The 47,594-nt window shown below is 44.1% G+C and carries 47 protein-coding genes and 2 pseudogenes; 19 read left to right on the plus strand and 30 right to left on the minus strand.

Annotated elements, in window-relative coordinates:
• Positions 1–155 precede the first annotated feature (155 nt).
• The 12 genes from B7360_RS20990 to malK all read right to left on the minus strand — a co-directional run bounded on the left by B7360_RS20990 (position 156) and on the right by malK (position 13,712).
• Positions 156–554: a VanZ family protein gene (locus B7360_RS20990; RefSeq protein ID WP_074189855.1), complete on the minus strand. Its 399-nt coding sequence runs from the start codon at positions 552–554 to the stop codon at positions 156–158.
• Between the two features lie 2 nt (positions 555–556).
• A complete protein-coding gene (locus B7360_RS20995) occupies positions 557–1,864 on the minus strand; it encodes an oligosaccharide flippase family protein (RefSeq protein WP_085344535.1) in 1,308 nt (435 codons plus the stop codon).
• A gap of 8 nt (positions 1,865–1,872) precedes the next feature.
• Positions 1,873–2,904 (minus strand): glycosyltransferase family 4 protein, encoded by a 1,032-nt coding sequence (locus B7360_RS21000; protein WP_085344536.1) that lies wholly within the window; start codon positions 2,902–2,904, stop codon positions 1,873–1,875.
• The gene (locus B7360_RS21005; protein ID WP_085344537.1) at positions 2,901–3,734 is read right to left on the minus strand and encodes a putative capsular polysaccharide synthesis family protein; all 834 of its coding nucleotides are present in this window, start codon (positions 3,732–3,734) and stop codon (positions 2,901–2,903) included. The genes B7360_RS21000 and B7360_RS21005 overlap by 4 nt, the downstream gene beginning before the upstream one ends.
• A 15-nt stretch (positions 3,735–3,749) precedes the next feature.
• Positions 3,750–5,003, minus strand: a complete 1,254-nt coding sequence (locus B7360_RS21010) for an O-antigen ligase (protein ID WP_085344538.1) — start codon at positions 5,001–5,003, stop codon at positions 3,750–3,752.
• Positions 4,969–6,021: a glycosyltransferase gene (locus B7360_RS21015; protein ID WP_085344539.1), complete on the minus strand. Its 1,053-nt coding sequence runs from the start codon at positions 6,019–6,021 to the stop codon at positions 4,969–4,971. Before B7360_RS21015 ends, B7360_RS21010 begins: the two co-directional genes overlap by 35 nt.
• A 2-nt stretch (positions 6,022–6,023) precedes the next feature.
• Positions 6,024–6,833, minus strand: a complete 810-nt coding sequence (locus tag B7360_RS21020) for a putative capsular polysaccharide synthesis family protein (RefSeq protein WP_048625326.1) — start codon at positions 6,831–6,833, stop codon at positions 6,024–6,026.
• On the minus strand, positions 6,811–8,991 hold the full coding sequence (locus B7360_RS21025; protein ID WP_173670007.1) for a polysaccharide biosynthesis tyrosine autokinase: 2,181 nt from the start codon (positions 8,989–8,991) through the stop codon (positions 6,811–6,813). The genes B7360_RS21020 and B7360_RS21025 overlap by 23 nt, the downstream gene beginning before the upstream one ends.
• 15 nt (positions 8,992–9,006) lie before the next feature.
• Entirely contained in the window at positions 9,007–9,540 is a 534-nt protein-coding gene (locus tag B7360_RS21030; RefSeq protein WP_048625325.1) for a polysaccharide biosynthesis/export family protein, read from the minus strand.
• A 12-nt stretch (positions 9,541–9,552) separates the two neighbouring features.
• Complete coding sequence (locus tag B7360_RS21035; protein WP_085344541.1) at positions 9,553–10,758, minus strand: outer membrane beta-barrel protein; 1,206 nt, start codon at positions 10,756–10,758, stop codon at positions 9,553–9,555.
• 10 nt (positions 10,759–10,768) lie between these two features.
• Entirely contained in the window at positions 10,769–12,169 is a 1,401-nt protein-coding gene (locus tag B7360_RS21040; protein ID WP_005392488.1) for an undecaprenyl-phosphate glucose phosphotransferase, read from the minus strand.
• Positions 12,170–12,593: 424 nt separating this feature from the next.
• Entirely contained in the window at positions 12,594–13,712 is a 1,119-nt protein-coding gene (gene malK, locus B7360_RS21045) for a maltose/maltodextrin ABC transporter ATP-binding protein MalK (RefSeq protein WP_005375271.1), read from the minus strand.
• A 672-nt stretch (positions 13,713–14,384) separates the two neighbouring features.
• On the opposite strand from malK, the gene malE reads away from it, so the two are divergent.
• From malE to malG, 3 genes are all read left to right on the plus strand, one after another.
• Positions 14,385–15,563 carry a maltose/maltodextrin ABC transporter substrate-binding protein MalE gene (malE, locus tag B7360_RS21055; RefSeq protein ID WP_005375272.1) on the plus strand — a complete coding sequence of 393 codons (1,179 nt, stop codon included), beginning with the start codon at positions 14,385–14,387 and terminating at the stop codon, positions 15,561–15,563.
• Between the two features lie 79 nt (positions 15,564–15,642).
• A complete protein-coding gene (gene malF, locus B7360_RS21060; protein ID WP_031780258.1) occupies positions 15,643–17,217 on the plus strand; it encodes a maltose ABC transporter permease MalF in 1,575 nt (524 codons plus the stop codon).
• Between the two features lie 12 nt (positions 17,218–17,229).
• Complete coding sequence (malG, locus tag B7360_RS21065; protein WP_005375275.1) at positions 17,230–18,120, plus strand: maltose ABC transporter permease MalG; 891 nt, start codon at positions 17,230–17,232, stop codon at positions 18,118–18,120.
• 362 nt (positions 18,121–18,482) lie between these two features.
• On the opposite strand, the gene B7360_RS21070 is transcribed toward malG, so the two are convergent.
• From B7360_RS21070 to B7360_RS21080, 3 genes are all read right to left on the minus strand, one after another.
• Entirely contained in the window at positions 18,483–18,728 is a 246-nt protein-coding gene (locus B7360_RS21070) for a hypothetical protein (protein ID WP_005375277.1), read from the minus strand.
• Between the two features lie 171 nt (positions 18,729–18,899).
• Positions 18,900–19,385 (minus strand): acyl-CoA thioesterase, encoded by a 486-nt coding sequence (locus tag B7360_RS21075; protein WP_005392490.1) that lies wholly within the window; start codon positions 19,383–19,385, stop codon positions 18,900–18,902.
• A gap of 145 nt (positions 19,386–19,530) precedes the next feature.
• Positions 19,531–20,436 carry a DMT family transporter gene (locus tag B7360_RS21080; RefSeq protein ID WP_074189861.1) on the minus strand — a complete coding sequence of 302 codons (906 nt, stop codon included), beginning with the start codon at positions 20,434–20,436 and terminating at the stop codon, positions 19,531–19,533.
• Between the two features lie 98 nt (positions 20,437–20,534).
• Between B7360_RS21080 and B7360_RS21085 the strand changes: the two genes are divergently transcribed.
• Complete coding sequence (locus tag B7360_RS21085) at positions 20,535–21,323, plus strand: helix-turn-helix domain-containing protein (RefSeq protein WP_048625321.1); 789 nt, start codon at positions 20,535–20,537, stop codon at positions 21,321–21,323.
• Here B7360_RS21085 and B7360_RS21090 read toward each other — a convergent pair.
• Positions 21,318–22,235 (minus strand): M14 family metallocarboxypeptidase, encoded by a 918-nt coding sequence (locus tag B7360_RS21090; protein ID WP_085344542.1) that lies wholly within the window; start codon positions 22,233–22,235, stop codon positions 21,318–21,320. The genes B7360_RS21085 and B7360_RS21090 overlap by 6 nt on opposite strands.
• Before the next feature lie 172 nt (positions 22,236–22,407).
• Between B7360_RS21090 and B7360_RS21095 the strand changes: the two genes are divergently transcribed.
• A complete protein-coding gene (locus B7360_RS21095; protein ID WP_046873771.1) occupies positions 22,408–23,313 on the plus strand; it encodes a DUF808 domain-containing protein in 906 nt (301 codons plus the stop codon).
• Between the two features lie 98 nt (positions 23,314–23,411).
• Here B7360_RS21095 and pyrC read toward each other — a convergent pair whose 3' ends face one another.
• Positions 23,412–24,440, minus strand: coding sequence for a dihydroorotase (pyrC, locus tag B7360_RS21100; RefSeq protein WP_005392496.1), 1,029 nt, complete (start codon positions 24,438–24,440; stop codon positions 23,412–23,414).
• Positions 24,441–24,595: 155 nt separating this feature from the next.
• Complete coding sequence (locus tag B7360_RS21105; protein ID WP_005375297.1) at positions 24,596–24,760, minus strand: YqaE/Pmp3 family membrane protein; 165 nt, start codon at positions 24,758–24,760, stop codon at positions 24,596–24,598.
• A 268-nt stretch (positions 24,761–25,028) separates the two neighbouring features.
• Here B7360_RS21105 and B7360_RS21110 point away from each other — a divergent pair, with 268 nt between their 5' ends.
• Positions 25,029–26,846, plus strand: a complete 1,818-nt coding sequence (locus tag B7360_RS21110) for a hybrid-cluster NAD(P)-dependent oxidoreductase (protein ID WP_085344543.1) — start codon at positions 25,029–25,031, stop codon at positions 26,844–26,846.
• A gap of 82 nt (positions 26,847–26,928) precedes the next feature.
• Here the strand turns inward: B7360_RS21110 and nadE are convergent, their stop codons facing one another.
• A complete protein-coding gene (nadE, locus tag B7360_RS21115) occupies positions 26,929–27,759 on the minus strand; it encodes an ammonia-dependent NAD(+) synthetase (RefSeq protein ID WP_006742205.1) in 831 nt (276 codons plus the stop codon).
• A gap of 177 nt (positions 27,760–27,936) precedes the next feature.
• Between nadE and B7360_RS21120 the strand changes: the two genes are divergently transcribed.
• Together B7360_RS21120 and B7360_RS21125 are read left to right on the plus strand one after the other, a co-directional pair.
• Positions 27,937–28,470 carry a nicotinate-nicotinamide nucleotide adenylyltransferase gene (locus tag B7360_RS21120; RefSeq protein ID WP_048625315.1) on the plus strand — a complete coding sequence of 178 codons (534 nt, stop codon included), beginning with the start codon at positions 27,937–27,939 and terminating at the stop codon, positions 28,468–28,470.
• Between the two features lie 14 nt (positions 28,471–28,484).
• Positions 28,485–28,967, plus strand: a complete 483-nt coding sequence (locus B7360_RS21125) for a hypothetical protein (protein ID WP_006742203.1) — start codon at positions 28,485–28,487, stop codon at positions 28,965–28,967.
• Positions 28,968–29,094: 127 nt separating this feature from the next.
• Here B7360_RS21125 and B7360_RS21130 read toward each other — a convergent pair whose 3' ends face one another.
• The gene (locus B7360_RS21130; RefSeq protein ID WP_047008435.1) at positions 29,095–29,703 is read right to left on the minus strand and encodes a hypothetical protein; all 609 of its coding nucleotides are present in this window, start codon (positions 29,701–29,703) and stop codon (positions 29,095–29,097) included.
• A gap of 191 nt (positions 29,704–29,894) precedes the next feature.
• Here B7360_RS21130 and B7360_RS21135 point away from each other — a divergent pair, with 191 nt between their 5' ends.
• Positions 29,895–31,004: a 1-acyl-sn-glycerol-3-phosphate acyltransferase gene (locus tag B7360_RS21135; RefSeq protein WP_006742201.1), complete on the plus strand. Its 1,110-nt coding sequence runs from the start codon at positions 29,895–29,897 to the stop codon at positions 31,002–31,004.
• Positions 31,005–31,078: 74 nt separating this feature from the next.
• On the opposite strand, the gene B7360_RS21140 is transcribed toward B7360_RS21135, so the two are convergent.
• Positions 31,079–31,678: a hypothetical protein gene (locus B7360_RS21140; protein ID WP_031780261.1), complete on the minus strand. Its 600-nt coding sequence runs from the start codon at positions 31,676–31,678 to the stop codon at positions 31,079–31,081.
• Positions 31,679–31,995: 317 nt separating this feature from the next.
• Between B7360_RS21140 and B7360_RS21145 the strand changes: the two genes are divergently transcribed.
• Positions 31,996–32,268 (plus strand): YnjH family protein, encoded by a 273-nt coding sequence (locus B7360_RS21145; RefSeq protein WP_006742199.1) that lies wholly within the window; start codon positions 31,996–31,998, stop codon positions 32,266–32,268.
• A 75-nt stretch (positions 32,269–32,343) separates the two neighbouring features.
• On the opposite strand, the gene B7360_RS21150 is transcribed toward B7360_RS21145, so the two are convergent.
• Positions 32,344–32,643, minus strand: coding sequence for a YfcZ/YiiS family protein (locus B7360_RS21150; protein ID WP_005375307.1), 300 nt, complete (start codon positions 32,641–32,643; stop codon positions 32,344–32,346).
• A gap of 607 nt (positions 32,644–33,250) precedes the next feature.
• On the opposite strand from B7360_RS21150, the gene B7360_RS21155 reads away from it, so the two are divergent.
• Entirely contained in the window at positions 33,251–33,712 is a 462-nt protein-coding gene (locus tag B7360_RS21155; RefSeq protein ID WP_005392508.1) for a TetR/AcrR family transcriptional regulator, read from the plus strand.
• A 191-nt stretch (positions 33,713–33,903) separates the two neighbouring features.
• On the opposite strand, the gene B7360_RS21160 is transcribed toward B7360_RS21155, so the two are convergent.
• From B7360_RS21160 to B7360_RS21185, 6 genes are read right to left on the minus strand one after another with little or no spacing between them, the layout of a single operon-like run.
• Positions 33,904–34,686, minus strand: a complete 783-nt coding sequence (locus B7360_RS21160; protein WP_085344544.1) for a heme ABC transporter ATP-binding protein — start codon at positions 34,684–34,686, stop codon at positions 33,904–33,906.
• Positions 34,686–35,723, minus strand: a complete 1,038-nt coding sequence (locus tag B7360_RS21165) for an iron ABC transporter permease (RefSeq protein ID WP_085344545.1) — start codon at positions 35,721–35,723, stop codon at positions 34,686–34,688. Before B7360_RS21165 ends, B7360_RS21160 begins: the two co-directional genes overlap by 1 nt.
• Positions 35,724–35,732: 9 nt before the next feature.
• Entirely contained in the window at positions 35,733–36,602 is an 870-nt protein-coding gene (locus B7360_RS21170) for a hemin ABC transporter substrate-binding protein (protein WP_085344546.1), read from the minus strand.
• A gap of 28 nt (positions 36,603–36,630) precedes the next feature.
• Positions 36,631–37,044, minus strand: coding sequence for a biopolymer transporter ExbD (locus B7360_RS21175; protein ID WP_046873761.1), 414 nt, complete (start codon positions 37,042–37,044; stop codon positions 36,631–36,633).
• Complete coding sequence (locus B7360_RS21180) at positions 37,041–37,739, minus strand: MotA/TolQ/ExbB proton channel family protein (RefSeq protein WP_085344547.1); 699 nt, start codon at positions 37,737–37,739, stop codon at positions 37,041–37,043. The genes B7360_RS21175 and B7360_RS21180 overlap by 4 nt, the downstream gene beginning before the upstream one ends.
• On the minus strand, positions 37,739–38,488 hold the full coding sequence (locus tag B7360_RS21185; protein WP_085344548.1) for an energy transducer TonB: 750 nt from the start codon (positions 38,486–38,488) through the stop codon (positions 37,739–37,741). Before B7360_RS21185 ends, B7360_RS21180 begins: the two co-directional genes overlap by 1 nt.
• A gap of 160 nt (positions 38,489–38,648) precedes the next feature.
• On the opposite strand from B7360_RS21185, the gene hutW reads away from it, so the two are divergent.
• From hutW to B7360_RS21205, 4 genes and pseudogenes are all read left to right on the plus strand, one after another.
• Entirely contained in the window at positions 38,649–40,019 is a 1,371-nt protein-coding gene (hutW, locus tag B7360_RS21190) for a heme anaerobic degradation radical SAM methyltransferase ChuW/HutW (protein WP_085344549.1), read from the plus strand.
• A 29-nt stretch (positions 40,020–40,048) separates the two neighbouring features.
• Positions 40,049–40,552, plus strand: a complete 504-nt coding sequence (gene hutX, locus B7360_RS21195) for a heme utilization cystosolic carrier protein HutX (RefSeq protein ID WP_047008487.1) — start codon at positions 40,049–40,051, stop codon at positions 40,550–40,552.
• 56 nt (positions 40,553–40,608) lie between these two features.
• The gene (gene hutZ, locus B7360_RS21200) at positions 40,609–41,139 is read left to right on the plus strand and encodes a heme utilization protein HutZ (RefSeq protein ID WP_085344550.1); all 531 of its coding nucleotides are present in this window, start codon (positions 40,609–40,611) and stop codon (positions 41,137–41,139) included.
• Positions 41,140–41,236: 97 nt separating this feature from the next.
• Positions 41,237–41,772: pseudogene (locus tag B7360_RS21205) on the plus strand (ATP:cob(I)alamin adenosyltransferase).
• A 100-nt stretch (positions 41,773–41,872) separates the two neighbouring features.
• Here B7360_RS21205 and B7360_RS21210 read toward each other — a convergent pair.
• The gene (locus tag B7360_RS21210) at positions 41,873–42,787 is read right to left on the minus strand and encodes a chemotaxis protein (protein WP_005392519.1); all 915 of its coding nucleotides are present in this window, start codon (positions 42,785–42,787) and stop codon (positions 41,873–41,875) included.
• 214 nt (positions 42,788–43,001) lie between these two features.
• On the opposite strand from B7360_RS21210, the gene ppiC reads away from it, so the two are divergent.
• Complete coding sequence (ppiC, locus tag B7360_RS21215) at positions 43,002–43,343, plus strand: peptidylprolyl isomerase PpiC (RefSeq protein WP_074189873.1); 342 nt, start codon at positions 43,002–43,004, stop codon at positions 43,341–43,343.
• Between the two features lie 379 nt (positions 43,344–43,722).
• A pseudogene (locus B7360_RS21220) lies at positions 43,723–44,411 on the plus strand (ABC transporter permease); the annotation flags it as partial.
• A 177-nt stretch (positions 44,412–44,588) separates the two neighbouring features.
• On the opposite strand, the gene B7360_RS21225 reads toward B7360_RS21220, so the two are convergent.
• Entirely contained in the window at positions 44,589–45,347 is a 759-nt protein-coding gene (locus B7360_RS21225) for a DeoR/GlpR family DNA-binding transcription regulator (RefSeq protein ID WP_005375354.1), read from the minus strand.
• A gap of 274 nt (positions 45,348–45,621) precedes the next feature.
• On the opposite strand from B7360_RS21225, the gene ltnD reads away from it, so the two are divergent.
• Both ltnD and otnK read left to right on the plus strand, forming a co-directional pair.
• Positions 45,622–46,530, plus strand: a complete 909-nt coding sequence (gene ltnD / locus B7360_RS21230) for an L-threonate dehydrogenase (RefSeq protein WP_085344551.1) — start codon at positions 45,622–45,624, stop codon at positions 46,528–46,530.
• Positions 46,531–46,555: 25 nt separating this feature from the next.
• The coding region (gene otnK / locus B7360_RS21235) for a 3-oxo-tetronate kinase (protein WP_254048142.1) at positions 46,556–47,594 on the plus strand (1,039 nt) is incomplete at its 3' end.

Raw genomic sequence — 47,594 nt, forward strand, 5'->3', positions numbered from 1 at the left:
TCTTTCACGCTTAGTCATAATGTCACCTGTTTTAGTATCGAGATGATCATACATCACCTCTTAATCAGGTGGCCAAATTCACTATGCCACTACAGTACTCGTTAGTCTGATTGTTTGGCGTAATTATATACCCAAATAACCTTGAGGTGCTTATTTCAAGAGAACGAGCGAGTGCGCAGGACGCGAATCAACTTGGCACTAAAGTAACCCGAGATAATGCCTATCCAGTTGGTACTGAGATCATCAAAACTAAATGAGCGACTTGGAATAAAAAGTTGGCTTATTTCTTCCATTGAAACGATAGCCAACAGCAGTAGCAAAAGGCGGATGCCAAAGACGTCGGCTTTACTTGAGCTTACCAAAGAGGGGAAGGTGAAGACCGATAAAAAGCCGATCAATAAACTGAAGGTAAAGTGAAGCGTACTCGATCCACCTAAGTAGGTTTCCATTTGCAGGTAAGTGGCATGGTGTAAGTCAGAGCTTTTCCATAAAGAGAGTGAAGCCGTAAGCACCAGAACGAAAACAAAACTCATCCGTGTCAGTATTGAAACCATAATTAACCTATTGGAAAGAAGCCTAAGTAACGTTTTACAAAGTACAGCGCTGCCAGATTCTGGATTGCCATGCCAATTGCCATCGCCCATGCTGCACCAATAACACCGAACGTTTGGCAAAGCGCAATGAGCAAGCAGATAGAGATTGTGCCGGAGGAAATTGTAATGTATTTCATGGTTCTTTCGTGACCGCTCATGAGTAATAAAAACCCTACAGAGCCAGTCGCAACATTGACTAACTGCCCTAAAGACAGGACGACTAACAGTGGCGCAGCAGCAAGAAACTCTTCACCAAAAAACCGCATCACAAACTCTGGGAATAGAGTGCAAATAATCACGGGCACAATGGCCAAACCAACGTTGGCTCGGCAAGCTAAACGGCTCAGGCTTTGCAGTTTGATCATTTGGCGTTCTTTGTAGAGAGAGGCAAACATAGGGGCGACCACAAAGTTAATGGTAATCAGCACAAAGCCAATCAGTAGTGATGTACGTTGAGCTGCAGCTAATAAACCGAGTTCCGCTGTTGAGATAAAAAAGCCCGCAATGACAAGGCTTCCCCATTGAAGAACGTTCGTGAAGATACTGCCAATCCAGACTTGCTTGGCAGAAGCGACCATTTTTTTGTTTGGTACTAAAGCCGATGTCTGATACTGACCTGAACTTAGCCAATTAACACTGGATATTACCGCGACGCTCATACTCGCCAGAAGCAGTGCGGTCATCAGATTGTTGATATTTTGCTGACCGATATAGTCCAAGCCAAAGACAAAAAAGACCATCAACATACTCACGCCAAGCTGTAAAGCAAACAGTGATGACACGACCTTTCTACATGCTTGAAGCACACGACTGTTGGTCTGTGCAAGCACCAAAAACGGTATGCAGAACAAGCCTAAAGTAATCGCATGCATTGGCGATTGGGTCTGATTTAGCTGTTCAGGAAACAGATTAAATCCTACCAACAAAACGGCAATGGCTAGCAAGCAAAACGCCATACTTCGATAAAGTGCAGTTTTATAGTTGTGGCTTTGTTGAAGTGTCTCTTTGTTGTTAAAGGCGATCGCATTGTAGCGAACTAATGAGACATCAAAACCTAGCTGAGAAACGATCGCGAGTAGTGAGACTAGGTTGAATAAAAAGAAAAATTGACCGGAAGTCGAAGCGTCACTGGCCTTCGATACAATCAGTGTCAGTAAAAAAGCAAATAGCGCACTCAACACACGCGTGATTGCGGTTTTCAATCCAGTAGATAGCAAGCTTTTTTTACCGCTGGGCATCAACAGTAATTTTTGTTGAATAGTGTGAAACATAGAGGTATTTAACCGTAAATATTATTGAGTGCGAGGCGCTGTTTTTCTTCACTGAAGGCGTCGTTTAACGCTGTTGTATATTGGCAAAAATCAATTTCATCATAATGATTGACACAGTGCGCGATCTGCTTGGCCATTTCTTCAGGTGTTAGCGCTAAAAATGGGTAGTTGAGATCTTTGGTCGCGCCGATAGTTCGAATTACCATAGGAAGATGTAATTTGGCTGCTTCTAGAATAGTTAACGGCATCCCTTCCCATGCTGCAGTATGTAAGTAAAGGTCTGAACCCTTGAGCTTTTTAACCACCTCATCACGAGGCAACATGCCAGTCACATCCACATTTTCTGTACGCAATTTTTGTTCAAGTGTGTAGTCACCGCCACCTATCCAAGTGATATCTAATGGGCGGTTAAGCGCATATCGATTAAGGTGTTGCAATGTGTCGATGAGAAATTGTGGATCCTTTTGGGGCGCAACACGACCAAGCACAACAAGTCGCAGCGCTTCTTGTCTGTTTCGCCCTAAACGCTCTTCACTTTGATAAGACACGTAGTTGTTGAGCAGCTCGGCACGTTTCGCACCAATGCTAATGGCTAGGTCACATTCTCGTTGGCTACAGCCTGCCACCACATCAATTTTGCTTAGTTTTACTTTCTCTAGCGCTTTATAGAGCTGGCGCGCGAATTCGGAGATATCTTCACGTTCGAAAGCATAACAGTGCGGAGTGTAAACCAAGCGCGCCTTGCCAAGTTTTAGAAATCGCCCGAGAAAGCCCGCTTTACTCGAGTGCAAATGCACAACGTCAGGCGCAAGTGATGCAATCATGTGGTTTGCATCGCGAACAAATTGAAGTAAGCCGCCTTCCACCCATTTGGTCTGTGTGAAAATATGATGGTTGTTCTCATTGGTTAAGTCGTTTTCTCGAGCTCTGGCTAGCAAGAAATGTTGATAAGGCTCATCTCGAGAGGAGTGAGCATAACTATAGAGGGCGGTTTGAACGCCACCTCCGAAGGCTTCTGTAATATGGAGCACTTTTTTCATGATGATTTTGTTCCTGGTGTCTGCATCCATTTATGCTTGAAAGCATCACGTTCTTGTTCTGAATAAACGTGGCGATATAAGGGAAGATCGTACATATAGAACAGCTTTGAAAAGTCGTAGTGATGCTTAAAGTGCTGGTGGATATTGGAGTACCACTTGTTTTTCGCTTCATTGCTGTTTTTCAGCACGAAGTCTTGCAGCCCGAGAAACTCACCAATTTCTTTATCGAGAGAGCTGAGCTTTTCGCATTTGATTAGCATGACGTTGGCTTGCTCGTTCTTGAATGTGAAGAAAGGTTGAGTGTTGTCCAGTTCTTGACGCATCACATCGATATTGAAGTTACGTTTTAACTCGTTGTCGAACCAGTCCGCAAAATAGTTGAGATTGATATAGTTATCGAAACAATGTTCGAGGTGCTGATACGTGACTGCCATATCTCGGTGAATTGCATCATTCTTTTTGCCTTCGATAAATTGCAAATGGAGGTCTTGAAAGAAACGAGAAAAGACAGTTGCGATTGGATCACGGACCAGTGTGACGATTTTGATCTGTTCGCGTTTTTGTAAGATACGTTTTCGTTGCTTGAGCACTAAGCGATAGAGCGCACGGTTTTTGAAATCGAAAAATTTACTCACGTCTTTTTTATTGTGATACATGTGAAATTCTTCGTGATCATCAAAGGTGTGGATGTGATAGCTTGGGATATTTCTTTCTCCCAGTGTGTGCTCAATTGACGATGAGCCAACTTTGCCCATTTGGTAAACTAAAACAAAATTGCCAGCTTGGAGTTCTCGGTTCTTTTCAAATTGTCGAGAGATTGAATACTTCATCTATCCTATCCTTGATTATTCAAATTCGTGGTGATGGTTTACCGGAAAAGTATGAGCAATGGTGTTGACCGTTGACTCGCGGCTCATGCTTATCATGACGGGTAATAAGAGTATTAAAATGATGGTGGTATTTACCGCAACGAAGAACACCATGATGAGGGCGTATATCGCGAGTAAGAGGCTTTTTCTGTTGTCATTGAGACTACGGAAGCAAAAGCGAATAAAAAGAAAATAACCACCAAATAATAGGGCGATACCGAGCAACCCGTATTCAATTGCGGTATCTAACACAAAGTTGTGGGTGTAGATCGCCAGCTCATCATAGTTAAAGTAACTGATCATAAAGTTGGGCAGCATCTTCGCGCCGACACCTAAAATAGGGTGTTGAAGTAAAATGTCTAACCCATTGGCAAGTAAGAGTTTTCTATGAAGGTTCGACACCCATCGAGCTTCACTTTGGTTGGCAAATAAGACGTCTTCTTGGGTTATTTCTAATGTGTCCGCTAGCGTTTCAAACCCAACGTAGAGTGTAGTTGCGACGGCAGTGAACACCATAAAGCTTAAGGCCAATAAAATCGTCCACGTGTACGTTTCATTAAGCGATTTTCTCATCAGGTTTTTTACGAGCAGCTGGTCAAAGAAGAAAAGCAGACAAAAACCAAGTAGTGCTTTTCTTTCTTGCGACAACACCAGTAATACCAAAGCAACGAGCATCAAAAGGTGGAAAGCGCGAATTTTATCCCGATAAAGGTACAGTAGTGAGCAAAGTACACCGAACCCGTATTTACTTACCCCGAGTAACTTAAACCCGCTTTGATATCCCTGAGCAAAGTGCCATAAGGCAACGAGCGTACAGATGAAAAACAGCAGATAAGTGAAATAAACCATTACCCATTCATCATCAAACACGCCATAGGCGTACATTAGGCTAAGCAAGCAGAGAATCGCCAGCCATTGTACGGTTTCTATAACTAGCGGCATTAAGGGGACGCGATTTAGCAGGCCATTTAAGAACACATATCCAGTGAACAGTACAAGGAACCCCATACAGGGATGCATGAGTTTTTCAGCTTTTCCTTCCAATACCACTAATGCAGTAAAACCAATGGACAAAAGACTTAGGATGTCTGATGGTGCTAGTGCTATTCCTCCAGCACGAAACTTCATAGGAATAAAGAACAATGCTAATAGGCATGCTGCAAGCAATGAGGCTCGATGGCTCGATGGCGCGGAGCTATTTGTTGGTGCAAAGCTGCTGGTAGATTCCATAGTAACCTTCACGAAATTTATCGATGGTGTAGAGAGAGGCCCTATTGACTGAGTATTGACTTGCAGCGTCATACCGCTCAACACTTTCACACAGCTGGAGCACTTTCTGGCTCAGCTCATTTGAGTTACCAACCTGAAATAAATATTCGGCACGTCCGGTGACGTCATCCAAACCGGGTACGTCCGATGATAATACGGGTAAGCCTGCTGCCATGGCCTCAACCGCCGCCAAGCCAAAGCCTTCGACATGCGATGATTGCACGTAAATGTCCATGTCGTTCAAAAACGCTGGAACATCAGAAACTACCCCATGAAAGTGAACACGTTGCGTGACGTTGAGCTTTGTTGCCAACGCTTGCAGTGACGATTTTTTTTCGCCATCTCCAGCAAGATGGAGCTCGAATCGTCTCGGTAAATGGACAAGTGCTTGGATAAGCGTTTCATGATCTTTATGTTGATGAAGTCGGCCCACCATTCCAATCTTGATAACTGGTTTGTCGATTAGGTGGCTGGAGCACTTCGGCATCATAGGAAACCTTTTTAAATCAACGCCATTGTGCACCACGTGATATTTATGTTGGTAGCGAGGCATGAACTTCACCAGTTCATCTTGTACTTTTTCACTAATACTGACCGTCAAGTCGTGGCCCCAATACAAGACATATTCCATGAACTTAAACAACGGATAGTCACGTCGACGGTTGTAAGAGCAGTGCTCAGTCTGAATTCGTTTTTTACCTACCGCCAATAGCGCTAGATAAATGGAAGGGTAGAGGTGCCCGTGAACGACATGCGGCCAACGTAGCAAACAGTATTTCTCACTCAATGACAAAGTGCGCCAGTTAAAACACTCTATCCCTTGGGCGGATAGCGTTGGTAAGTAATCATTTTCATCACATAAGACCAAAATTTTGATTTCGTATTCAGGCTTATGTTCTAAAACAAGGTCGACTAAGAACTTCTGAGCACCGCCGTTCTGAGAAAGATCATTAATAATATGTAGAATCTTGGTTTTCATGATTAATTGGTCAGATATTGCTGTTTAAGGTCGGTGATTTCTGCATTTGAGAAAAAGTGCTTCGTCAATTTAGAATTCAGCATTTCTTCAACGTACTCGGGTGTAGGTTGAAATTGCGTTTTGAATTCTTTCATTAGTGGCGAGTACCATTTGTTGTCTGACTGATTTTCATAAACGACATCCACGGGGTAACCTAAAAAGTCTTCAACTGCGGAGTTAGCCTTCGCTAGCTTGTCACTTCGAATGACCAACAGTGAGAAGTTGTTGTTGTGGTATGTTTGATAGCCTACTTCGTGATTAAAAGGTTCGTTAAACACATCAATCCCTGTTAGTTGTTTGATTTCGTTGTCAAACCACTGCAGCGCATATTGATGATTCATGTGCTTATCAAATGCCTCTTGGAGTAACTGCGGGCGTTCAGTACGGATTGCGCTATCATCTTTTAGGTATTTGTCCGCCATCCAAAACGGAAGTGCTTGAAAGAACATTGAAACATTTCGTCCGATCGGTTCACGCACCAGTGAGATAATTCGAACTTTTTTCTTGCGCCTTAACATACGGCTCATCGCTATGCGCTTTAGTCGTCGCTTTAACGCGTTGATCTGAGGTTTATGCAATTGCGCTCTGACAGGGGATATCTGTTTTTTCGCATCGACAGTCATGAGATCGTGCAAGTGAACCGAGTTAGGAATGGAATGCTCTAATGCACTCGAACCTACTTTGCCCATTTGATAGATCAATACCGGTTGTTCTTGGCTTTTCAACGTTTGGTACCAAGATGCGTTTGAGTTAGTAGGCGTATTTCTGGACATAAAGCGTTTCTCCTTCCTTAGTCTTGGCTTGTGTGATTAAGACGCCAAGAGATGGAACTGAGTGTTGTATTTGTTTAGATAACGCAAGGTTAACCAGTGATGATTTTGTCGATTCTGAGCGAATGACGGTAATCAGACCATTGGCATACTGACCAAGAATAAGTGCATCACTCACTGACAGTAGGGGCGGTGTATCGATAATGATCCGGTCATACTTATTTTGAAAATGTTCGAGCAACTTTTTAAAGCGATCAGAAGCTAGCAGTTCCTGTGGGTTTGGCGGAATTAGGCCTGCCGATAATACATCTAAGTTGGCTTCTTCTATATGTGTAACACAATCTTTGATTGGCGTATCCATAGTCAGGATATGCGTTAAGCCTGGGCTTGATTCAGCAATACCAAACCGTTTTGCGATGGAAGGTCGGCGTAAATCGCAGTCGATGATCAATACCTTTTCCATTTTTGAAAACGACACCGCCATATTAATACTGGTCGATGTTTTTCCTTCTTCTGGAATGGCAGAAGTAAAGGGCAATATCTTTTGCTTAGTGTTGGTTAATCTGAGCAGAAGCGAGGTTCTGACGGAGCGACAAGCTTCACTAAATAGCTTTTCTTCATCATCTAAATACGCGGTATAACTGACGCCGTTTTTACGCAAATTGCGTTTTTTGACCATCGGAATCACGCCTAAACACGTAACACCAAGTTTTTCCTGCACATCGGCTGTGCTTCGGATAACTTCTCGCATCGTTTCTAAGATGATGACCAGCGCACAAGCAATGGCAAAGCCAAAAAAGGTGGCAATCAGTACCAGTTTGATTCGTTGTGGTGCCACCGGGAATAGAGGAATGATGGCTTTGTCAGTAAAGCGAGCGGTGACATTCTTGTAGTCGCTGGTGGCGTTGGTCTCTTTCTCACGATTTAAGAACGCTTCATAGAGTGCCTTATTGGATTCAACCTCGCGTTTTAACTGTTCGTAACGCGCTTTTTGTGACCCTAACGATTGGAAGTCCGACTTTTTGTGATCGAGTTCTGCTCGAAGCATGTCCTCTTGAGCCTTTGCAGCAAGAAGGTCTTGTTGCTTACTGAAGGAAATGTCACGAATGAGTTGCTGGGTTCTAGATTGAATTTCAGCAAGCTGCGCTTTCGCCTGAATCATTCGGTCATGCTTGGGGCCGTAGCGCTGTGCCAGCTCAGAGAGATTTTTGGCTGCCTGGGCTTCCGATAATTTGAGGTCGCGGATCTGCGCTTGATTAGCGAATTCATCAATTGACAGCAAGCTGTCTAAACTTTGTGAAGATTTACGTCTTAACAGTTGGATTAACGTCTGCGCTTCAATGCGCTTATTAACAGCGACATTTAGCTTGCGAGTGAGTTCTTCTAGCTCATTTGCGTAAATTTCATCAATACCGTTTATATCGATCAACCCTTCTTTTAACAAGAACTCTTGCAGCGCTTGCTCAGAGTTACGTAATCGCTCCTCCAATTTTTGTGAGTTATTTGTCAACCAAGTGGCCGCATTTTGTGTAACGACCAATTTGGCTTCAAAATTTGCGTCAATGTAGGCTTGGCCGACCGCGTTGGCGATTGTCGTTGCAAGCTTAGGATCGGTAGAACGAAAGCGAATTCTGACTAATTGGGTGTTACGTACTGGCTCAATATCGAGTTTACTTCTGAAAGCTTGAAGTGCCTGATAATAGGACTCTGAAAATTGGGCGGTTTCTTTTGGGCTTGGTGCCACATTCAGTAGGTCTTGAACAAAAGGGATCGACTTTATTTGGTCGATCTTTTGATTTAATCCACCTGAGCGTGTGAACTCCGGTAGTTGAGTTAGGTTCAGCTCTCTAATGACCTTATCTGCGATATGATTCGATTTTAAAATGGCGATTTGCGTTTGAAAGTACTCTTTTTTTGTCGTGTCGACGCCATATACTTCCTCGATTGAAAGGGCGCTTTTTTGTTCCTCTTGGATGAGTAGCGTAGCTGTAGCTTGGTATATCGATGCTTTGGAGTAGATATACCAAGTACAAGTTAATGAGAACAGAAGCGTGAATGCTGCGATGCTTAGCCAATTCTTTTTAATCGCTTTGAAGTGATGGCCAAAACGAATCAGTTCTACTTTGTTCATCTGGAGATTATTTGGATGAGTCCCGTTCATTTGATTCCCTGTCACTTAAAAGAAGCTCTGGTCGATAAATACAATGTCACCAGGCTCAACGTTGCGGTGCATACTGACACCCTCTATCGTTTGACCCGTTTTATGTTTGGTGAGGTTAATGCCTTTGCGTGAGGCTCGGTCGGTCAAGCCACCAGCTAAAGCGATGGCCTTTTCGATAGTTAATCCTGGTCGATATTCAAATCCACCTGGTTTCCTGACTTCGCCATTGACGTAAAACAGACGAAAGTTATTGATGGTGACCATCACTTTTGGGTTGATGAGATAATCGCCTTTTAAGCCCGTTTCTATTTCGTACTTGAGTTGTTTCGGTGTTTTTTTGATTGCTTTGATTCGGCCAAGGTAGGGGTAATCAAAATAGCCATCTGACGTTATTAGAATATTTTTAATCGTAAGATCTTCTTCACCATAGACCTGCACGGAAATGGTATCGCCCGTGTCGAGTAAGTAATCTTCTTCGTTTGAGTCAGCGTTTACCAAGGTGCTAAATAGCAATAACGCGACGCTCATGAATGTGATGAATGACTTCATTAATAATCCTTGTTACAGAGAAAACTGTGCGCTTAAAGTCCAAATGTTCTGTTCGAAGCTATAACCTGGTCGGTTAGAGGTTTTATCTTGGTATTGCCAGTCGGCTTGCAGCTGTACCCAGCGTTTAATTTGATAATCGATACCAAAAGATAGGGTGTAGCGATCGTCGTTTCTGGTGATCCCCGTATAGTCATCTTGTTGATAAATAGCACCTAAGCGAGTTGCAAGGTAACTATTCCAATCGTGCTTGAGGTTCAGTCGATAACGAGTTTGTAGGTTGTAATCGCCATCTTGATCTGGGTTAACTGCCGCTTGAGTAGTTTTCACGCTGACTAGAGTTTGTTCTTGAGGCAACCATTCAAAGCCGATATCCCAACTAAAGCCTTTAAATGTCTCTCGGTGAGCGCTGTCAAAATCTTTGATTTGATAACCGAGTCGAGCGATGCCTTTTGTTTTTCCTGTGACTTCCCATTCGGCACCGGTGTAATAGAAACTGGTGTTGTTATCTTTGGATGGTTGCGAAGAATTTCGGTGCTGATAGTCGGTTACTATTTGTTTTGTCCCAACCAACCAATAGGTTCTTGGCGTCGCCCTTAAATAGAATTCCAAGTGTGCATTGGGGGCTCGAAAATCGTTGTATTTTGTTTTAGCGTTTGTGCGCCCAGGCAAGCCGTCACGGTAGTTTTGATAGGTTTTATCACTGTAGCCTAAACCGAATTCGAGTCTGCCTTTTGCACCGTTAGAGCCAAAGACATAATTGGTTTTGATATCGTTACGGTTGAACTCTATTGGTGAGTCTATTGCGCTACCATTACCTTCGGTAATGTCTTCCCCTCTAATTTCATGCTGGGTGCGTAAACGATAATCAACCACTAAACGATGACGATGATTGAACTCAAAAAAGTTGGAAAACTGAAAGGTATGATCGTCGAAGTCGTTGCGGTCATCGGATGAAAAACCTGCTTTCAACTTGTACAAAATATCTGCGCGATAGCGATTCCTTTCTATACGTGCTAATAAGCTTGGCTCTATACCCCAAATATTGACCGATTCTACATTGCCGGATTCCTCCGCTTTGTTGATGTTGTCATCGCCCTCGTAGAAAGTTCTTACGAGGGGAATAAACTCAATGCCAGACTCGGTTTGGTAAGCCATCGGTTCTGCGAGTAAGCCAGTTGAAAACAGACTCAATGCTATTGCCATTGTCAGTTTCTTCATAATCTCAACCTTAGTAAGCGTTAGCACCAGTGAACCCTTTGAAAACGGTCATGAAGATGATTTTGATGTCCATCCAAACCGACCAGTGGTGGATGTAATCCAAATCAAATTCGACTCTCTTTTCCATTTTTTCTAAGGTGTCGGTTTCGCCGCGATAGCCATTAATTTGCGCCCAGCCAGTAATGCCTGGTTTTACTTTGTGACGTAGCATGTAGCGGTCAACAATCTGGCGATACTCTTCATTGTGCGCCACGGCGTGAGGGCGTGGACCAACAATAGACATGGTCCCTTGCAGTACATTGATAAATTGAGGTAGTTCGTCCAAAGAGGTACGACGCAGAAAACCACCAAAAGGCGTAATGCGTGGGTCGTTCTTTGTCGCCTGTTTCACGTGAGGGCCTTGATCCATAGTGGTCATTGAACGGAATTTCCAGACTTCAATCTTGCGTCCATCGAGGCCGTAACGATGCTGTTTAAAAATGACCGGACCTTTAGAGGTCAGCTTAATGCCAATCGCAATGGTGAGCAGGACTGGAGAGATCAAGGCTAAAATAATGCTCGAAAACAAGATGTCTTCAAACCGTTTTACCCAGGAAGAAATTCCAGCAAATGGCGTATCAAATACGCTGAGCGTTTGAACTTGGCCGATTTGCGCCCAACGAGAATGCAAAAGGTTATAGGTAAAGAAGTCGGGAATCAGATACGTATTTGCGGTGGTGTCTGAGAATTGGTTAAGAAGCGATGCAATACGTTCTTTTGCGTGCATTGGCATTGCGATATAGACGTAATCCACTTCCCCTTTTTTGGCTCGCTCAAGAGCGTGGTCAACTGCCCCTTTAATAGGGTAAGCAGAATTTGGCAATCTGTCGGAAGAACGCTCATCGTAAAAGCCATCAAAAAGTACACCGTGTTCAGTGTGGTTTTGAATTTCGTTAGCAAGGGTAATGCCGTGAGGAGTTTGGCCGATGATTATTGCAGTACGAGTGTTGAATCCTTTTTTTCTTAAATAGGCTAATCCGGTACGGAATGTCACTCGCCATGCCAAAAGTAGAGCGGGCGTAATCGCAAACCACAATGCCAGAATAGTGTTATCAAATAAGTCATAGACTTCCGAAAAATACAGAACAATAAAGATAAGCGCGGAAGTTACTGCCCAGGCCACACAGACAATAATCATCTGCTCTTTAAACGAACTGGTTCGCCAAGAGCGGTACAGGTTGCCGCTTTCTGCCATAAATAGAAAGGAGATGCCTCCAACAAAAGCCAGTATGACGTAATCTTTCCCCATCGCAGTATTCATGTCTTTGAACACTAAAAGCAGCATAAAAGAGACGATGACAGCAAGATCTGAGATGCGATATAAAAAAGCGAACTCCATCTCGTGAGAGCGGATAAGTCCTTTTTGTTTCATGACTCAGTTTCCTTTCTTACACGCTACCGCCCTTGGGTGTCTCCCCCAATTGCCGTGTCGTGAGCGTTATTAGTAGTTGGTGAACAGAGCATTCTGTTGAATGCTTCTGAGTTTTTTGTCACGTGTAATTTCGTTGATAAGTGTAAAAATTTGCGTTGTTGAGGTAAGTGGAAATAAGAATGAAATTTAGACCTTTGGCTAAGTTTGGCGGGTTAGGAAAAAGCTGGTACTTACTCATGAGGGATGAGGAAAAGTATTAAAAATGAAGTATCAGTACAAAGACAATGGTTTATGTGAAGGTAGAAGAAACGGGTGATCTTATTGGTTAACGATTAATGATTTAGTATCGAATTACTTATATTTATTAGGATAAAAAAAATCCCTCTCAAGTGAGAGGGATTTTTTGTGAGTAAGGACGAATGAATTATTCGACTTCTACGCCGTTTTCTTTGTATAGGCGGCGGCATGCACGACCATCACTGTGGAACAGGTGACAACGGTGTGCTGGAATACCAATCTCGATTTTATCGCCGGTATCGACTGCGAGCGTGTCAGGCTGACGGAAAATAACGTCGGCGTCTGCGCCTTCTAGGTTTAGGTATACTTGAGTTTCGTTACCTAGCTTCTCTACAATCATCACTTCACCGTGAATGCTTGCATCAGCTTCAGAAGCGGATAATAGGTGCTCAGGGCGAATGCCTAAAGACATGCGGTCGCCACGGTTAACAGTTGTGCCATCCACTGGAATCCAGAAAGATACGCCATTAGATAGTTGAACTTTGACGCGCTCTGCTTCTACTTCATCAATGAATACGCTCATGAAGTTCATTTTCGGAGAGCCGATAAAGCCTGCTACAAAGCGGTTTTGTGGGTAATGGTAAAGTTCAAGTGGCTTACCAACTTGCGATACATAACCGCCGTCTAGTACAACGATTTTATCTGCCATTGTCATTGCTTCCACCTGATCGTGTGTTACGTAGATCATGGTACAACCAAGTTGACGTTGTAGCTTCGTGATTTGCGCACGCATGTTTACACGCAGTGCGGCATCCAAGTTTGATAGTGGTTCATCTAGAAGGAATACATTAGGTTGCGATACCAATGTTCGACCGATAGCCACACGTTGACGCTGACCACCTGAAAGCGCTTTTGGTTGGCGTTCAAGTAAGTGACCCAGTTGTAGAATTTCTGCAGCCTGTTCAACACGTTTGTCGATTTCTGCTTTGTCTGCTTTTGCTAATTTTAAGCCAAATGACATGTTGTCATATAAGTTAAGGTGTGGGTAAAGAGCGTAAGACTGGAATACCATACCAACACCACGTTTGGATGGTTCGACGTCATTCATGCGCTGGTCACCAATATACAAATCACCTGAAGTAATGTCTTCAAGACCGGCAATACAACGTAAAAGGGTAGATTTACCACAACCTGATGGACCTACGAAAACAACAAATTCACCTTCGTTGATTGTTAGGTCTACGTTCTTAGAAATCAGTACGTCGCCATACGCTTTACAAACATTTTTTAACGTGACACTCGCCATGTAGCTCGTCCTCGATCAATTTTTTATTATTCACCGCTCATCATTATATGAATTATCTAGCGAGCAGTAACAGTAGGAATCGGTAAGTTATTGCGGTTGGTAAGAAAAGTAGGGTAGCACTTCAATAAAATGTCCTGAATAGAAGTGCTACCCATCATAGCCAAGTACGAGTTTCTCTCCCCCACATTATTCGTGTTGTCTCCCCCGTGAAATAATTACCACAAACAACACCAATAATGACATTCCACTCGTCTGGCAATGCAAAACCAGCAAATCTTTTTCCTAATACGTAGGCACTGCTGGGAAAGGGTTCTTACCATCCACTCTTGGATGACTGAAGTTTGTAAGATTGTGCGAGGTGCGACATCCTCCTAATAGAAATAATTGTAGGGGGAGTAGGTAGGGAGGAGTAAAAAAGGAGGAGGAATAAAGCAGTTGGTCGGAAATCACATTATTGCACCACCCAAAGTTGAAACCGATCACAGGAAGTATCCGTTTTGTGATTTGAGTCTCTTACCCTTGGCGATTTAGATCACGAAAATACGTCATAATTGTAAGGGCGTAGGGATTAGGAGGATGAGACATATTGGATTATTTCAGATGATATATGTCGAAATACGGCTGAACCTCAATGGACTAGCCCTACATCAAAAATATAAAAAGGATACGAACATGAAAAAGTTAAGCGCTGTAGCACTAGGTACTCTTGTTGCTTTGGGTTCTTTTGGTGCTAATGCTGCCATCGAAGAAGGACAACTTACTATCTGGATCAACGGCGACAAAGGTTACAACGGCCTTGCTGAAGTTGGTAAAAAATTCGAAGAAGACACTGGCATTAAAGTGACAGTGGCTCACCCAGATGGCCTTCAAGACAAATTCCCTCAAACTGCAGCGACTGGTGACGGTCCTGACATCGTATTCTGGGCTCACGACCGTTTCGGTGGTTACGCAGAAGCTGGCCTGCTAGCAGAAATTAAACCTTCTAAGAACATTCAAGAAGGTATTGTTGATTTCGCTTGGGATGCTGTACGTTACGACGGTAAATTGATCGGCTACCCAGTTGCGGTTGAGTCTCTATCTCTAATCTACAACAAAGACCTAGTTCCAAACCCACCGAAGTCTTGGGAAGAAGTTGCAGCGCTAGATGCAAAACTTAAAAAAGACGGCAAGTCTGCAATCATGTGGAACCTAAAAGAACCGTACTTCACTTGGCCACTAATGGCTGCTGATGGCGGCTACGCGTTCAAATACACTTCTGAAGGTTACGATGTTAAAGACGCTGGTATCGCGAAAGAAGGCGTTAAAGACGCAATGAGCTTCGTAAAAGGCTTGGTAGACAAAGGCGTAATCTCTGCAGATATGGACTACTCAGTATCTGAATCTGCATTCAACCAAGGCAAGACAGCGATGACGATCAACGGTCCATGGTCTTGGGGCAACATCGAGAAGTCTGGCGTTAACTACGGCGTGACTACGCTACCTAAGTTCCAAGGTCAATCTTCTAAGCCATTCGTTGGTGTTCTAACGGCTGGTATCAGCACTGCGTCTCCAAACAAAGACCTAGCGGTTGAGTTCATTGAGAACTACCTACTAACAAACGACGGCCTACGTATGGTTAACAACGATAAGCCTCTAGGTGCGGTAGCGCTTAACTCGTTCCAACGTGAACTAGATTCAGATACTCGTATCGCTGCGACAATGGACAACGCGATGAACGGCGAAATTATGCCAAACATTCCTCAAATGAACGCATTCTGGGGCGCGGCTAAGAACGCAATCATCAACGTAGTTGATGGTCGTCAAACTGTCGATGCAGCATTGGCAGACGCAGAAAAACAAATGACTAAATAATTAAGTAAGACCTTTTTAAGGAGGAGGCAACTCCTCCTTACTTTTCTATATTTATTCTATATTCGCTAGCAGGTTCCCTATGCAGTCAGTTCAAGGTACAAATGCTATGACAGCACCAGAAGCCAGCCTTCCGAGCAGCAAAAAAGTGTTCATGAAATGGTCACTTTTAGGCACAGTCGGCATTATCAATGGCTACGCAACAATCCTTATGTATTCACGCGGTGAGATTGCGTTTGCACTACTTACGATCATTCTTACCGCTTTAGCGTTGTTCATCTTTGGTAGTAAAAAGACGTACGCACATCGTTACATCTACCCTGGTATCGCAGGGATGATCCTTTTCATTCTTTTCCCTCTGGCGTACACCATAGGTTTGGCGTTTACCAACTACAGCGCGAAAAACCAACTCTCTTTTGATCGTGCGCAGAGCGTACTTTTGGACAGAACTTATCAAAGTGGTGATAGCTACCCGTTCACTTTATATAAAACGGATCAAGGACATCAGCTTGTGGTTGAAAAAGATGGTGAGCTACTTGCTACGCCCACTTTTCAACTAGATAGCCTTTCAGCATCGGATCTTGACCTGTCGCCAATTGAAGAAGCTACGGGCGAGAAAGAATCAATCAAGACGATTGTTAAGAGCCGTAATACGTTGAGTAGTGTTGATTTGCATCTGCCGAGCGGTGAAGACATCCGCATGAGCGGGTTACGCAAATTTGCGGCAGTTGTGCCTTTGTACACGCTGCAAGAAGACGGCGAAACGCTTTACAACAACCGTACTGAAGAGACGTTACGTCCAAATATGGAAGTAGGTTACTACCAACCTGTCGATGAAAATGGTCAGTTTGTTGGTAGCACAGTGTCTCCTGGCTTTGTGGTGAATATTGGCACGCACAACTTTGAGCGTGTGTGGAAAGATGATGGCATCAAAGAGCCGTTTATCAGTATCTTTATCTGGACGATTGTGTTCTCGGCACTCACCGTACTATTTACGCTTGTAATTGGTCTTGTTCTAGCAAGTGTTGTTCAGTGGGAAGCATTAAAAGGCCGCTCGGTTTACCGACTCTTACTGATTCTGCCTTATGCGGTACCGGCGTTTATTTCTATCTTGATCTTTAAAGGTTTGTTTAACCAAAGCTTTGGTGAGATCAACATGCTTCTGGAAGGTTTGTTCGGTATTAGCCCAGCTTGGTTCTCAGACCCATTCATGGCGAAAACCATGATTCTGATTGTGAACACGTGGCTTGGTTTCCCTTACATGATGATTCTATGTATGGGTCTACTAAAAGCGATTCCTGATGATTTATATGAAGCGTCAGCAATTGATGGTGCGAACTTTATTACTAACTTTACTCGTATCACGCTACCAATGATGTTGAAGCCGTTAACACCACTGTTGATTGCGAGCTTTGCCTTCAACTTCAACAACTTCGTGCTTATCCAGTTGTTGACTGGCGGTGGTCCAAACATGATTGGTACGTCAGAACCTGCGGGTTACACAGACCTATTGGTAAGTTACACCTACCGAATCGCATTCGAAGGTGCGGGCGGTCAAGACTTCGGTCTAGCAAGTGCAGTAGCAACACTTATCTTCCTATTGGTTGGCGCATTGGCACTTATCAACCTACGCGTAACTAAAGTAGCTCAGGACTAAGGAGAGATTACAATGGCAATGGTACAAGGTAAGTCATTAAAGTATCGTGTTTGGGCTACTCATATTGCGATGTGGGCATTCTTGGCACTGATTATTTTCCCTTTACTGATGATCATCGCGATTTCATTCCGTGAAGGTAACTTTGCAACGGGTAGCCTGATCCCAGACAACCCAACGCTTGATCACTGGAAATTGGCATTAGGTTTCTCGGTGACTAACCCAGACGGTACAGTTACACCGCCACCATTCCCAGTCATGACATGGCTGTGGAACTCAGTAAAAGTGGGTGGTATTTCTGCAATCCTAATCGTGGCGCTATCAACCACATCAGCTTATGCGTTTGCTCGTATGAAGTTCAAAGGTAAGAACACTATCCTAAAAGCGATGATGATCTTCCAAATGTTCCCTGCGGTATTGGCATTGGTTGCCCTATACGCGTTGTTCGACAAGTTGGGTCAGTACATCCCATTCCTTGGTCTCAACACGCACGGCGGTCTGATATTCGCTTACTTAGGGGGCATCGCACTGCACGTTTGGACGATTAAAGGCTACTTCGAAAGTATTGACTCTTCGTTAGAAGAAGCGGCGGCACTGGATGGTGCGACACCATGGCAAGCATTCCGTTTGGTATTGCTTCCATTGTCTGTGCCAATCCTAGCGGTAGTATTCATCTTGTCGTTCATCATGGTAATTGGTGAAGTTCCTGTAGCATCACTACTACTTTCTGATGTAGACTCGTACACACTTGCAGTGGGTATGCAGCAATACCTATATCCACAAAACTACTTGTGGGGTGACTTTGCAGCAGCTGCTGTACTTTCAGCAGTGCCAATCACTGCCGTATTCTTACTTGCTCAACGCTGGTTGGTTGGTGGTCTAACCGCTGGTGGTGTGAAAGGATAATCTCTTGTGGTCTGAGATTGATAAGAATAACTAGAAAAGGGCGACCACATGGTCGCCCTTATACGTAGCACGGATATTACAATTTTGGTTTGGCCGCCGATCAGTAATATCTTGGCTTTTATTGGCGTTACGCATAGCTGGCTGTTAGCTTAGTTCCTTACGATTCAATCACTAACAGTTTTTGTAACCATAACCTGAGTTTTGACTCAGGTTTTTTTATACCTGTTAAATACAGTTGTTCAATAAGCGGATAAAGATTAGCTGCTTTGCAATGGATTACACAGGGCTAGGAGAATGCCCTGCGTAGCACTTCACATAAATAACCTGAGTTCAGGTATCAGTAAAATTGAGGTAGGTAAGGATTAAAACTCTCGACTGGAGGGGGCACATCCAACGTATTGAAGCAGCGTGTATAAGCTTTCTTGCTGTAGTGCGACGCGACGAAATAAATTTGCAAAGGTGACATCACCGCCAAAGCAGGTTTGAATGTAATGGTTAATTTCTGTTTCGTTATACCCCTCGACGTACATGGTTCTTACCCACTGGTACTCGACCGCTTTTAAATTGGTCAACGTCTCTTCACTTAAGGTCGTTTCTTTTAGTCTCAAGATCCAAACTCTATCCAACTCCAAAATAGTGGAAGGATTTAAGCAAAGCTAGGTGAAGGATTTATGACAGAGGAGGCCGAGTGTGAAGCAAATGGCAAAACCATGATGTTGCTCCACACTCTGGTTATAAGTAACGTTGAGGTAGTCAATAGCGTTCTTAACGGATGTAGGTTACTTGAGATACTTTACGTGCGCTTCCATCTCTTCCCCGATTTCTTTGCGCATGTTCATAAGGCGGATAGCGGATTGTTCCAAGGCTTTATCTTCATCAGATTCTGGAACCCATTTCGGTACGTCGGTTGGTTTTCCGTTTTCATCCACAGCAACCATAATAACGATACAGTGGGTGGTGAGTCTGTTTTTCATTTGCTTTGGGTCACTGGCTTGCACGTCAATCGCGATGTGCATTGAGCTTCGTCCGGTATAAATGACTTTCGCGCTAACTTCGACTAAGTTGCCGACATGAATCGGCGCAACAAAACGAATACCACCTGCGTATGCAGTAATGCAATACTTGCCACTCCACGCTGCAGAGCAGGCGTAGGCTGCTAAGTCGATCCATTTCATTACGGCGCCGCCGTGCACTTTTCCGCCGAAATTGACGTCACTGGGTTCTGCTAAAAAGCGAAGGGTAATGTCTCTTTGACCACTGCTCATCTGTCTTTCCTTGATGGGTTATTGTTTTCCCAATTTAGCAGCAAGATGAATTTTCGGGAATAGAGAATGAAACAAAATATTAACTTTTATTCGAACGCTGAAAACAAAAAGCCACAGCGTAGTTCTGTGGCTTGGGGAACTGGGATTAATTGGCGGTGGAGGCAATCTCAGAATTGGGCAATGGCTTTCTGTGTCGTATTTTTATTTGCGACAGGATAACGCCAGAGATGACTAACAGCCCACCAATAATGTGGTAAGCGTAAATTTTCTCACCAATCAACGTTGAAGCAAGTACGACAGAAACCACGGGCATTAAGTTCATGAACATGGCACTTGAATCAGCGCCAATTGAATCGATCGCTTTCACCCACATTAACGGCGCAAAAATGGAAGCCGCAATGCCAGCATAGGCGATTAATGGTAGCGCGTCTTGGCTTGGTAACAGTTGTTCACTAGAGAGCCAAAGTGGTGTAAGCATCACAACCGAGAAGAAGCCTTGCATGTAAACCAGAGTCAAACTACTGAAAGGCATCTTCCAGCGTTTTAGCAGCACGCAATAAGCCGCGTATACCATGGCTGCAATCAGCATAAGGCTATCACCTTGGGTCATGTCTTGATGTAAAAAGTAGGTGATATCACCATGACCAAGCATAAACGCCAAGCCGCCGAGCGAAATCACACCACCGACGATACTTAACATTGATACAGACTTGCCTAACAGAGGAACACTTAAAAACACACTGATCAAAGGAACCAAAGAGGTAATCAGTGCCATGTTGGAAGCCGTTGTCGTTAAACCAGCGTAGTAGCCAAGTGATTGGTTGAGCACCATGCCAAGTAACGCAAGAAATGCCAGCTTAGTTAAGTAAGGTCGAATAATGTGTCGTTGTTTGATGATCGCAGGCAGACAAAATGGAGTTAGAAGTACCATTGCGACAAACCAACGGTAGAAACTCATCGCACTTGGTTCAATGGCGCTTGCTGCCATCTTATTCACAATTGAGTTACCACCCCAAATCATAACGGTGAAAAACGGAAGTAAATAAATCATGAGAACCCTATAGCACAATTATTGATGGCGCTAGTCTGGCAGGTCTTTATAATAAAAAGTATCTCTTAAAAGACATCGTAAGCGATAGGAAGACAATTTTGAAAAAGAGCGCCAGAAATCTTCATCCCTCATTATCAATCGACCGCGCACCATCGGATGTATTTATGAATTTTGAAGCCTTTCTCTCTAATACAGAAACGCGAATTCATAGCCATCCTTGGGGGCAAGTGCAGCTGATCAGCGGTGGGATCCTAGAGATGGATGCAGAAGATACAAGATTTCTAGCGCCTCCGCATCTTGCAATTTGGGTTCCTGCTGGAATCCGTCATACCAGTTACAACCGTAAACCTATCGAATATTGTTCTTTGAACATTGCCCCTGAATTGACGGCGCACTTTCCTACCAAAACGAGTCTGATCAAAGTGACTCCAATCGTGTCGTCCATTATTGAGGACTTTCGCCAACGAGACATTAACGTGGCGCAAAGTGATGAAGACAAGCGCTTGGTCCAGGTGTTATTGGACCAGCTCGCAAAGCAAGAAGTGGAACACCACTTTTTACCAACGACCGATAACAAGTATCTTGAACCGATCTTAAAAGCAGTAGAAGAATCGCCGACGGATGAGATCAGTTTGGCGGAGTGGGCGGAAAAAGTGCATACCACAGAACGCACGTTGGCGAGACACTGTCAGAGTGAGTTGGGCATGAGCTTTACTGAGTGGCGTTTACGTGTGCGATATTTACATTCTATGGAGTTGCTGCGTAAAGGGCAGACCGTAAAGGAAGTCGCGTTGACGTTAGGTTATAACCAAGCTAGCCCTTTTATCGCGATGTTCAAGAAATACTCCGGCATGACACCGGAGCAATATAAGAACCGCTTATTATAACTGAGCCAGAACGTAATTCAGACCACCGACCACGGCTGCAACTTGCGCATCGTTGCACTCTTCGTTGGTCACCGTTGGGCTGTCTGGGTACACTTCCGTTGTCGTGCCGTAAACGCAATTTGTTACGCCGCCACACAGACCCAGCTTCACCATTGGGTAGTTGATAACGCCAAACTGTACGACTGGTGAACCAATGATTTCGCCATTTTCATCTGCAGGTGCAATGTGAGTCACTTTCGCAACCGATTCAATCACCGCTTTTTGAAACTCGGGTTGAGGGTTTTCACTATCTCCAACTGTGTAAAAACCGTCTGGGATCATGCCCTCGATGTACTCAATGCCATCACGAGCGGCAAGCGCAGGACGGAACTCTGTTTCATCGGAGTCTGTCGTCTCGTGCAAATCAATGTGCATTAATACATCGCCTAATGTCGCAACGAGCTTCATGAGGTTGGCGGATTCTTCGGCGGGGCTATCCTTATAGAAAGAGCGGTTTGGATCTATCGCGTTTGGATTCCAGCGGTTGATCACCTCGTAACCCCAAGGGCTCACGCAAGGTGCAACGACAATATTGAAATGCTCTGCGTAGCGCTCTGCTTCTGTTTCTACAAACTTTAAAGCGCCATGCACACCGCTGGTTTCATAACCGTGTACGCCGCCTGTGACCAAAACAACAGGCTTCGTTGAATCCCAGTTGCGAGTTTTGATACAAAACAGAGGGAAACGTGCCTCGTTGTATGAGAGCGCACCGTATTGTTCAACATCAAAACGCTCGCGTAGGGCATCGATTTTACTGACGACTTCATCTTGGTAGCTACGTTTTACTTCTTGCGTTGCTAACCAAGCTTTACGTTCTTCTTCGCTCCAAGGTTGGCCAGGGGTACCGATTGGGTAAATGTATCCACTTTTCATCTATACTTTTTCTTTTGACTGCTGAAAGGTATCACAAGACTAGACCTGTCTTATCTCAACGGCAATATAAAACACCATTTGGCATAGTATTCTTTGCAAAATCATCACTTTGATGAGTGATTTATTGGTGTTACATTTTGTTACTTACTCAATTTCATATAAGAGACAAAAAATGGCTGGAGCAAGTTTACTCACACTGTTGGATGATATTGCCACGGTACTCGACGATGTCGCCTTAATGTCGAAAATGGCGGCAAAGAAAACCGCAGGTGTGTTGGGTGATGACCTAGCGTTAAACGCTCAACAAGTGTCTGGTGTTGCATCTGAGCGAGAAATTCCAGTGGTTTGGGCGGTTGCGAAAGGCTCGTTCAAAAACAAATTGATTTTAGTTCCTTCAGCATTGCTAATTAGCGCGATTATTCCATGGCTTATCATGCCACTATTGCTAATTGGCGGCTTGTTTCTCTGCTTTGAAGGGGCAGAAAAGGTGCTTGAGAAAGTGTTCCCTCACTCGCATCCGCACGAAGAAAAAGAAGAGTTAGTTAATACTGGCGAGTCGATAGAAGAGTATGAAAAACGCAAAGTTGCTGGTGCGATTCGAACGGACTTTATTCTTTCAGCGGAAATCATTGTGATTGCGTTGGGTACCGTGACTGGGGCGAGCCTTGTGACGCAAATCTTAGTGGTGAGCTTAATTGCAGTCATCATGACCATTGGTGTTTATGGCTTAGTAGCAGGCATCGTGAAATTGGATGACTTGGGCTTCTACCTTGAAATTCGCTCAAAAGGTAAGGGCTGGATGGCAAAAGTCGGCAGTGCTTTAGTTGCTTTTGCCCCAAAGCTGATGAAGTTGTTAACGATTGTGGGTACTGCCGCGATGTTTTTAGTCGGTGGGGGGATTGTAGTGCACAACGTGCCTGCCATTCATCACTTTGTAGAGCCGATTATTATGAACTTTAGTGGTCATTCGGTTGCTACAGCGATTCTGCCTATTTTGCTTAACGGTATTATCGGTTTTGTGGCGGGTTTGATTGTGGTTGCTGTGTGGACAGCTGTAGAAAAAATTCGCGGCCACTAATAATCACAGCTCAAAACAAGAAAAGAACAACAAGGGTCATGACTTCTTTTCACAGAAAGGCATGACCCTCTTTTATGGATGGAACGTCAGTAAAGTACTTACTTCACTTTCCACTCAATTTGTTCATTTGCTCGAATAGGCACAACGATATCATTGCCAAATGGCATCGTTTCCGGCACATCCCAAGCGGATTTTTCTAACGTTACCGTATCTGTGTTGCGCGCAATGCCGTAAAAATCAGGACCATTGAAGCTTGAAAACGCTTCCAAGTTTTCCAGCTTGCCTTCATTCTCGAATACTTCTGCATAAAGCTCTAGCGCTGCGTGTGCGGTGTAAGAACCAGCACAACCGCAAGCTGACTCTTTTGCCCCTTTCGCATGTGGCGCAGAGTCAGTACCTAGGAAGAACTTCTTGCTACCACTGGTTGCAGCTTCGATCAGCGCTTGCTGGTGGGTGCTGCGCTTAAGAATTGGCAAACAGTAGAAATGAGGCTTGATACCACCCACAAGCATATGGTTACGGTTGAAAAGAAGGTGGTGAGCAGTGATGGTAGCAGCTACGTTATCTGAGGCGTTATTAACGAAGTTTGCTGCGTCGGCAGTGGTGATGTGTTCTAGAACGATTTTAAGATTAGGGAAGTCATTGACGATAGGAGCGAGGACAGTATCAAGGAATTCTTTCTCTCGGTCGAAGATATCAACATCGTGATGTGTTACTTCGCCATGAACCAGAAGTAACATTCCGACTTCTTCCATCGCTTCGAGAACGTGGTAAATGTTCTTCGCATTGGTCACACCGGAATCTGAGTTTGTGGTCGCGCCAGCAGGATAAAGCTTGGCAGCAACAATGTTTCCGGTGGCTTTAGCCTTACGTATTTCATCTGGTGTGGTGTTGTCTGTGAGGTAAAGCGCCATCAAAGGTTCAAACTGTTCGCCATGTTGCTCTTTTAGAATTCGGTCACGGTAGGCTAGGGCGAGCTCAGTTGTAGTAACTGGTGGGACGGTATTTGGCATGATCAGCGCACGGCCATTGTAGCGGCTGATGTCGCGAACGGTGTCTTTAAGAACTTCCCCATCGCGTAAGTGAACGTGCCAGTCGTCAGGACGAGTGATTGTCAGTGTTGTCATTAATTGCTCCCACCATTGAAAAGTTGTCTGATTGGAGCCCAAGCGCAGTATTTGCTTTTGAGCAAACGCTTGCGCTTAGGCGACAGGATGATAGAGGAATTGCCCTCACATTTCATCCCATTTTTCACTTTTCTACAGAGTGAGAGTGTAAGTGATTACTTCATTGTTAACCAAAGCGCGTGGATCGTACCCGGCAGAAAGAAGAAACACGTCAATATTAGGTTAATCAAAAAGTCTTTATTTAGACCTTTCTCCATAAACACCGCGACAGGCGGAAGAAAGATACATAACAAAATCAGAACCAGTTTTCTTGTATCCATAATTAAGCTCCAAATCAATAAATGGGGGCAGTGATAACTCAGATGAATTATGTGTGTCGTATCACACTTTATCAAACGGTATTTGGTCAGAACGATGTTAAAAAACGCGAATGTTGAGTGTAGTAAATACTTGTCGCTCAAACCAAATTTATAAGAATAGCATTCAGAAAAAATTGAGTTGGATGAAGCGGCAATAGACTCTGCACCTTAATGTGATTTGGGTATACAATACTGCAACAAATAAAAAACACCCTGTAGGAAGAAGGCTATGTCGCAACCCATTTTGTCCCAAATTAATGTTTTTCCGGTTAAGTCAGTTGGCGGATTATCGCTGTCGTCAGTATGGGTTGAGAAGCAAGGATTGAGCTTCGATCGTCGTTTTATGATTGCGAAAGCTGATGGCGCTATGATTACCGCGAGAAAGTATCCGCAAATGGTAACCATTAAGTCCGCCTTATTATCCGATGGGGTTGTGTTTAGCAGTTTGGGGATGGAGCCGCTTAAAATCCGTTATCAAGACTTTAAAATGCAGGAAACGCCAGCAACAGTTTGGAAAGACACCTTTACTGCATATACCACCACAGATGATGCAGATGATTGGTTTAGTCGTGTATTGGGTCAACGTGTTGAGTTGTTGTTTAGTGGTGAGCAATCGAATCGTGTTCGCGAAAAGCTAGGACAAAACGTTAGCTTTGCCGATGGTTATCCGGTGTTAGTGATTAGCCAGGCTTCCCTTGATGAACTGAACCGAAGAAGCTCTGAGCAACACTCTATGGATCAGTTCCGTACTAACTTAGTGGTCTCTGATACCAAGCCGTTTGAAGAAGATTCATGGAAGCGCATACGAATCGGTGAGGTAGAGTTTGAGTCTCTCAAACCTTGCGAGCGCTGTATCCTGACTACGGTGAATACCCAAAGAGGCACATTCCGTGAGAGCAAAGAGCCGCTCAAAACCTTGCAACAGTTCCGTGCAAACGATGTCGGTGGTGTGTTCTTTGGCCAGAATCTTGTCGCGCGAAATGAAGGCATTATTCGTCAAGGCGATAAAGTTGAAGTATTGGAGTACAAAGAGCCGGAGTTTTACGCAGATAACTCGCCAGTGCGCATGACGTTAACATGTGTTGAGCGTGAAGAAATCGCCCAAGACTTCGTGACCTTATGGTTAGAACCAAACAAAGGTTCTTTACCTAATTACTTGCCAGGACAACACCTGCCAATAGAAGTGAATATTGATGGTAAGAAAGTAGGTCGACGCTATACGCTATCATCCAGTCCGTCTCGTCCGGGTCGCTATGCTATTTCTGTTAAGCGTATTGCAGGTGGAAGAGTCTCTAATTCGCTCTTAGACAATTTACAAGTCGGTGATGTTTTAGAGGCGGAACAACCTGATGGCCAGTTCCACCTAAAAACTCATGAAGCGCAGCCTCTATTGTTACTCTCTGCAGGCAGTGGAGTAACACCAATGCTATCGATGGTACGTTACTTAGCGGATCACAATCAGTTGGAGAACGTGGTTTTCTACCATCAATGTCGTACCGAAAATGATATTCCTTGTCGCTCTGAGTTGGAGCAGTTAAAGCGTAAGCACCCGGGGTTAGAAGTGAAAATCTGCTTGACGCAGCCTGCCGTTGATTGGTTTGGGTTAAAAGGGCGTTTAAGTTTGTCACACATTAAGCAAATCAAAGATATTGAACAGCGCCAAGTGTTTGTGTGTGGTCCTGATGGTTTTATGGAGAAAGCGAAAAATCTCCTACTAAGAAAAGGGCTGCCAGAAGAAAACTACCATCAAGAAGCGTTTGGCGTATCTTCAGTCACTTCAAGACCAGAGAAGAGCATAGCGATCGATTTTAATGGGACGAAAGTTGTAGGGAATAATCAGAAAACGTTGTTAGATCAGCTTGAAGACGCAGGGAAGGTTGTTAGCAATAGCTGCCGTGCTGGCTTATGCGGAGCGTGTAAGGTTCAGCTTACGTCGGGTCAAGTACATCATCCGGACGTGCCTGCGTTGACAGATGAGGAACGTGCGATGGGAACCGTATTGGCGTGTTGTGCTGTTCCAGAGACGGACGTGACGGTAACAAACTAAGCGAGAAGGCTCCCCGGTTCTCAATAAAAACGCTGCTAACTTTAGCAGCGTTTTGAGTTTAAAAGTGAACGGAAAATATCGCTTAGTCGTAAATCGTCGGGATTGGTTGACGTTTGTGCTGCGTTGCTTTGTAAATCGCTACCAGACGATCACTCACTTGCTGCGGAACGGGTTTGCCTTCTAAGAAGTCATCGATCTGTTCATAAGTTAAGTTCAGAGCATCTTCATCTGCTTTTTGCGGCTCTAGTTCTTCTAGATCTGCTGTTGGTACTTTCTTAACAAGTAGTTCTGGTGCGCCTAATGTTGCAGCCAACTCGCGGACTTGACGTTTGCTTAAACCAAATAGAGGGGCAAGGTCGCACGCGCCGTCACCAAACTTAGTGTAAAAACCGGTGATGTTCTCTGCTGAGTGGTCTGTTCCCAATACTAAGCCGCCAACGTAACCAGCGATTTCATATTGTGCAATCATACGAGCTCGCGCTTTTACGTTACCTTTTACGAAATCAATTTTGTCGGCTTCAGTCGGAAGCAGGCCCGTCCCTTGCAATGCGGTATCAGTCGCCGCATGCAAACCGTCAACACCATCTTTAATGTTCACAGACACAGAGTGTGTTGGCTTGATGAAAGAGAGTGCCAGTTGCGCTTCATCTTCATCTTTTTGCTCACCGTAAGGCAGACGTACTGCGATAAACTGATATTTGTCAGTACCAGATTCCGCATTCAATTGTTCTACTGCAAGCTGGGCAAGGCGACCTAACGTGGTTGAGTCAACACCGCCACTAATGCCAAGCACCAGTGACTTACAACCTGCTTCTTGTAGCTTACGCTTAATAAAAGCAATACGGCGTTCAATTTCAAAATGCGGATCAATTGAAGGGAGTACACGCATTTCATCACGGATGGATTGTTCCATTTAGGGTTCCTTTTCCTGCAAATATTTCAGACACCAAAGCCCGCTTGCTCAAATGGTGATAAACCATGCAATTGAGACCGATAAACACGACTTTAGGGTCAAAAGCTGTAAAGATTAGTAGTATCATACCGAAATCATCAGATTAGAAAACTCTCTTCAACCAGGTAATCGCCGGATATGAAAAAAATCGCCATTTTTGGTAGTGCATTTAACCCACCTAGTTTAGGGCACAAAAGTGTTATTGAGTCATTGAGCCACTTTGACCTTGTGCTACTTGAACCTAGCATTGCACACGCTTGGGGCAAGAATATGCTCGATTACCCAACTCGGTGCAAAATGGTTGATGCATTCATCAAAGATATGGGGCTTTCTAATGTTCGGCGTTCTGATGCAGAGCAAGCTTTGTACCAACCCGGACAAAGTGTGACAACCTATGCGTTGTTAGAAAAAATTCAAGAAATCTACCCAACAGCCGATATAACTTTTGTCATAGGTCCTGATAATTTCTTCAAATTTGCTAAATTTAGTAGAGCAGAAGAGATTATGGAACGTTGGACTGTTATGGCGTGCCCTGAAAAAGTAAAAGTCAGAAGCACGGATATACGTAACGCATTGGTTACGGGTGAAGACATAAACGCCTACACAACCCCGTCCGTCTGTGAATTGTTGCTTAACGAAGGGTTATACAAAGAAACATTATCTGGGAACTGAGAGGTCAGATTTTCATGGTCAGATTAGCCGTATTTAGTGCATGTGCGCTGCTTGTGGTCACACAAGCTCATTCTGCGTGTAACTATTTTTCTGATCGTTCTGTTGTGTTTGAAGATAACACCCTTCCTATCTGTGAAGAAATTTTAGATTCCATTGGCGTATTAAGTACGGATGCGTTGATTTGGTATGCTGCGGAAGCGAAATTCGAAGGGCCAACAGAAAACTATTGGGAAGAGTGGGCGATTAAGCCGGAAGACACACCACTCCTAACCCAAAATCTAGAAAAGAATTATTTTGGGCTTGGTTTTTGGATGCCGGAAGAGCTCCGAGACGAAGAGAGCAAAATGGACACAGAAGAGTGGCTCCGTAGTCATGGCCTGATGTTTAGCGTGGGTTTTGGTGATAAATCCGACGGACAGCCAAGAATGCGATTTGATTATCGTTGGCACGAATATTACGACGCTGACTGGATGATGCAGATTGAAGTTCCCTTCTAGTCACCTTGAGCGAACATAAAAAGGGCGTACATCATCCATGTACGCCCTTTTTATTTTTATCTGAGTCTCTATTTTCTGCGCGCGTTACTCTGCGTAATACTGAAAAGATGGCTCGTTAGAGTGCGACTTATAGCGCTTCTCCAAAGACCAAAAAGCAAAGTTGCTCATATTCTTCTGTGTTACCCGCAAAAAGCGTATCGACAATCTGCTCTTCTTTCTTTCCCGACAGCTTCATTTTTCTTGCTTCACGGAGTGTGAGTACCAAGCACAGCTCTTTAGAAATGTCCATGTCACAGCCAGGGGTCCACTGATTGATGGTTTTTGTCAACGTTGAGTGCGCTAGTTTAGGAGAGAGAGTCAATACTTCATGTCTTACTACCGTCAGTAGATCGGTTTGCAGATCTGAGCGCTCGGCTGTTGTTGCTAGTTTCTCGACGAGGGCTTTTAGCAGCGGTGAAGGTTTCACAAACCCTGCTTGTTGTGAGAAGTCATCATTTAAACGCACAGAAAAATCACAACGATATACACGAGAATTAGGTAAAAAGGTGAGGGAGCTCAAACATCCTTGAGGAATCCAAAAATATTGGCCTGGTTCAATGGCATACTCCTGCTTACCCAATTTAATGACGGCTAACCCTTCGACGACAGACAGCAGACTGTGCTTCAGTGCTTTTTTGCGCGCAGCTACTTCAAGAAAGGGGTATTTAGCGTCGTGAAATTCAATTGCGTAGTTCATTATGAGTACCAGTGTTTTTTGGCGCTAAGGGTAACGTTAAACCTATACGATTCCAACCAGCTGAGAGAATTTTTTAGCATGAGAAATTGTAGCTTAACTGGTATGACCATGTTAAAAGTATGGGTTGAAATGCTGCTTGTCAGCAAAACTATGCGTAAAATGTGCCAGCTTTTTTTGATATGTAATGAACAATGACTGCCAATACCGATCCTTATATTGAAATTCGTCCTTACAATGACGAAGAAATTCCAGCAGCGCTGGATCGTCTAATCCAAGATGATGAATTTATCACTGCTATTCTCGATCATCGCTTTGCTAATAAAGCAGCGTGGTTTAAAACGCTAATGAGCCCGATCCTGCGCATCTACCTGAAAGCTAAATGGAGCAAGCTTGATTCTGTAGAAGCGATTCAGATTGAAGTGAAGAAGTATCTGAAAGATACATTGAATAAGACAACGGATGGCGTCACTTTTTCTGGTTTGGATAAGCTGGATAAAAACACGTCGTACTTATTCGTTTCTAACCACCGTGATATTGCGATGGACCCTGCGCTAGTAAACTATGGCTTGTACCAAAGTGGGCACCGTACAGTTCGTATTGCGATTGGTGACAACCTGCTGAAGAAGCCATGTGCGACAGAATTGATGCGACTCAATAAAAGCTTCATCGTTAAGCGCTCTGCTAAGGCGCCTAGAGAAATGATGAAAGCATTAGGACAACTGTCGAGCTACATTAAACACTCGCTTGATACCGGTAATTCAATTTGGATTGCCCAAAAGGAAGGTCGAGCTAAAGATGGAAACGACTTTACTGATCCTGCGATTTTAAAAATGTTCCATGTTGAAGGCCGCAAGCAGAAGATCAGCTTTGGTGAATACACGCGTTCTTTGAAAATCGTTCCTGTCTCGATTGCCTATGAAAATGATCCATGTGACATTGCCAAAGCAAAAGAGCTGTACGAAAAAGCAGAAAATGGCCGTTATGAAAAAGGTGAATTTGAAGATATCGAAAGCATCATTCAGGGCATCATTGGTTATAAAGGCCGTGTGCATGTCGCGTTTGGTGATGTGATTGATCAAGAGTTTGAAACGCCAGAATCTCTTGCCGGTGAAATCGATCGCCAAATTCACAATAACTACAAGTTGTACCCAATCAACTTGTTAGCTGCTGGACGTGAAGATTCGAGCATCATCACAGAGGCGGTGAAACGTCATCTTGCGGATAAATTGGAGCAGTTACCTGAAGGGGCAAGACCTTATTTGGTGGCGAGCTATGCCAACCCAGTGAACAATCAAGAGTAGTATTCATCGCTGAACTTGATGGATTATGAACGCCTTAAAGCCTCGGTTTTCCGGGGTTTTTTCTTGTTTGCTTTTTAAGGAGCAACGGCCCCGCCAAGGGTTAAATTGCTAGGCCACTTGGTGATCTTGTTACCACCTAAAAAGATATTCCCTTTCACCGTCATCGTGTCTGGAAATACTTGTAGCGCTGATCCTCCTATATAAAGGTTACCATCAACCACCAATCCTTCAGGAAGAGCAGAGATAGGAGTGCGAATAACACTTAAATCGCCTTTGACTCGAAGTTTAGCTGGGAGCGTTTTTAATGGTGTATCCGTCAAGTTCAGATAACCGCCGAGTTTGATGCCCCTAGGCCAGCTTTCGATCTTACTACCCAGTAGATTCGCATAACCTTTTATCTTTGTACCTGAGCGAATGGTTTTGAGTGCGCTGTTGGTTGCTTCCAAACTGCCTCCAACATCAAGCCCCTTAGGCAGCTTTTTGATCGGGGTTTGCGAGATATTTAAGTTGCCTTTGACCACTAACCCAGAAGGTAATTGGGTGTATGGTTTGTTTCGTAGATCAAGATTACCGTAATTATCGGTGTGACCAAACTTAGAGTAGTAATCTAGCTCATATGCGAAAGATGGGAAGCAGAGCAGCATCAAGGTAAGGAAAAGGGAAACAAAACGCATAGCCAGAGACTTAGTTAAACATAAAGATCTTAAGTGCTCATCTTATACTTAAATAGACTCATTATGCATACTTTGTTAACAGTTTTTGATTTTTAGCCCAAGAACTTCAAATTAGGGCTTTATCTGAAAGCATACACGCGCTCACGATGCCGAGTTGCTTCAGTGTGCAAGTTAGGGAATGATTAAGTGATTGATTATATAGTTTATTTAAAAGTAAATGTGAGAAAAATATCAGTAGAGATATGAAGAATATGAGGTTCTGCCAAGAACTGAACAAGCGTCCTTGTTAGTATCATGAGCGTCTGAGGGAGATTTTCATGAAGTTAAAAAGAGTGTCTATTTTTGCCGCTGGTGTTGTAGCAGTACTACTATCTGGGGCCGCTTTTGCTAAATCATACAGTACGCCAGAAAGCAAAGCGCTGGTGGTCGCTGACGGCAAGGTAGGTCAGCGTATCTGTTACTACGATGATAAAGCCTACACCACCGGAGCCGTGATTAATGTTGAGGGTGTATTACTGATGTGTACAGCTGAGAACGATTTTGAAACGAATGGTTCGTTAAAGTGGGTGGTATTCAAAAAAGATAAATAAACGCCAAAAAAACGGTCTGTTTAATATTAGGATAACGGAAAAATAAAAAAGCGAGCACAGAGCTCGCTTTTTCCATTAACGCGCGAGTGAGCGAGTTTTTAATTCAAAGATAAGTTTTTCAGCACTTACTTCAAATTTGAATCGAGCCGTCGCTTGATTTGACTCTTCTGTTATTTCAGAAACATTGTATTCAACATCAGCACATACTGATTTAGCGAGCTCAATGTATTTTTGTAGTTCAGACTCTAGCTCTGTTTTTGTCTGTGCGAAAACCGTTACGTCGGCAACTTCGTCACCTTCTTTGATGATGAAGCCAATCTCGCCTGCGCAGCCGCAAGCTTCACATACTTGGTTTTTTTCTAATTCGACACTCATAACGAATCCTCTTGTAAATACTAAGGGTATTCTATCAGGTATTTGATCTGTATCTACAAAAATGACGAGTTTTGAATAAAAAAAGAACAGAATAGGCGCTTGTTAAGTAAGGGTTAAAGATTGGATTACTAAATCATCAAGAACGTTAATGTGATATATATCAACATTTAAAATCAATTAACGAACATAGTGACGAGATTTCGCTCAGCCCAGTTGAACTAATGGACAATTTATAAGACTATTTCTTGATTGATTATTTTTAATAATTATCATTCTTGGTCTTTGAATAGTTTCGATGAATAATTGGCGCAAGGTTTTGATGAGACTAACTTTTCGCCTTATTTTGAGTAGCATGTATTGACAAAAACATAACTGCAAATTGCACATTACGCAGTGTAAAGACGTTATGATTTGGAACTTAACTTTATATTAAGTAGTCGCAGTACATATATCCAAATGGCCTTAATGCGCAGGTGTTAGCGGTTCAATTTTTAGGTTTCGCTTAACGAAGTGCCTTGGGCTACTTGGGTATAATGCTAAGAATGATTTCATTCTGGCCTCATTTAATAGTGAGTTAGATGGATTTACAAAGAGAAGAGCTTAAAATATGCCAAAGCGTAGTAAAGAAGATACCGAAATCACTATCCAAAAGATCATGGATGCCGTTGTTGATCAGCTACTAAGACTAGGTTACGACAAAATGTCGTACACGACTCTAAGTCAGCAGACAGGTATATCTCGTACCGGTATTAGCCATCACTTCCCTAAGAAAACGGACTTCACCGCCGCACTGGATGGCCGTATCTTTAAAATGTTTATTGAACACCTAGAGTTTGATAAAGGGCTAAGTGCATTTTCACAAAGTTGGATTAAAGCACTGGAAGATGCTGAGTTCCTCGCGATTTTACGACTGCTATTCCATCACATTGTCACGGCCGAAAATGCGCAAGAATTTGCTGCTAACGGAATTGACCGTTTATACAAAATGGTTGAAAGCCAGTTTGGCGCAGGTGGTGACAAAGAGCTCGAGTGGTTGATTGGTCGTTCATTGATCCAAATGAGTAAGTAATCGCAATTGAGAGCGATAGATGAACACTTGTTTGCTGCTTTGGTTGTAAAGCCAAGGCAGAACACAGTAATTTTCTCGCCGCTCTTTTGAGCCCAAGCTTCGATTAAATATCAAAGCAAAGGCCCGCAATATGATTATTGCGGGCCTTTGTCGTTTGGAAAGCAGAAGAGACGGCTCAGAAGAGATACACGCTAAGCGGCGGCGTGAACTTGAGGAAAGTCTAAAGTTGGATGTTTTGTCACGATGGAGCGGTAGCCATAAACGTGCTCAATGCGCTCTGGCGTCAGTGCATTCCATGGTGTGTCATCACAAACCAGTTTTCCCTTATGCAAAAGTACAAGTCGGTCTGCGTACTGGGAGGCTAAATTCAAGTCATGCAACACGACAACGACTGCGGCGTTCTGTATTTTCGCGGCCTCACGAGCAATCTTTAACGTGTTGTGTTGGTGGGCGAGATCTAACGCAGAGGTTGGCTCATCAAGCATCAAGATTCGTTCCTCGCCAGATTGGTGTAGCTGTGTCATCACGCGTGCTAGATGTAATCGTTGCTTTTCGCCACCAGATAAAGATGGATAGAGGCTTTCTGCCAAATGCAGTACATCGGTTTGTTTCATGTAATGTAAAGCTAACTTAGTGGTTTCTTTGTTGGACAGCGATAGCGGAATCGCGCCTAATTCGACCACTTCTCTGGCTAAAAATGGGAAGGTCAACGTACTGTGCTGAGGGAGCATCGCAATGTGTTTTGCGCTTTTTTCTGGCTCCCAATCATGCTTTTGTTTACCGAAGTAGGCGATGTCATGATTTGAAGAGATTTCACCACACAGAAGCTTGAGCAAAGTACTTTTGCCCGCACCGTTGGGGCCGAGTAGGGCGGTCACTTCACCAGCTCGGATATCAATATTGATGTCATCGAGAACAACGCGCTTGCCAAATTTCATCGAAATGTTTTTACCCGATAAAACGATCTGGTTCATTACAAAATCTTCCCTTTCTGCTGGAACAATAAGTAGATGAAGAAGGGCGCACCGATCAAGGCGGTCACGATACCGACGGGTAATTCTGCTGGTGCCACGGCAATACGAGCAAACATATCAGCAGCGGTAAGAAGCAGCGCTCCCATGAGTGCAGAGATTGGCAGTAGCGTTCGATGGTCGGGGCCTGCTAGCATGCGTCCTAAGTGAGGAATAACGAGCCCGATAAAACCAATTGCGCCACTAATACTCACCGTAATACCAACCCCCAATGCAGAGAGCAAAATAAGCTGTCTTTTGAGTTTTTGGACCGGAACTCCCAAGTGTCTTGCTTCGGACTCACCTAGCAGCAGAGCATTCAGCGCCATCGATTTTTTCTGGAACCAGAATAACAGGATGACCAGCATAACAGCGGATAGGCCTATCCCCGACCAATTTGCGCCAGCTAATGAGCCCATCGACCAAAGTGTCAGATCTCGTAGCATCTGATCATCAGCAATAAAGTTCATATAGCCGATCGCCGCTCCTGAAAGCGCGCTAATGGCGACACCAGCTAACAACATAATCGTAACTGAGGTACCAAACTTACTTGTGCCGAGTTTATAAACGAGAATGGTCGTCAACGCACCACCTAGGAAAGCAAAAAGAGGCAGCGCAGCTAAGTTCATTAGTTGCGGATAGTTTTGGCTAAACTCTGCAAATACAACAATAGCGAACGCACCGCCAAGTGCAGCACCAGCAGACACACCAATGATGCCGGGCTCGGCCAGCGGGTTACGGAATAGGCCCTGCATAACCACGCCACAAATCGCCAAAATAGCCCCGATGAACATACATAAAATGGTTCGAGGTAATCGGATCTCATTAATCACCAACTGAATGTGAGGAGCGAGATCAGAACTGCTTCCTGTTAGGCTACGCAAACTGTCAGTGAAACTAATGCTCATTGGACCTACTGTAATAGAGGCGATAGCAACAAATGCTAAAAAGCCACTAAGTACGGATAACGTCGTTGAAAGGGAGATACGTCTTAACAACATGTCATGTCTCTATGGGTAAAGCAGCGCATTCAAACGCTCGGCTTCTGCAAGGCTTTTAAGACCCAAACCACCAACAAGGGCGTGACCCTCAATCGTGATGATATTTTTATTCATTCCCGCAGGTGTTGCGGCGAGAAGTGGCATTGCTTTTAAAATCGCATCGGCACCGCCCAGCGTTTCATAGCTGCGACCGCTAACGAGAATAACGTCAGGCTGCATCTCTACCATGGCTTCTGTGGATAAAGGCTTGTAAGAAGACAGCTGGTCAGCAGCTGGGTTTAGTCCGCCTGCTAGCTGAATAATTGCATCGGGTGTGGTTTCTGATCCTGCAACGTTCGCAGGTCGACCTTCATGGATGAGTAGAAACAGTACTTTCTTTTTCTGAGCTTGAGCAGGTTGATTTGCATTGAGTGCTTGAACTTGCGCTTTCACATCTTGCTTTAAATCTTCCGCTTTAGCCTGGCGATTCATAAGGTTCGCAATTTGATCGATACGTTGGTAAAGGCCCTCAACGTTGGCATCGGTATTGACGATTTCTACATCTACCCCCGCCGCTTTTAATTGGTTCAATGCCGTTTTCGGTCCCATCTCATCAGAGCCAATGACTTTTGTCGGACGTAAAGCGAGCAACCCTTCTGCTGAAAGGCGGCGATGGTAGCCTACTTTAGGCAGCTCCATGCCTTTTGGTAACTGACTGGTTACGTCGATAGCAACCAAGCTATCTTTGGCGTCGAGTTCAAGCAACAGTTCAGTGACGGCACTGCCTGCACTAACAACACGCTCTGATGATGGTGTTTCATTGGCAAAAAGTTGGCTACTCGCAAGTAGGGAAATGGCAGCCGTAACAACAGCATGAATGGTGGCACGTGTGTTCTTCATTTTGAAAGGATCTCTATCTTACTTATTTTTATGATGGCTCTTCAGTGAGTAACTGAGTTGCCTGAATTCCGTTTTCTTGTAAAAAGCCGAGAAGTTGAACTAGCGACTGAATGTTCGCGGTTTTTTCTGCTCCAATCACAATCGGTTTATCGCTTGATTTACTCTCTTCTAGTAGCGCGAGGGTAAAGTTGTCCCAATCGATGTATGTCTTGCCGTTAATGGCCCAGTAAGGCTCGTCTTTAAGAATGTTTACCGTGATGGATTGCTTATCGACATCTGCAACGGCCTGAGATTCTGTACTCGGTAAATTGACATCTAATGAATCGAGCTTGACCGCTGCAGTTAACATCAGGAAAACCATTACGATAAAAATAATGTCCAACAGCGGTGTTAAATCAGGAGTTAAGTCGTTACGAGTGTTGTCTTTTGGCGTTTTAATCATTGTGCTTCTGCCTCGACCTTTGCAGAAGAGCGCTCTGCTAATGTTGAATTGTCTGGCGACACGTGTTGCAGAGAGATACCTTCAAGCCATAAGTTGACATAGTTTAATGTGTGTTCGAGTTTGGCGATCACACGATCCGCCCACAAACCAATGATTTGTGCTCCTGAAATCGCAGGAAGGGCGATAATAAGACCTGCTGCAGTAGTGCGCATGGCCAAACCTAGACCGTCTGCCAAATCATTCGGGGTGATATTCCCCGTTGAGACAGCGATGCCTTTGAACATCTCAATTAAGCCAAGTACCGTACCAAGCAAACCAATCAAAGGGCTAATGACGCCAATCAACGTCAGTAAGCGCAGGCCAGAATGCAGCTGATGACGTTTTTCTTGCAGCCAAATGCCTGCGGCATCTTCTCTTAGAGACTTTGAGAAAGAGTGATGGGCAAGCAACATGGCAACGCCACGATAAAGGAGCGGTCGCTTATGCGACAATTCTTCTGCAAGCGTCTCAAGATCGTTTCCATTCGTTGGGTCTAACCCAATGAGTTTTTGGCGAATGGCTCGTTTCCCGACGCCAAGGCTAATCAATACGTGGAATAACCTCTCGGTAATGATCATGACGGTGAGGGCTGAGCAAATGATCAAAGGCCATGTCATTAGGCCAAGTTGAGTTTGTAATTCTTGTAGTTGTTCCATTATCCATCCAACTTAAAACGAACAGGTACTTGTACTCGGTGAGCTACTTTTAGCCCGCCCGAAATATGTGGTGTAAATTGCCACTGTTTGATGGCACGAAGCGCTGAGGCGTCCAGCGATTCTGTGCCGGAAGACTCAATCAAAACCTGTTTAATTTGATTGCCATTTTCATCGAGCCATATTTCATATAAGGCTACGCCTTCGATACCGCGTCTTTGTGCAGATCTTGGGTAGCGAGGCTGAGTTGGTTGATTCACAAACGTTGGTTTGTCGACCAAAATAGGTTGAGACGTTGCCCCTTTGGATTGGCTCGCTGGCGCGGTTTGCTGAGCGACCATCTCTTTCTTCGCCGGTTCCGTTTTTTTCTTCGGTTTGGCTTCGGGCTGATTCTCTTGTTTTGTTACGGCTTTGGTTGGTTCCACCGTCTTAGGCTTGGATTGTTTAATCGGCTCTGTTTTTTTCTTCACTACCTTTTTCTTAACAGCGTCTTTCTTAACGACCTGTTTCTTTACGATCTTCTTTTCTGGCTCAGGCTGCTCCTGAGGCTGCGGCTCTTTTGGTGGCGCCACATTTTCTGGCGTGGATTTTTCGACGGTAGGTGGTGGTGCCGATACAAGGTTTAAACTTACCGAACTTGCTGGATTTCCAGCAGGCATCGCGAACACTTTCGTTTCTTGAGAAACAAAAAGAAGTGCGGCATGGATGGCAAGGGAAGCACCTCCTGCAATGACATATCTTTGTACGTTCACGGAATATCTCGGGAAACTATGAAAACTTGAGCAGATTATTACTCACAACCGAAATAAGATCAATTATCAATTGCATTATCATTACGCTCAAATTATGATTCTTGCAGATTTTTAAAGACCAGCCTCTACCCCTTATATGGTGGGAGCTAAGCGAGTATATATGAGCGTCGATATCGATAAATTTGACGAATCAGTGTTGGGAAGCGATAGCCCTGACCCATTGCGATTTGCCTTTGTTAAGAAACATTCGGCACACGCTGGCGGAGCGAGCGTGCCTGTACCTCCACCTCAGCAACAGGCAATTTTTTCAAGCGTTACCGCTAACTCGGTTAAAGCGACCAATAAACGTTGTCTTTATATTCACGTTCCATTTTGTCGCGTACGTTGCACCTTTTGTAACTTCTTTCAAAATGCTGCGAGCCGCGCACTGGTTGATGAGTACTTTGACGCACTGATGCAGGAGCTCAAGGAGAAAGCTGCATTGCCTTGGACACAAAACGGTACTTTCCATGCTGTGTATATTGGTGGTGGAACGCCAACGGATCTGTCTCCAGCACAGGTTCGCGTGTTAGGTCAGGCGATTCATGATCACTTTCCTTTGGCTGCGGATTGTGAAATCACCTTAGAAGGTCGCATCAACCGTTTTTCTGATGAGCTATACCAAGGCGCTCGAGACGGTGGATTTAATCGTTTCTCTTTTGGTGTACAAAGTTTTAATACACAAGTGCGTCGCAGCGCGAAACGATTAGATGATAGAGAAGATGTGCTAAAGCGAGTTAGCGAGATTGCCAACGAAGACAAAATTCCTGTCATTATCGATTTACTATACGGCTTGCCTTATCAAACCAAAGAAGTGTTAGAGCAAGATTTAAATGATTTTCTCTCGACTGGCGCACACGGGTTGGACTTATATCAGTTGGTAGTCGGTGGTTCAGCACCCATGCTTAACCTTGTAGAAAAAGGAAAAATCCCCCCACCAGCTACCACGCCAGAAAAAGCAGGCATGTATGAGCTCGGTGTGAACTTTATGGCCAAACACCATATGAAGCAACTGAGTGTGAACCATTGGGCAATCGATAACCGTGAACGTAGTTTATACAACAGTTTAGCCAAGACATATGCAGAGGTACTGCCAATTGGCTGTGGCGCTGGAGGTAATATCGGTGGTTACGGGATGATGCAACATCGCACATTGGCGACCTATATTAAAGCCATCAAAGAAGGGCAAAGCACCATCGCTATGATGATGAAGCAAAGCCCTCTAGAGCCACTATTTGCTGCACTCAAATCCGGGTTTGATCGCGGTATCGTTCAGGCAAACCAACTGCCATCGTTTATGGGGGAGGACACGTTCGGATTTTTAATGCCCCTATTTAAAGTGTGGCAGCAAAAAGGTTTAGTGGAACTGAATGAACGCAGCCTACTTCTTACTCTTGCTGGTAGTTTCTGGGCTGTTTCATTGGCTCAAGGTTGTATTCAGGTACTTACGTCAGAGATGAACGAAACCGTACCGAAAGTATCCAATAATTAATGAAAAAATTGAAAAAAGACGGAAAACATATGGAATCAATCAAACAACAAGTTGAAGCATTACTAGAGCAAGAACCGCAATTATTGCCAGCAGCAATGGCAGAACGTCTCGGTATTTCTGAATTTGAGGTTGTTGCGGCTTTGCCGCAGGAAATGGTGGCCATCGCTCCAGGAGCGCAAGCACAAAGCATTCTAGAAGGTTTGGTTGGTTTCGGCCCGGTGACGACTATTGTTCACTCTTTTGGCTCTATTTTTGAAGTCAAAGCGCCATTCCCAAAAGGAAAAGTGGCGCGTGGCTATTACAATTTAATGGGCAGAGAAGGTGAGCTACACGGTCACTTGAAGCTAGATAATGTTAAAAATGTAGCGTTGGTCAGCAAACCGTTTATGGGTAGAGAGAGTCACTATTTTGGCTTTTTCTCTGAGTGCGGAAGCAATATTTTCAAAGTTTATTTAGGCCGTAACGAAAAGCGCGAGCTACTTGAAGATCAAGTCACCGCATTCCGCGCCCTACAAGCCGAATTGAAAAAGTAATCACAAACATAATCGAGGCTCAACTCGAATACTAATTAGTAAAGTCAGGTATCAATATGGATCAACAAGTTAAACAAGAGCGTTTGCAAGGTCGTTTAGGGCCAGAGATCAAAGAGTTTCGTCAGGAGCGTCGTACGCTTCAGCTTGCAACTGTCGATGCAGAAGGTCGCCCTAATGTAAGTTACGCGCCTTATGTCCAAAATCAGGAAGGCTACTTCGTACTCATTTCTAAAATCGCTCGTCATGCTCGTAACCTTCTAGAAAATCCTAACGTTTCTTTGATGATGATCGAAGATGAAGAATCTTCAAAGCAGTTGTTTGCTCGTAAGCGCTTAACTTTTGATGCGGTGGCAAATGTGGTTGAGCGAGACACGGAGATGTGGCACCAAGTTGTTGGACAAATGAAAGAACGTTTTGGTGAGATAATTGATGGTCTCAGCCAACTAGAGGATTTCGTGTTGTTTAACTTAAAGCCAGAATCGGGACTGTTTGTTAAAGGCTTTGGTCAAGCGTATCAAGTCTCTGGCGACGATTTAGTGGACTTTGTTCACCTTCAAGAAGGTCACAAGAAAATCGAAAATGCTTGATTGTAAACCGGTCATGTAAATATCGAATATTCGGAATAATGAACGCATAAGGGGAGTTAGGTTATACTGGCTCCCTTTTTTATATTGGAACAAAAGCATGAAGCCTGTGAGCAAGGAATTGAGCGAGATTTGCTATCCCTTTATTTACGAGGACAGTCCAGTTTGTGACTTTGAAATCACGGCAGATGAACTTTGTAGTCGTATTGGTTTAGTTCTCGCGATGGATCTGGACGAGTTTAGCCGCGATATACTGACAAGAATGCAGCCTAATGTTTATCACCTAAATGGTTCGGTTCGCGGAAAGCTGGCGATTACAGAAGCGGAAGTTGAGGAGCTAAAGGCAGATTATGATTCGCTTAAGCAACGCATTGATGGTGGATTCAAAGGTTTCGTTCTACCCGGAGGGTACCCTGCATCCAGTCAATTGCATTTGTGCCGCTGCCAAGCTAAAAAACGGTACGAGCATTAGTTGCGATCGAACATGCAGGTAAGAAGCAACCTGCCCCCATTCTATTTCGTTACGCGAACTTATTAGCGAATGTACTTTATAGCTTGGCTTCTTATATTAATCACATCAATCAAGTCGAAGAGACAGAGTTTGTATCTCGTAGTTACTCGATGCCAAAGAAGTGACCTGAGAAACTAGCAGCTGCGAGCATCAAAGCTTCTGCGCGAAAAAATGGCCGCAAAACACCATATTCGACAATTTGCTTCTTGGCTGTTTAGTTTAGAGTTAAGAAGCCATAGCTTTGGCTTCTAGTTCTTTTGCTCCGCGCAGCATGGCTTCAATCAGCTCTCCAGCATTGAACTTCTCAAGCGCCTCGTGTGCGCCAACTTGGTGAGCTCTGTCTACACAGATTTCGCTCGATAACGACGTATGCAAAATGCGGTATGAGTGATTAAGAGCGGAGTCATTTTGTACTTCGAATGCTAGCTCGTAGCCGTCAAGCCCTGGCATCTCAATATCACTGACCAAAATATCGATTGGTCGATGAGCCTCAGCCTCGCTTTTCATCAGCTCTAATGCGTCTAAACCATTTTTACAAATTTGGTATCCGATATTGATACTATCAAGAGCATCACACAGCTGTTTACGAGCGATGGAAGAGTCATCCACCAAAAGAATGCTTAATGCTTTTAGGCGCTCACGTTCAACATCTGTCAGCATCGGGATCTTTGAGTTTTCGTATTGCGGATAAATTTTGGAAAGTAGCAGTTCTACATCCAGCATCTGAACCGTTTTGTCTTCGTAGCGAGTAATACCTGTTACGAAAATATTTTTCCCAGCGCTCGCTGGTGGGGTTTCAATGGCTTTCCAATCGCATTCAATGATCTTCTCAATACTACGAACCATAAAGGCGACCACGGTTCGCAAACAGTCTGTCACGATCAAGTAGCAATTCTTGTATTCTTCTTCACTGATAGGACGAAAGCCGACAGCCGCTGACATGTCGATCACAGGCACTGTTAAGTTACGTATTGTAACGGTGCCAATGACGTGATGATGCGAGTAAGGGATCTTCGTGGTTGGCATATACGGAACGATTTCACGGACTTTTAGCGTGCCTATCGCGAAACTCTGTTGCAGGGTGAGTTTGAACATCAACATGCCCTGAGATTGATTCGCTTTACTAACGACTTTTGCCATGAAATAACCTTATAAATACCACCGAATTGTGTCTAATCTAATCTTATCAGACGAAGGCTTCAACCATCGGAGAGACAAATGTGAGCTTTTTAGACAATCTCTTAAAGAATAGTGATTAACTGAGCAAAACTTGGTTGTATTTTAATCTTGTTATGCCGAAAGTTTTATAGTCCCATGTATTTGAACCTTGAAGCCGCCTAGGTATAAACAAGAAATGTTTGGCGTGTTAAAAGGGATTGGGTACACTTGCGCGACCAGAATAGTGAGAGATAGATCAATGGCAAATACAGCAGCCGCATTACATATTCTTGTGAAGCACAAAGAGCAAGCAGAAGACATTATCAAGCAACTGAAAAAAGGCGCAAAGTTTCAGACACTAGCGAAGAAGTATTCCACTTGCCCGTCAGGTAAGCGCGGTGGTGATCTTGGTGAGTTCCGCCGTGGTCAAATGGTACCCCAGTTCGACAAAGTGTGCTTTTCTGGCGAGGTTCTGACGCCACATCTAGTCAAAACCAAGTTCGGCTGGCATGTTGTAAAGGTGCTTTACAGAACATAAGGCTTGGTATCTACCTAAACATTGTCAGATGAAACCCACAAGCCTTAAATATCATCTGTACGGCCTCTTTTCGCCAATCACTACCGTTATGACATGGCAGATACATTCTGATCTGCCATGCTCAACCAAACGCTAATCTTTCCAAACTAGAAACTCATTTATATGTAGTTAACTTGGCTTTTCTCATAAGTCGTTATCCTATTTGAAGCTTTGCATGAGAATACGTTTGCTGGTTGTATCAGTTATCCATGCTATTCCTTGCTGGAGAACTCTGGTTCATGTTCGGGCGCTTGCTCAATGACAGCCTTAGCGTGTATTAGATGAGCCTTGGGTGATCACTTGGCTATCGGCGAACATCAGTAAGTTTCAAGTCTTACGCTTTGCCTTGCTGATTGGTTGTGCGGGGTGGGCGTTAATGCGCGATCCTTACACCATCCACTTTACTCGCCTTGAATTGCGTTTGGTGCCGACGCCGTTGGTCGAGATCTGCTTGCTCGTGTAGGCGGCGGTATGATGTCGACGATCAAAATGGGCATCATCGCAACGTTCCTAAGTTTGGTGATTAGTTTGCTGCTCGGCTTCGTGACTCGTTATAGCCGAGGCTTAATTGAGATCACCAAAGGTGTGCCATACATTGTGGCGGGTCTGCTGACCGCTGGTCTAACGGGGATGAACCCAAACAGTGCCTTGATTGCGATTGTTATGGTGTCGTGGGCACCATTAGCGGCGCCCTGCGCGAGCTTGTTGATGGAAGCCAAAGCGCAGCCTTATACGCATCTTGCGCCCAGTTGGGGAACCAGTCAGTGGCGAGTACTCCGTTACTACTTGTTGCCTTATGTGCTGCCGCCATTGATTCGTCACGCGTTTCTGCGTTTGCCGTACATTACGATCAGCCTGAATTCTCTGAGTTTTATCGGACTAGGCGTTAAGCCGCCAGAACCCGAGTGGGGTTTATTGATTGCAGAGAATCTGCCTTACATAGAGCGCTCGCCATTAGGTGTCTTGCTGCCAATCTCAGGCTTAGTTTTGATGGCAATTGCGGTGAATTTGATTTTTGATGACAAGTGACGAGCAGCGATAAAGCGAAGTGAGCGTCCATATCCAGATGTAATCAGTAATTTGGTAATTTAGAAAACAAAAGGATGTGTTTTCTGCCAGAAAGTACACAGTAAGGTCTATGTATATTGGAAGCACCTATAGATTAACGAGTATAAAAGTGACGCGAACTCAGGTGTTTAGGTAGTGTTACTCTTTATAAACACGTAATCCTTTATCCGTTAATTCTTGTGTGACCACTTCTGATAGATTTCGATCGGTAATAATTCCGTCCAATTGCTCGATGTCTAATGCATGAAAGCTCGCTATCTGACCGTATTTAGTTGAGTCTGAGATCAGATAGTTGGTTTGTGCCGCCTTGATGATCGCTTTTTTTACGAGAACTTTATTTTCATTAGGTGTTGATAAGCCCTTCAAGCTCCAAGAAGAAGTCGAAATAAAGGCGATATCAATATTTAGCCCGTTCAAGAACTCTGCGACTTTTCCACCAATGGTAGATTGGTTTTCGCGGTCAATTTTTCCTCCTGTGTGGTAAAGCTCACATTCACTGTGCGTCATAAGGAAAGCAGCAATAGAGAAGTCATTGGTGATCACTAAAAGATCATTACGATTTGCTATTTGATGGGCGATTTCTAGAGAGGTTGTTCCCGCATCCAAGTAAATAGTAGCGTCTTGGCCAATTAACGTAGCCGCCAGCTTACCAATTTGAATCTTTTCATCCGCTTGTTGCTCGACCTTCGCATCATGGGAAAGTTCTGAATGTAGAGCTTGAGCGAGTTGCACTCCACCAGAAACAGAAACGACTTTACCTGAGGATTCAAGCTTCACGATATCACGACGAATGGTCATATGTGATACGCCAAGGTGGTCGGTTAAATCTGAAATGCTTAACACTTCTTGATGTGATAACAGGGATAATATGGTTCTTTGACGTTCTGCTGGGATCATAATTTCACTTCTATATTCTTGTTTTTCAGTATCCTACCAATCTTTTTATTTTTTGTGAATATCTGTGAATTATGTTCTCAACGTTGTAAGAACAGCCTTCGCTTGTGTTAACTGCTCGGAATGTCTCTTCCCATAAAGAGGTATATATCACGACATTGTTAATTTATGTGAAAAAATGTGATTCAAAGCGAAGTCTTAGTATTGATCTTCACATATAATCACATCAACCAAACAAGAATTAACAAAGTTTAATAGACCAGAAGGCATTGTTTTTATGAGTGAAGTTCAATCTGTAGGTGTTATCGGTTTAGGCTCTATGGGAATGGGCGCCGCAAAGTCATGTGTGCGTGCAGGCCTAGATGTATATGGTTTCGATTTAAATTCTCAAGCGCTTGAAGAGCTAGGTTCATTCGGTGCAAAAGCTGTTTCTACAAATGCAGTTGAGTTTGCAGATAAGCTTGATTCGGTTCTAGTTCTTGTTGTGAACGCAGCTCAAGTTAACACGGTCTTGTTCAAAACCGGTCTTGCTACAGCGCTTAAGCCGAATACGCCAGTAATGGTTTCAGCAACCATCTCAGCAGAAGACGCAAAACAAATTGAAGCGAAATTGGCAGAACACAACCTTGTGATGCTTGATGCACCGGTATCTGGTGGTGCTGCAAAAGCAGAATCAGGTGAGATGACTATTATGGCGTCGGGAGCGCAAAGCACATTTGATGCACTTGAACCAGTACTCAACGCAACGGCAGCTAAGGTCTACAACATCGGTGAAGCGATTGGCCTAGGCGCAACTGTGAAGATTATCCACCAATTGCTAGCAGGTGTTCATATCGCAGCTGGTGCTGAAGCAATGGCATTAGCGGCACGTGCAAACATTCCTCTTGACCTGATGTACGACGTGGTGACGAATGCAGCGGGTAACTCTTGGATGTTTGAGAACCGCATGAAGCATGTAGTTGATGGTGACTACTCCCCTAAATCTATGGTCGACATCTTTGTGAAAGATCTAAACCTCGTATCGGACACAGCAAAAGATCTCAAATTTCCACTTCCTCTATCAAGCACAGCACTAAACATGTTTTTGAGTGCAAGCAATGCTGGTTTTGGCCAGGAAGACGACAGTGCCGTTATCAAGATTTTTGATGGTATTGAGCTTCCAGGTGTAGAAAACAAACAGAAGTAAGCGCACGTAAAACGGAGAAAAAATGATGTTATTAGGCGTTATCGCAGACGACTTTACTGGCGCAACAGACATCGCAGGTTTTCTTGTAGAAAACGGCATGCGCACAGTTCAGCTTAACGGTATTCCAAAAGAAGAGATTGATGTAAACGCAGATGCGGTCGTGATCAGTCTTAAATCTCGCTCCTGTCCTGTAGATGAGGCAATCGAGGATTCAGTAGCTGCGCTTAAGTGGCTGCAAGCAAATGGCTGTCAGCAGTTTTACTTCAAGTACTGCTCAACGTTTGACAGCACAGCAGAAGGTAACATTGGTCCTGTAACGGATGCACTGCTTGCAGAGCTAGGTGAAGCGTTCACCATTGTATGCCCATCATTACCAGTGAATGGTCGCACAGTTTACAACGGCCATCTATTTGTATTCCAAGACTTGCTAAGCGACTCAGGTATGCGTAATCACCCTGTGACACCAATGACTGATTCAAGCCTAGTTCGTATGATGGATGCTCAATCTCAAGGCAAATCTGGCCTGGTGAACTTCCAAATAATTGAACAAGGTCCAAAAGCGGTAATTGAGCGCTTTGAAGAGCTAAAAGTACAAGGCAACCGCTATGCAGTGGTTGATGCATTCAATGCAGAGCATCTTGTCACACTTGGCCAAGCGGCGAAGTCTCTAAAACTGGTAACTGGTGGTTCTGGTTTGGCTGCGGGTATTGCTAAGAACTGGATAGAGAACCTTGAAGATCAAAGTGATGCGAAGCAAGAGGGGAACCCTAAAAAGGCACCAACCGTTGTGTTATCTGGATCTTGTTCTGTCATGACCAACCAACAGGTCGCTGTTTACAAAGAAAAAGCGCCACACTTTGCTATTGATGTGAAGGCGTGTCTGACGGAAGAAGATTACTCAAATCAAGTGTTTGATTGGGTCATGACCAACATCGAAAGCGAGTTCGCACCACTGGTTTACGCAACCGCAGGAGCTATTGTCAAATGTGGTGTATGGAGATCATGCAGTAGCCTGTTGATGAGTCTCCATTTCTTTCACTCCATCGATGAAGCGAACATCTTTC

The sequence above is a fragment of the Vibrio sp. ArtGut-C1 genome (assembly GCF_002105475.1).
Classification (GTDB): domain Bacteria; phylum Pseudomonadota; class Gammaproteobacteria; order Enterobacterales; family Vibrionaceae; genus Vibrio; species Vibrio diabolicus.

Coding starts and splice junctions, on each gene's coding strand:
- B7360_RS21150 (WP_005375307.1), bottom strand. CDS start 32,643: ATGAGTGTCGAATTAGAAAAAAACCAAGTATGTGAAGCTTGCGGCTGC.
- B7360_RS21155 (WP_005392508.1), top strand. CDS start 33,251: ATGCCAAAGCGTAGTAAAGAAGATACCGAAATCACTATCCAAAAGATC.
- pyrC (WP_005392496.1), bottom strand. CDS start 24,440: ATGACAACACTGACAATCACTCGTCCTGACGACTGGCACGTTCACTTA.
- B7360_RS21025 (WP_173670007.1), bottom strand. CDS start 8,991: ATGAACGGGACTCATCCAAATAATCTCCAGATGAACAAAGTAGAACTG.
- B7360_RS21125 (WP_006742203.1), top strand. CDS start 28,485: ATGGTCAGATTAGCCGTATTTAGTGCATGTGCGCTGCTTGTGGTCACA.
- B7360_RS21130 (WP_047008435.1), bottom strand. CDS start 29,703: ATGAACTACGCAATTGAATTTCACGACGCTAAATACCCCTTTCTTGAA.
- B7360_RS21110 (WP_085344543.1), top strand. CDS start 25,029: ATGTCGCAACCCATTTTGTCCCAAATTAATGTTTTTCCGGTTAAGTCA.
- B7360_RS21015 (WP_085344539.1), bottom strand. CDS start 6,021: ATGAAAACCAAGATTCTACATATTATTAATGATCTTTCTCAGAACGGC.
- B7360_RS21090 (WP_085344542.1), bottom strand. CDS start 22,235: ATGAAAAGTGGATACATTTACCCAATCGGTACCCCTGGCCAACCTTGG.
- B7360_RS21175 (WP_046873761.1), bottom strand. CDS start 37,044: ATGATTAAAACGCCAAAAGACAACACTCGTAACGACTTAACTCCTGAT.
- B7360_RS21145 (WP_006742199.1), top strand. CDS start 31,996: ATGAAGTTAAAAAGAGTGTCTATTTTTGCCGCTGGTGTTGTAGCAGTA.
- B7360_RS21105 (WP_005375297.1), bottom strand. CDS start 24,760: ATGGATACAAGAAAACTGGTTCTGATTTTGTTATGTATCTTTCTTCCG.
- hutZ (WP_085344550.1), top strand. CDS start 40,609: ATGGATCAACAAGTTAAACAAGAGCGTTTGCAAGGTCGTTTAGGGCCA.
- B7360_RS21080 (WP_074189861.1), bottom strand. CDS start 20,436: ATGATTTATTTACTTCCGTTTTTCACCGTTATGATTTGGGGTGGTAAC.
- B7360_RS21120 (WP_048625315.1), top strand. CDS start 27,937: ATGAAAAAAATCGCCATTTTTGGTAGTGCATTTAACCCACCTAGTTTA.
- B7360_RS21095 (WP_046873771.1), top strand. CDS start 22,408: ATGGCTGGAGCAAGTTTACTCACACTGTTGGATGATATTGCCACGGTA.
- B7360_RS21135 (WP_006742201.1), top strand. CDS start 29,895: ATGACTGCCAATACCGATCCTTATATTGAAATTCGTCCTTACAATGAC.
- B7360_RS21075 (WP_005392490.1), bottom strand. CDS start 19,385: ATGAGCAGTGGTCAAAGAGACATTACCCTTCGCTTTTTAGCAGAACCC.
- nadE (WP_006742205.1), bottom strand. CDS start 27,759: ATGGAACAATCCATCCGTGATGAAATGCGTGTACTCCCTTCAATTGAT.
- malF (WP_031780258.1), top strand. CDS start 15,643: ATGCAGTCAGTTCAAGGTACAAATGCTATGACAGCACCAGAAGCCAGC.
- malK (WP_005375271.1), bottom strand. CDS start 13,712: ATGGCGAGTGTCACGTTAAAAAATGTTTGTAAAGCGTATGGCGACGTA.
- B7360_RS21005 (WP_085344537.1), bottom strand. CDS start 3,734: ATGAAGTATTCAATCTCTCGACAATTTGAAAAGAACCGAGAACTCCAA.
- B7360_RS21040 (WP_005392488.1), bottom strand. CDS start 12,169: ATGAAACAAAAAGGACTTATCCGCTCTCACGAGATGGAGTTCGCTTTT.
- B7360_RS21160 (WP_085344544.1), bottom strand. CDS start 34,686: ATGAACCAGATCGTTTTATCGGGTAAAAACATTTCGATGAAATTTGGC.
- B7360_RS21210 (WP_005392519.1), bottom strand. CDS start 42,787: ATGGCAAAAGTCGTTAGTAAAGCGAATCAATCTCAGGGCATGTTGATG.
- B7360_RS21165 (WP_085344545.1), bottom strand. CDS start 35,723: ATGTTGTTAAGACGTATCTCCCTTTCAACGACGTTATCCGTACTTAGT.
- B7360_RS21035 (WP_085344541.1), bottom strand. CDS start 10,758: ATGAAGAAACTGACAATGGCAATAGCATTGAGTCTGTTTTCAACTGGC.
- B7360_RS21010 (WP_085344538.1), bottom strand. CDS start 5,003: ATGGAATCTACCAGCAGCTTTGCACCAACAAATAGCTCCGCGCCATCG.
- B7360_RS21030 (WP_048625325.1), bottom strand. CDS start 9,540: ATGAAGTCATTCATCACATTCATGAGCGTCGCGTTATTGCTATTTAGC.
- B7360_RS21020 (WP_048625326.1), bottom strand. CDS start 6,833: ATGTCCAGAAATACGCCTACTAACTCAAACGCATCTTGGTACCAAACG.
- B7360_RS21225 (WP_005375354.1), bottom strand. CDS start 45,347: ATGATCCCAGCAGAACGTCAAAGAACCATATTATCCCTGTTATCACAT.
- ppiC (WP_074189873.1), top strand. CDS start 43,002: ATGTTTGGCGTGTTAAAAGGGATTGGGTACACTTGCGCGACCAGAATA.
- B7360_RS21170 (WP_085344546.1), bottom strand. CDS start 36,602: ATGAAGAACACACGTGCCACCATTCATGCTGTTGTTACGGCTGCCATT.
- hutX (WP_047008487.1), top strand. CDS start 40,049: ATGGAATCAATCAAACAACAAGTTGAAGCATTACTAGAGCAAGAACCG.
- malE (WP_005375272.1), top strand. CDS start 14,385: ATGAAAAAGTTAAGCGCTGTAGCACTAGGTACTCTTGTTGCTTTGGGT.
- B7360_RS20995 (WP_085344535.1), bottom strand. CDS start 1,864: ATGTTTCACACTATTCAACAAAAATTACTGTTGATGCCCAGCGGTAAA.
- B7360_RS20990 (WP_074189855.1), bottom strand. CDS start 554: ATGGTTTCAATACTGACACGGATGAGTTTTGTTTTCGTTCTGGTGCTT.
- B7360_RS21180 (WP_085344547.1), bottom strand. CDS start 37,739: ATGGAACAACTACAAGAATTACAAACTCAACTTGGCCTAATGACATGG.
- hutW (WP_085344549.1), top strand. CDS start 38,649: ATGAGCGTCGATATCGATAAATTTGACGAATCAGTGTTGGGAAGCGAT.
- malG (WP_005375275.1), top strand. CDS start 17,230: ATGGCAATGGTACAAGGTAAGTCATTAAAGTATCGTGTTTGGGCTACT.
- B7360_RS21000 (WP_085344536.1), bottom strand. CDS start 2,904: ATGAAAAAAGTGCTCCATATTACAGAAGCCTTCGGAGGTGGCGTTCAA.
- ltnD (WP_085344551.1), top strand. CDS start 45,622: ATGAGTGAAGTTCAATCTGTAGGTGTTATCGGTTTAGGCTCTATGGGA.
- B7360_RS21140 (WP_031780261.1), bottom strand. CDS start 31,678: ATGCGTTTTGTTTCCCTTTTCCTTACCTTGATGCTGCTCTGCTTCCCA.